The sequence below is a fragment of the Actinoplanes sp. NPDC051851 genome (genome assembly GCF_040681165.1).
Taxonomy (GTDB): domain Bacteria; phylum Actinomycetota; class Actinomycetes; order Mycobacteriales; family Micromonosporaceae; genus Actinoplanes.
This window is the reverse complement of sequence record NZ_JBFAYF010000023.1, coordinates 69,057-125,376: the sequence shown is the minus strand read 5'-3', so window position 1 is coordinate 125,376 and position 56,320 is coordinate 69,057. Positions and strand designations below refer to the sequence as shown.

General features: G+C 71.6%; 55 protein-coding genes (1 of these 55 running past the window's edge). 14 read left to right on the top strand and 41 right to left on the bottom strand.

Going from position 1 to position 56,320, the window contains the following annotated elements; translation table 11 throughout:
• The 5 genes in view from AB0M08_RS22660 to dxs are tightly spaced (at most 50 nt apart) and all read right to left on the bottom strand, a layout consistent with a single transcriptional unit that may run on beyond the window.
• Positions 1-483, bottom strand: the 5' portion of a protein-coding gene (locus tag AB0M08_RS22660) for a response regulator transcription factor (RefSeq protein ID WP_364496450.1). The gene continues 192 nt to the left of window position 1, outside the view; the window shows 483 of its 675 coding nt (coding positions 1-483); the start codon lies at positions 481-483; its stop codon lies beyond the left edge, outside the window.
• Positions 484-533: 50 nt separating this feature from the next.
• A complete protein-coding gene (locus AB0M08_RS22655; RefSeq protein WP_364496447.1) occupies positions 534-1,832 on the bottom strand; it encodes a PQQ-binding-like beta-propeller repeat protein in 1,299 nt (432 codons plus the stop codon).
• Positions 1,833-1,854: 22 nt separating this feature from the next.
• Positions 1,855-3,213: a PQQ-binding-like beta-propeller repeat protein gene (locus tag AB0M08_RS22650; protein WP_364496445.1), complete on the bottom strand. Its 1,359-nt coding sequence runs from the start codon at positions 3,211-3,213 to the stop codon at positions 1,855-1,857.
• 12 nt (positions 3,214-3,225) lie between these two features.
• Entirely contained in the window at positions 3,226-4,500 is a 1,275-nt protein-coding gene (locus AB0M08_RS22645) for a PQQ-binding-like beta-propeller repeat protein (RefSeq protein ID WP_364496442.1), read from the bottom strand.
• A gap of 37 nt (positions 4,501-4,537) precedes the next feature.
• Entirely contained in the window at positions 4,538-6,454 is a 1,917-nt protein-coding gene (gene dxs, locus AB0M08_RS22640; protein ID WP_364496439.1) for a 1-deoxy-D-xylulose-5-phosphate synthase, read from the bottom strand.
• Between the two features lie 235 nt (positions 6,455-6,689).
• Between dxs and AB0M08_RS22635 the strand changes: the two genes are divergently transcribed.
• On the top strand, positions 6,690-7,553 hold the full coding sequence (locus AB0M08_RS22635) for a bifunctional 5,10-methylenetetrahydrofolate dehydrogenase/5,10-methenyltetrahydrofolate cyclohydrolase (RefSeq protein ID WP_364496437.1): 864 nt from the start codon (positions 6,690-6,692) through the stop codon (positions 7,551-7,553).
• Positions 7,554-7,881: 328 nt separating this feature from the next.
• Here the strand turns inward: AB0M08_RS22635 and AB0M08_RS22630 are convergent, their stop codons facing one another.
• Together AB0M08_RS22630 and AB0M08_RS22625 are read right to left on the bottom strand one after the other, a co-directional pair.
• On the bottom strand, positions 7,882-9,219 hold the full coding sequence (locus AB0M08_RS22630; protein WP_364496435.1) for a TRAM domain-containing protein: 1,338 nt from the start codon (positions 9,217-9,219) through the stop codon (positions 7,882-7,884).
• A gap of 65 nt (positions 9,220-9,284) precedes the next feature.
• Complete coding sequence (locus AB0M08_RS22625) at positions 9,285-11,366, bottom strand: APC family permease (RefSeq protein WP_364496432.1); 2,082 nt, start codon at positions 11,364-11,366, stop codon at positions 9,285-9,287.
• 114 nt (positions 11,367-11,480) lie between these two features.
• Here AB0M08_RS22625 and AB0M08_RS22620 point away from each other — a divergent pair, with 114 nt between their 5' ends.
• Together AB0M08_RS22620 and AB0M08_RS22615 are read left to right on the top strand one after the other, a co-directional pair.
• Positions 11,481-12,146 carry a TrkA family potassium uptake protein gene (locus AB0M08_RS22620; protein ID WP_364496430.1) on the top strand — a complete coding sequence of 222 codons (666 nt, stop codon included), beginning with the start codon at positions 11,481-11,483 and terminating at the stop codon, positions 12,144-12,146.
• Positions 12,143-12,823: a TrkA family potassium uptake protein gene (locus AB0M08_RS22615; protein WP_364496488.1), complete on the top strand. Its 681-nt coding sequence runs from the start codon at positions 12,143-12,145 to the stop codon at positions 12,821-12,823. Before AB0M08_RS22620 ends, AB0M08_RS22615 begins: the two co-directional genes overlap by 4 nt.
• On the opposite strand, the gene AB0M08_RS22610 is transcribed toward AB0M08_RS22615, so the two are convergent.
• From AB0M08_RS22610 to dut, 4 genes are read right to left on the bottom strand one after another with little or no spacing between them, the layout of a single operon-like run.
• The gene (locus AB0M08_RS22610) at positions 12,820-13,611 is read right to left on the bottom strand and encodes a DUF3159 domain-containing protein (protein ID WP_364496427.1); all 792 of its coding nucleotides are present in this window, start codon (positions 13,609-13,611) and stop codon (positions 12,820-12,822) included. The two genes, AB0M08_RS22615 and AB0M08_RS22610, sit on opposite strands and share 4 nt — an antisense overlap.
• Positions 13,608-13,985, bottom strand: coding sequence for an OB-fold nucleic acid binding domain-containing protein (locus tag AB0M08_RS22605; protein ID WP_364496425.1), 378 nt, complete (start codon positions 13,983-13,985; stop codon positions 13,608-13,610). Before AB0M08_RS22605 ends, AB0M08_RS22610 begins: the two co-directional genes overlap by 4 nt.
• Positions 13,986-14,044: 59 nt before the next feature.
• Positions 14,045-14,695, bottom strand: a complete 651-nt coding sequence (locus AB0M08_RS22600; RefSeq protein ID WP_364496422.1) for a DUF3710 domain-containing protein — start codon at positions 14,693-14,695, stop codon at positions 14,045-14,047.
• A 42-nt stretch (positions 14,696-14,737) separates the two neighbouring features.
• A complete protein-coding gene (gene dut / locus AB0M08_RS22595; RefSeq protein WP_364496419.1) occupies positions 14,738-15,190 on the bottom strand; it encodes a dUTP diphosphatase in 453 nt (150 codons plus the stop codon).
• A 95-nt stretch (positions 15,191-15,285) separates the two neighbouring features.
• Here dut and AB0M08_RS22590 point away from each other — a divergent pair, with 95 nt between their 5' ends.
• Positions 15,286-15,783, top strand: coding sequence for a DUF3093 domain-containing protein (locus AB0M08_RS22590; protein ID WP_364496416.1), 498 nt, complete (start codon positions 15,286-15,288; stop codon positions 15,781-15,783).
• Here AB0M08_RS22590 and AB0M08_RS22585 read toward each other — a convergent pair.
• Positions 15,749-16,564: a hypothetical protein gene (locus AB0M08_RS22585; RefSeq protein WP_364496413.1), complete on the bottom strand. Its 816-nt coding sequence runs from the start codon at positions 16,562-16,564 to the stop codon at positions 15,749-15,751. The genes AB0M08_RS22590 and AB0M08_RS22585 overlap by 35 nt on opposite strands.
• A gap of 111 nt (positions 16,565-16,675) precedes the next feature.
• A complete protein-coding gene (locus AB0M08_RS22580; protein ID WP_364496411.1) occupies positions 16,676-16,972 on the bottom strand; it encodes a DUF4193 domain-containing protein in 297 nt (98 codons plus the stop codon).
• Positions 16,973-17,316: 344 nt separating this feature from the next.
• On the opposite strand from AB0M08_RS22580, the gene AB0M08_RS22575 reads away from it, so the two are divergent.
• Positions 17,317-17,868, top strand: a complete 552-nt coding sequence (locus AB0M08_RS22575) for a LytR C-terminal domain-containing protein (RefSeq protein ID WP_364496409.1) — start codon at positions 17,317-17,319, stop codon at positions 17,866-17,868.
• 70 nt (positions 17,869-17,938) lie between these two features.
• Here AB0M08_RS22575 and AB0M08_RS22570 read toward each other — a convergent pair whose 3' ends face one another.
• Positions 17,939-18,754: an inositol monophosphatase family protein gene (locus AB0M08_RS22570; protein WP_364496485.1), complete on the bottom strand. Its 816-nt coding sequence runs from the start codon at positions 18,752-18,754 to the stop codon at positions 17,939-17,941.
• A 261-nt stretch (positions 18,755-19,015) separates the two neighbouring features.
• Between AB0M08_RS22570 and AB0M08_RS22565 the strand changes: the two genes are divergently transcribed.
• Positions 19,016-20,569 (top strand): RNA polymerase sigma factor, encoded by a 1,554-nt coding sequence (locus tag AB0M08_RS22565; protein ID WP_364496406.1) that lies wholly within the window; start codon positions 19,016-19,018, stop codon positions 20,567-20,569.
• A 246-nt stretch (positions 20,570-20,815) separates the two neighbouring features.
• Positions 20,816-21,061, top strand: a complete 246-nt coding sequence (locus tag AB0M08_RS22560) for a hypothetical protein (RefSeq protein ID WP_364496403.1) — start codon at positions 20,816-20,818, stop codon at positions 21,059-21,061.
• A gap of 109 nt (positions 21,062-21,170) precedes the next feature.
• On the opposite strand, the gene AB0M08_RS22555 is transcribed toward AB0M08_RS22560, so the two are convergent.
• The 3 genes from AB0M08_RS22555 to AB0M08_RS22545 all read right to left on the bottom strand — a co-directional run bounded on the left by AB0M08_RS22555 (position 21,171) and on the right by AB0M08_RS22545 (position 23,834).
• Complete coding sequence (locus AB0M08_RS22555) at positions 21,171-22,904, bottom strand: DEAD/DEAH box helicase (RefSeq protein WP_364496400.1); 1,734 nt, start codon at positions 22,902-22,904, stop codon at positions 21,171-21,173.
• 82 nt (positions 22,905-22,986) lie between these two features.
• Positions 22,987-23,601, bottom strand: a complete 615-nt coding sequence (locus AB0M08_RS22550) for a trimeric intracellular cation channel family protein (protein WP_364496398.1) — start codon at positions 23,599-23,601, stop codon at positions 22,987-22,989.
• Between the two features lie 8 nt (positions 23,602-23,609).
• Entirely contained in the window at positions 23,610-23,834 is a 225-nt protein-coding gene (locus tag AB0M08_RS22545; protein WP_364496482.1) for a DUF3039 domain-containing protein, read from the bottom strand.
• Positions 23,835-24,040: 206 nt separating this feature from the next.
• Here AB0M08_RS22545 and AB0M08_RS22540 point away from each other — a divergent pair, with 206 nt between their 5' ends.
• Together AB0M08_RS22540 and AB0M08_RS22535 are read left to right on the top strand one after the other, a co-directional pair.
• The gene (locus AB0M08_RS22540) at positions 24,041-24,991 is read left to right on the top strand and encodes a pseudouridine-5'-phosphate glycosidase (RefSeq protein WP_364496396.1); all 951 of its coding nucleotides are present in this window, start codon (positions 24,041-24,043) and stop codon (positions 24,989-24,991) included.
• Between the two features lie 5 nt (positions 24,992-24,996).
• The gene (locus tag AB0M08_RS22535) at positions 24,997-25,887 is read left to right on the top strand and encodes a PfkB family carbohydrate kinase (protein ID WP_364496394.1); all 891 of its coding nucleotides are present in this window, start codon (positions 24,997-24,999) and stop codon (positions 25,885-25,887) included.
• A 52-nt stretch (positions 25,888-25,939) separates the two neighbouring features.
• Here AB0M08_RS22535 and AB0M08_RS22530 read toward each other — a convergent pair whose 3' ends face one another.
• The 14 genes from AB0M08_RS22530 to AB0M08_RS22465 all read right to left on the bottom strand — a co-directional run bounded on the left by AB0M08_RS22530 (position 25,940) and on the right by AB0M08_RS22465 (position 38,661).
• Positions 25,940-26,368 carry a DUF3099 domain-containing protein gene (locus AB0M08_RS22530; RefSeq protein WP_364496391.1) on the bottom strand — a complete coding sequence of 143 codons (429 nt, stop codon included), beginning with the start codon at positions 26,366-26,368 and terminating at the stop codon, positions 25,940-25,942.
• 86 nt (positions 26,369-26,454) lie between these two features.
• Positions 26,455-27,030 carry an HhH-GPD-type base excision DNA repair protein gene (locus tag AB0M08_RS22525; RefSeq protein WP_364496388.1) on the bottom strand — a complete coding sequence of 192 codons (576 nt, stop codon included), beginning with the start codon at positions 27,028-27,030 and terminating at the stop codon, positions 26,455-26,457.
• A 230-nt stretch (positions 27,031-27,260) separates the two neighbouring features.
• Positions 27,261-27,755 carry a GAF domain-containing protein gene (locus tag AB0M08_RS22520; protein WP_364496385.1) on the bottom strand — a complete coding sequence of 165 codons (495 nt, stop codon included), beginning with the start codon at positions 27,753-27,755 and terminating at the stop codon, positions 27,261-27,263.
• On the bottom strand, positions 27,752-28,024 hold the full coding sequence (locus AB0M08_RS22515) for a hypothetical protein (RefSeq protein ID WP_364496383.1): 273 nt from the start codon (positions 28,022-28,024) through the stop codon (positions 27,752-27,754). Before AB0M08_RS22515 ends, AB0M08_RS22520 begins: the two co-directional genes overlap by 4 nt.
• Positions 28,025-28,067: 43 nt before the next feature.
• A complete protein-coding gene (locus AB0M08_RS22510) occupies positions 28,068-29,114 on the bottom strand; it encodes a methyl-accepting chemotaxis protein (RefSeq protein ID WP_364496380.1) in 1,047 nt (348 codons plus the stop codon).
• Between the two features lie 27 nt (positions 29,115-29,141).
• On the bottom strand, positions 29,142-29,513 hold the full coding sequence (locus tag AB0M08_RS22505) for a response regulator (RefSeq protein WP_364496378.1): 372 nt from the start codon (positions 29,511-29,513) through the stop codon (positions 29,142-29,144).
• Positions 29,510-29,785, bottom strand: coding sequence for a hypothetical protein (locus tag AB0M08_RS22500; protein WP_364496376.1), 276 nt, complete (start codon positions 29,783-29,785; stop codon positions 29,510-29,512). Before AB0M08_RS22500 ends, AB0M08_RS22505 begins: the two co-directional genes overlap by 4 nt.
• Complete coding sequence (locus tag AB0M08_RS22495) at positions 29,766-32,135, bottom strand: chemotaxis protein CheA (RefSeq protein WP_364496374.1); 2,370 nt, start codon at positions 32,133-32,135, stop codon at positions 29,766-29,768. Before AB0M08_RS22495 ends, AB0M08_RS22500 begins: the two co-directional genes overlap by 20 nt.
• Positions 32,132-32,542 (bottom strand): response regulator, encoded by a 411-nt coding sequence (locus AB0M08_RS22490; protein ID WP_364496372.1) that lies wholly within the window; start codon positions 32,540-32,542, stop codon positions 32,132-32,134. The genes AB0M08_RS22495 and AB0M08_RS22490 overlap by 4 nt, the downstream gene beginning before the upstream one ends.
• Positions 32,542-33,414, bottom strand: coding sequence for a protein-glutamate O-methyltransferase CheR (locus AB0M08_RS22485; protein WP_364496369.1), 873 nt, complete (start codon positions 33,412-33,414; stop codon positions 32,542-32,544). The genes AB0M08_RS22490 and AB0M08_RS22485 overlap by 1 nt, the downstream gene beginning before the upstream one ends.
• Positions 33,411-34,037, bottom strand: a complete 627-nt coding sequence (locus AB0M08_RS22480; RefSeq protein ID WP_364496366.1) for a HEAT repeat domain-containing protein — start codon at positions 34,035-34,037, stop codon at positions 33,411-33,413. The genes AB0M08_RS22485 and AB0M08_RS22480 overlap by 4 nt, the downstream gene beginning before the upstream one ends.
• A gap of 20 nt (positions 34,038-34,057) precedes the next feature.
• Entirely contained in the window at positions 34,058-35,122 is a 1,065-nt protein-coding gene (gene cheB, locus AB0M08_RS22475; RefSeq protein WP_364496364.1) for a chemotaxis-specific protein-glutamate methyltransferase CheB, read from the bottom strand.
• A 15-nt stretch (positions 35,123-35,137) separates the two neighbouring features.
• Positions 35,138-36,700 carry a chemotaxis protein CheW gene (locus tag AB0M08_RS22470; protein WP_364496361.1) on the bottom strand — a complete coding sequence of 521 codons (1,563 nt, stop codon included), beginning with the start codon at positions 36,698-36,700 and terminating at the stop codon, positions 35,138-35,140.
• 20 nt (positions 36,701-36,720) lie between these two features.
• Complete coding sequence (locus AB0M08_RS22465; protein WP_364496358.1) at positions 36,721-38,661, bottom strand: methyl-accepting chemotaxis protein; 1,941 nt, start codon at positions 38,659-38,661, stop codon at positions 36,721-36,723.
• Between the two features lie 196 nt (positions 38,662-38,857).
• On the opposite strand from AB0M08_RS22465, the gene dtd reads away from it, so the two are divergent.
• Positions 38,858-39,280 carry a D-aminoacyl-tRNA deacylase gene (gene dtd, locus AB0M08_RS22460; protein WP_364496355.1) on the top strand — a complete coding sequence of 141 codons (423 nt, stop codon included), beginning with the start codon at positions 38,858-38,860 and terminating at the stop codon, positions 39,278-39,280.
• Here the strand turns inward: dtd and AB0M08_RS22455 are convergent.
• Positions 39,277-40,065 carry a sporulation protein gene (locus tag AB0M08_RS22455; RefSeq protein ID WP_364496353.1) on the bottom strand — a complete coding sequence of 263 codons (789 nt, stop codon included), beginning with the start codon at positions 40,063-40,065 and terminating at the stop codon, positions 39,277-39,279. The genes dtd and AB0M08_RS22455 overlap by 4 nt on opposite strands.
• Before the next feature lie 217 nt (positions 40,066-40,282).
• On the opposite strand from AB0M08_RS22455, the gene sigB reads away from it, so the two are divergent.
• Positions 40,283-41,236, top strand: a complete 954-nt coding sequence (sigB, locus tag AB0M08_RS22450) for an RNA polymerase sigma factor SigB (RefSeq protein WP_364496480.1) — start codon at positions 40,283-40,285, stop codon at positions 41,234-41,236.
• 13 nt (positions 41,237-41,249) lie between these two features.
• Here the strand turns inward: sigB and AB0M08_RS22445 are convergent, their stop codons facing one another.
• Both AB0M08_RS22445 and AB0M08_RS22440 read right to left on the bottom strand, forming a co-directional pair.
• Positions 41,250-43,799, bottom strand: coding sequence for a GNAT family N-acetyltransferase (locus tag AB0M08_RS22445; protein ID WP_364496351.1), 2,550 nt, complete (start codon positions 43,797-43,799; stop codon positions 41,250-41,252).
• A 12-nt stretch (positions 43,800-43,811) separates the two neighbouring features.
• Positions 43,812-44,993 (bottom strand): acetoin utilization protein AcuC, encoded by a 1,182-nt coding sequence (locus AB0M08_RS22440; protein WP_364496348.1) that lies wholly within the window; start codon positions 44,991-44,993, stop codon positions 43,812-43,814.
• 239 nt (positions 44,994-45,232) lie between these two features.
• On the opposite strand from AB0M08_RS22440, the gene AB0M08_RS22435 reads away from it, so the two are divergent.
• Positions 45,233-45,925 (top strand): metal-dependent transcriptional regulator, encoded by a 693-nt coding sequence (locus AB0M08_RS22435; RefSeq protein ID WP_364496346.1) that lies wholly within the window; start codon positions 45,233-45,235, stop codon positions 45,923-45,925.
• 57 nt (positions 45,926-45,982) lie between these two features.
• Here AB0M08_RS22435 and AB0M08_RS22430 read toward each other — a convergent pair whose 3' ends face one another.
• The gene (locus AB0M08_RS22430) at positions 45,983-46,543 is read right to left on the bottom strand and encodes a hypothetical protein (RefSeq protein ID WP_364496343.1); all 561 of its coding nucleotides are present in this window, start codon (positions 46,541-46,543) and stop codon (positions 45,983-45,985) included.
• 128 nt (positions 46,544-46,671) lie between these two features.
• Between AB0M08_RS22430 and AB0M08_RS22425 the strand changes: the two genes are divergently transcribed.
• A complete protein-coding gene (locus tag AB0M08_RS22425) occupies positions 46,672-46,953 on the top strand; it encodes a hypothetical protein (RefSeq protein ID WP_364496340.1) in 282 nt (93 codons plus the stop codon).
• A gap of 97 nt (positions 46,954-47,050) precedes the next feature.
• Here AB0M08_RS22425 and AB0M08_RS22420 read toward each other — a convergent pair whose 3' ends face one another.
• The 6 genes from AB0M08_RS22420 to nrdR form a co-directional block, all read right to left on the bottom strand.
• Entirely contained in the window at positions 47,051-47,563 is a 513-nt protein-coding gene (locus AB0M08_RS22420) for a hypothetical protein (RefSeq protein WP_364496337.1), read from the bottom strand.
• Positions 47,564-47,647: 84 nt separating this feature from the next.
• Complete coding sequence (locus AB0M08_RS22415) at positions 47,648-48,553, bottom strand: alpha/beta hydrolase (RefSeq protein ID WP_364496334.1); 906 nt, start codon at positions 48,551-48,553, stop codon at positions 47,648-47,650.
• A 245-nt stretch (positions 48,554-48,798) separates the two neighbouring features.
• Positions 48,799-49,635 carry a glycoside hydrolase family 16 protein gene (locus AB0M08_RS22410; RefSeq protein ID WP_364496332.1) on the bottom strand — a complete coding sequence of 279 codons (837 nt, stop codon included), beginning with the start codon at positions 49,633-49,635 and terminating at the stop codon, positions 48,799-48,801.
• A 235-nt stretch (positions 49,636-49,870) separates the two neighbouring features.
• On the bottom strand, positions 49,871-50,551 hold the full coding sequence (locus AB0M08_RS22405; RefSeq protein WP_364496329.1) for an SGNH/GDSL hydrolase family protein: 681 nt from the start codon (positions 50,549-50,551) through the stop codon (positions 49,871-49,873).
• Between the two features lie 606 nt (positions 50,552-51,157).
• Positions 51,158-54,064: a vitamin B12-dependent ribonucleotide reductase gene (locus AB0M08_RS22400; protein WP_364496326.1), complete on the bottom strand. Its 2,907-nt coding sequence runs from the start codon at positions 54,062-54,064 to the stop codon at positions 51,158-51,160.
• A gap of 49 nt (positions 54,065-54,113) precedes the next feature.
• Positions 54,114-54,632 (bottom strand): transcriptional regulator NrdR, encoded by a 519-nt coding sequence (nrdR, locus tag AB0M08_RS22395; protein WP_364496323.1) that lies wholly within the window; start codon positions 54,630-54,632, stop codon positions 54,114-54,116.
• A 743-nt stretch (positions 54,633-55,375) separates the two neighbouring features.
• On the opposite strand from nrdR, the gene lexA reads away from it, so the two are divergent.
• On the top strand, positions 55,376-56,167 hold the full coding sequence (gene lexA / locus AB0M08_RS22390) for a transcriptional repressor LexA (protein ID WP_364496320.1): 792 nt from the start codon (positions 55,376-55,378) through the stop codon (positions 56,165-56,167).
• The last annotated feature ends 153 nt before the right edge of the window (positions 56,168-56,320 follow it).

Below are 56,320 nucleotides of genomic sequence, written 5' to 3'. Positions count from 1 at the left end.
CAGCACCTCCAGCACGCCGAACTCCTTGTTGGTGAGGTCCAGCGTGACCCCGGCCCGGGTCACCACCCGGCGGGCGGGGTCGAGCACCAGGTCGCCGACGGTGAGCACCGGGGGCGCCGCCGGGGTGGCCCGCCGGCCGAGCGCCTGCACCCGGGCCACCAGCTCCTCGAACGCGAACGGCTTGGCCAGGTAGTCGTCGGCGCCGAGCTGCAGGCCCTCGACCCGGTCGGCGACCGTACTGCTCGCGGTCAGCATCAGCACCCGGGTCAGGGCACCGGACTCGACCAGCGCCGCGCAGATCTCGTCGCCGTGCATGCCGGGCAGGTCGCGGTCCAGCACGACGACGTCGTACCTGGTCACGTACGCCATCTCGTGGCCCTGCAGCCCGTCGTAGGCGACGTCGACCGCCATGCCCTGCCGCCGCAGACCGCGCGCGATCGCGTCGGCCATCGTCCGCTCGTCCTCCACCACCAGCACACGCACCGCGATCCTCCATGGCCTCCGCCGGGGTGGGAACCCCGTCGAGGTGAAGGCTACCGAAGAGGCCAAACCCCCACGCTCGCGTCGATCCGGCGGCAGACCAGGGCCGTCTCGGTGAACCGGCAGTCGCCGGCCAGGTGCTCGCCGGAGAAGAGCACCGCCACCCGGAACGTCACCGGGTCGACCACCCCGAACCAGTACCGGTCCGCGCCGAGTTGCACGTGCTGCACGTAGAACGGGCCGCTGGCCGTACCCGGCACCGGCGACCACCCGTCGAGCTCGGCGAGCCGCCGGCCGGTCACCGGGTCCGATTTCAGGAGCCGCGGGCGGGTGCCGTCGGCGGTGGCGGTGCTGATCACCGCGCCGTCCCGGTACGCGGCGAAGCCGTCGAACGGCGCCGACCAGGTCTCCGCCCCGGTCTCCGGATCGAGCCCGGCGACCCGGTTCGTCTCGGTGTAGACGCAGAGCAGGCCGTCGCATTCGGCCGGCGCGAAGTAGCCGCTCATCCCGCGCGCCACGTGCGAGACCGGGGTCAGCTCGTCGCCCTGGAAGGTGTAGGTGCCACCCTCCTCGCCGGTGACCAGCACCCGGTCCCCGACCGGCCAGAGGGCGGCCTCCCCGGGCGCGATCCCGGGGACCGGCACCTGGGCGACGACCCGGCCGTTGCGCACGTCGTAGGCGGAGAGACGCCCGGTACGCAGCACATAGAGCCGTCGAGGCTCGCGGACGGCGCCGTCCGTCACCGCCTGCTCGCCCGAGGCGAGGCGTACGGACCAGCGGGACGTCCCGGTCTCCAGGTCCACCACGTGCCAGTACGAGACGGCGTACTCGTCATCGCTGCGGGGCACGCCGTCCGTGGTGATCACGGCGACGCCGGCGGTCTCCGAGACCCCGACCGTGATGCCGGCCCGCCGCCAGAGCGTCTCGCCGGTCGACGGGCGCACCGCGATGACGGTGACGACGTTGTCGGCCTCGTTGCGGGCGGAGATCAGCAGGAGATCCGGTCCGGCGGGCTGGATCGAGAAGATCACCCCCGGCACCGCGATCGTGCTCGCGGAGACCGGGCGCGCGCCGGGCAGCGCGTACGCGTGCAGGGGGTGGGACCGCACGGCCTCGCCGGACTCCGAGGCCGCGCCCACCACGAAGACCGTCTCGTCCGTGACGATCAACTGGTCGCCGAGCGCGCCCGGCAGGATCGCCGGGGCCGGCGGGTGGACCGGCGCGGCCGCACCGCCGAGCAGGACCAGCAGCAGGGCACCGGCGGCAGCGAGGACCGGCCGCCAGGAACGCGGGGGCGGCGGCTCGACGGGCGCGTCCTCGACGCGGCCCAGATCGATCAGCGCCTCTGCCACATCGCCATTCTGCCCGCCCGGATCAAATCCGGTAGGCCCAGACCCGCAGACCGGTCGCGCTCCGGCAGAGCACGAAGTTGCCGTCCGAGTCGCAGTCGTCCAGCCCCTTGGCGGCCGTGCCGAGACGCTGGATCTCCGGGTGGCCCGGCGTGACCACGGCGAAGATCCGGGTGCCCGCCTTGCCGGCACGCCAGAGCAGCAGCGGCTGGTCGGCCGTGCCCGGTACGTCGCCGGTCCACCCGGTCAGGTCGGCCCGGACCACACCGGTCCGGACGTCGGCGAGGCGCACCGGCTCCCCGCTCGCCGCGTCGGTCTCCAGCACGTATCCGGCGCGGGCGGTCAGGTCGACGTCCTCCTGCACCCGCCACCGCGTCCGCCCGGTCCGCGGGTCGAGCACCCGCACGTCGCCGTGCGCGCCGTCGCAGAGCAGGTTCTCGCAGTCCACCGGGTCGGCCGGGACGGCGTCGGCGGAGCCGCCCCGCCAGAGCCGGGTCAGGGTACGGGCGTCGTACGCGATCTGGCCGGCCGCGTCCTCGTACCGGACCAGCGCGACGTCGCCGAGCAGGGTGCCGCTGGACGGGCCCTTCCCGTCCAGCTTCGGCAGGCCGGCCGCGCGGAGCTCCGCGCCGGTACGCAGGTCGCGCAGGGTGAGCCGGGAGGAGGCGGTGATCAGCACCGCGGCCGGCTCACCGGCGACCATGTCCACGTTCACCGACCCGCCCGGCGTCGCCGTCCAGAGCGTCCCGCCGCTGGCCAGGTCGATGCCCCGCACCTCGGTACGGATCGGCGCCTCGGTGTGCGGCTCACCGGTCGCCGTGAAGTAGAGCGGTCCCGGGTCGCCGGAGTCCTGGTCGTACTCGGTGCCGGGGCGGAACACCCGCTCGACGGTGACGCCCGTGGTGTTCCCGGCCAGCACGGTCACCGAGATCGGCGAGGTCCAGCGGGTCCGCCCGGTCGCCGCGTCCACCGCCGTGGTGGTGAAGCCCGCGGTGAGCAGCACCACCTCGCCGGACTGCCGGACCGAGACCGAGTTGACCGGCGCGATGTTGTCGTCCCCGGCCATCGCCACCGGCACCCGGTCGCTCCAGAGGCGGGTCAGTCCGTCGCCGGGCGCCCAGGCGGTGACGACCGGCTCGTCGTCGGTGGTGTCCACCGTGTAGATCTGCCCGCCGGTCATCTGGACCTGGCCGTCGGGGAACTCCTCGGTGGTGATCACGCCGAGGAGACGCCAGCACATGCCGGTGGCGGGCACCCCGCCGCCGAGGACGGCGAGCAGCGCCACGGCCAGCAGGAGCCCGGTGCGCCGGTGGTGCGCGAGCGGGGGACGGCGGCCGAGCTCGACCTCGAGCGGGGTCTCCCGGTCCAGCTCGATCAGGGTCACTCCGCTCCCTCCTCAGCCCTCGGTGTACCCCCAGACGATCAGCTCGCCGGTGGTGGACCGGCAGACCAGCCGGCCCGGGGCGGCCTGACAGTCACCGGTGCCGGCCGGCAGCACCGCGATCGGGCGGGGCCGGGAGACGGCCGGGTCGGCGACGGCGACCATGGTACGCGCGCCCCCGTCGATCGCCCGGGTGACCAGGGACCGGCCCGATCCGTCGGTCCCGCCGATCAGGTGCCACCCGGTCAGGTCCACCAGGACCCGGCCGCTCGCGGGGTCGACCGTCGCCACCGGGGCGTCGGCCACCGAGACGACCAGCGACATGCCGTGCTGCTCGGCCGAGCGCCAGCCGTCGTGGCGCCACCGCTCGTCGCCGGTCGCCGGGTCCACCGCCACGATCCCGTCCCGCTCGACGAGGCAGGCGAGCAGGCCGCAGGTGTGCACCTCGACGGTGTCGCCGGCCGGTTCGGTCCAGAGCGGGCGGAGTGTGGCGGCGTCGTACGCGGAGACCTCGGTGCCGGACGGCCCGGGGTGCCGGAGCAGGACCACTCCCCCGGCCACCACCGGGTTGGCCGGGCCGTACCCGGCGGCGGGCAGCGCCCGGGTGGCGAGCAGGTCGCCGGTCCCGGTGTCGTAGAGCGAGGCGGTCCGGTCGTCGCGGACCAGCATCATCCGCGGGCCCAGGTCGGCCGGGCCGGGCACGGTGAGGAGCACGCCGGTGGACGGGACCCGGACCTGCCAGCGGGTCAGCCCGGTGACCGGGTCGAGCGCGTCGACCTCGCCCTCCACCCGGGTCCGGGAGCTGCTGCGCACCCCGCTCACCGCGATCATCAGGTCGCCGCCGGTCGCGGTGATCACGTTGCGCCGGTGGTGCCACTCGGCGGTGCCGGTGGCGATCGAGACCGCGGTGGTGCCCGGCTCGGCCCGGCCGGTGGCCCAGGGCCGGAGCAGGACCAGCCCGTCGGCGGAGCGCAGCTGGTAGACCGGGACCGGCTGCGCGGTCCGCCAGCGGAGTCCGCCGGCGGCCAGGTCGTACGCGGTGAGCACGCCGCGCGACTGGACCAGCACCCGCCCCTCGGTGATCAGGTACGGGTCGGCCGGCCCGATCGGCGTCCGTAGCACCTCGTCGAGCGGCGACCGGGCCGGTCCCGCCGACGCGGCGGCGGCGAGGAGCACCAGCACGGCGACCAGGAACGGCGGAAGCCAGGGCGACGTGGTCCGCCGCCCCGGCTTCGCGTAGCTCTCCGGGGTACCCCGATCGAGACCGAGGTCGATGACGACGTCACCCATCCGCCAAAGATAACGACTGGGTAACGAAACTGCACCTCTAGACCGAGGTGGCCTCCACCGACTCGTCCAGACCGGACATCACCCCGGTCACATCCCGGGCGATGTCCTGCGCGGTCAGGCCGAGCGAGGTGAGCAGCTGCGCCCGGGTGCCGTGCGGGTGGAAGCCGGCCGGCACGCCGAAGTCGCGGAGCGGGACCCGCACGTTCGCGTCCCGCAGCGCGGCCGCGACCGCGTCACCGACGCCACCGGCGCGGATGCCGTCCTCCACGGTGACCACCAGGCGGTGCTGGGCGGCCAGGCCGGTCAGCTCGATCGGCACCGGGCGGACCCAGCGCGGGTCCACCACGGTCACGCCGTAGCCCTGCTCGGCGAGACGCTCGGCGGCCTCCAGGCCCAGACCGGCGAAGGAACCGACCGCGACCAGCAGGATGTCCTTCCGCTCGCCCTCGCGCAGCACGTCGATCTGGCCCACCCGGCGGATCGCCGGGGTGTCCGGGGCGACCGCGCCGGTCGGGAAGCGCACGATGGTCGGGCCGTCGTCGACCGCGACCGCCTCGCGCAGCTCCTCGCGCAGCGTGACGGCGTCCCGCGGGGCGGCGATCCGCAGGCCGGGCACCACGCCGAAGACGCTCATGTCCCAGATGCCGTAGTGGCTCGGGCCGTCCGGCCCGGTGATGCCCGCCCGGTCCAGCACGAAGGTGACCGGCAGGCCGTGCATCGCGATGTCGAGCAGGACCTGGTCGAAGGCCCGGTTCAGGAAGGTCGCGTAGACCGCCACCACCGGGTGCAGGCCGCCCATCGCCAGACCGGCCGCGCTGGTCGCCGCGTGCTGCTCGGCGATGCCCACGTCGTAGGCCCGCTCGGGGTACTTCTTCTGCAGCGCGGCGATGCCGGTCGGCTCGGCCATCGCGGCGGTGATGCCGACCACGTCCGGCCGCTCGTCGGCGACCTTCACCAGCTCCTCGGCGAAGACCTTGGTCCACTTCAGCGCGGTCGAGGGCAGCATCTGCCCGGTGTGCACGTCGAACGCGCTGGGGCTGTGCCAGCAGTCCGCCTCGTCCTCCTCGGCGGGGCGGTAGCCGTAGCCCTTCTTGGTGACCGCGTGCACGATGACCGGGGCGTTGAAGCCCTTGGCCCGGCGCAGCGCGGACTCCATCGCCTGCTGGTCGTGGCCGTCGACCGGGCCGATGTACTTCAGGCCGAGGTCTTCGAACATCGGCTGCGGGCTGACCGCGTCCTTGATGCCCTTCTTGACCGCGTGCAGCACCTCGAAGACCGGCTTGCCGACCACCGGGGTCTGACCGAGCGCGTCCTTGACCAGGTCGAGCACCTTCTCGTAGCCGGGGTTGAGGCGCAGCGTGGAGAGGTGGTCGGCGAGGCCGCCGATGGTCGGCGCGTACGACCGGCCGTTGTCGTTCACCACGATGACCAGGCGGTTCTTCGTGGCCGCGATGTTGTTGAGCGCCTCCCAGCACATGCCGCCGGTCAGCGCGCCGTCGCCGACCACCGCCACCACGTGCCGGTCCTCGCCGCGCAGCGCGAACGCCTTGGCCAGGCCGTCGGCGTAGGAGAGCGCGGTGGAGGCGTGCGAGTTCTCGATCAGGTCGTGCTCGCTCTCGGCCTGGCTCGGGTAGCCGGTCAGGCCACCCCGCTGGCGCAGGAGGTCGAAGCCGTCCTGCCGGCCGGTCACGATCTTGTGCACGTACGACTGGTGACCGGTGTCGAAGAGGATCTTGTCACGTGGGGAATCGAAGACCCGGTGCATCGCCAGGGTCAGCTCGACCACGCCGAGGTTCGGACCGAGGTGACCGCCGGTGCGCGAGACCTTGGCCACGAGGAAGTCTCGAATCTCGGCCGCGAGCAGGGACGACTGCTCCGGGGTCAGTCGCTTGAGCACACCGGGATCGGTGACGCTCGCCAGCAGGCCGGCCGGGGTCGAGGGGGAGTCGCTCATGAGGCTGGAGTCTATCCGTGACGCGCCGCTCCGCGACCCGGAGAGAACGGACAGAGACCATTCCTCCACCACTCGTACACATATCCGGTGACGGATCCCACCCCGCCGAGCGGGGCAGGTCACACATCGGGCATCCTGGAGGCGAACAGCGACTGGCGGCACGGGGATGGTCACAACCATCGGGGAGCTCGTCACGGGACGTCGACCGCCTGGGCTCCCGGGTATGGAGACGATCATGTCGAACACCGCTCGCCTGCTGCCCGGTGCCCCGGTCGCCGAGGCCGTCCTGGCCGACGTCCGGGACCGCGTCGCCCGCCTCAAGGAGCGCGGCGTCCAGCCCAGCCTCGCCACCATCCTGGTCGGCGACGACGACGCCAGCGCCGGGTACATCCGGATCAAGCAGAAGCAGGCCGCCGAGCTCGGCTTCGAGTCCCCGCACGAGCACCTGAGCGGCTCGGCGACGCAGGCCGACCTGCTGAAGGTGATCGAGGCCTACAACGACGACGAGAACGTGCACGGCGTCCTGATCCAGTACCCGATCCCGGCGCACCTCGACTACGACGCGGCCCTGCAGACCCTCGACCCGGACAAGGACGTCGACGGCATGCACCCGCTCAACATGGGCCGCCTCGCCGTCGGCCTGCCCGGTCCGCTCCCCTGCACCCCGGCCGGCATCGAGGCGCTGCTCGCCCACCACGGCGTCGAGGTGTCCGGCCGCGAGGTGGTCATTCTCGGTCGTGGCGCCACGCTCGGCCGCCCGCTCGCGATGCTGCTGGCACAGAAGCGCCCGACCGCCAACGCCGCCGTCACGGTGGTGCACACCGGGGTGAAGGACTGGCCGCGGTACACCCAGCGCGCCGAGATCCTGATCGCCGCCGTCGGCGTTCCGCACATCATCCAGCCCGAACACGTCAAGCCGGGCGCCACCGTGATCGGCGCGGGCGTCCGCTACGAGGGCCGCCGCCTGCTCCCCGACGTCGACGAGTCCTGCGCCTCGGTCGCCGGCGCCATCACCCCCCGCGTCGGCGGCGTCGGCCCCACCACGGTCGCCATGCTCTTCCGCAACGCCGTCTCCGCCGCCGAGCGCGCCAACCCCTGAAACCCCTCCTCCGGTACGCCGTCGCCTCCCCCACCACGCTCAAAAGGCGACCCCCGCCGGCCCTCGCGACGTCCCTGCCCACTCCGGGCCGTCACGCGCTCACGGTCTCGGCTGGTCCTCAGGGGTGTGTCGGGCCCGTCCACACACCCCTGAGCGCCAGCCAACACGGCGACGCGCGCTGCGGACGGGACGCACCGCCAAGATCGCGGCTCGCGGTTCTGGCTGGTCTTCAGGGGTGCCTCACGCGAAGCGAGGCACCCCTGAAGACCAGCCAGAACCGGCGGACGCGCTATGGCCCGGGCTCACCGCCGGGGTCGCGGGGGACGGGTCAGTGTGGGAGGAGCAGGGCCACGCACTCGACGTGCTGGGTCATCGGGAAGCAGTCGAAGGCGCGGAGCTCGGCCACCCGCCAGCCGGCCTTGCGGAAGGTGGCCAGGTCACGGGCGAGGGCCGCCGGGTCGCAGGCGACATAGGCGACCGCGCGTGGTGCGGCGGCGATCACGTCGCGGACCACCCGGGGACCGGCTCCCGCCCGCGGCGGGTCCAGGACCACCAGGTCGACCGGGGCGGTGATCCGGCGGCGGGTCAGGGCCGTCTCGACCTTCGCCTCGACCACCTCGACGGTCGGGAGGTCGGCGAGGCCGGTACGGGCCGCGGCGACCCCGGGCGGCGAGGACTCGACGATCGTGGTGCGGGCGCCGGTCCGGGTGGCCAGGGCGGCGGCGAACAGGCCGGCGCCGCCGTACAGGTCCCAGCTGATCTCGCCCGGCCGTGGGTCCAGCATGGTGAGGACCGCGTCGGTCAGGGTGGCGGCCGCGGCGGGGTGCACCTGCCAGAAGCTCTCCGGCCGGAGTGACCAGGAACGGTCACCGACGGTCTCGGTGACCGTTGTCGGGCCGGCCAGGTGGACCAGGCCGGAGGCGGGCGCCTCGGCGAGATCGTCGTCACCGGAAGCACCGAAGACACCAGAGACATCGGAGACCCCGGAGCCGGAGACCGAGCCGGAGCCGGAGACCGCGCCGGGACCGTCACTCGGGACGGCCGGGCGCTCGAGGACCACGACGTCGCCGGCCCCCGAGGCGGTGACCTGGAGGGATGACGACGCCGGCCAGGTGCGGGCGAGCAGGTCCAGCTCCTGGATCGCCGGGTGGGCGATCAGGCACCGGTCCACGTCGACCACCTGGTGCGAGCGGTGCTGCAGGAGACCGGCCCGGTCGGCGGCGTCCACCGCGTAGCGGATCCGGGTACGCCAGCCCAGTAGCCCGCCGGGCAGCGGCTCCACCCGTACGAAAAACTGCTCTTGATCTTCATCGGGGATGTGCGCCAGCCGGCTGAGCTGCTCCCGGACCACGGCGGTCTTCCAGTCGAGCTGCGCCTCGGCGGAGACATGCTGGAGATCACAACCGCCACAGCCGCCCGGGTGGGCGAAGGCGCACGGAGCCGCGACCCGGTCCGGGGACGGCTCGTGGATCTCGACGGCGTCGGCGCGCAGATAGCTGCGATGGATCTCGGTGATCTCCGCGGTGACCCGCTCGCCGGGCAGCGCGTGCCGGACGAAGACCACCCGGCCGTGCGGGCCGTCCAGCCGGGCCACGCAGTGACCGCCGTGCGCCGGAGCGCCGACGGTGATCTCTATTCGGTCCCCTTCGTACACGTCATCAGCCACCTCCTCCGCTGACGGACGGGACGACGGGCGGGACGACGGGCGGGAGAGCGAGGATGGGCCGGAGGTCATGGGCGATCGCCGCCGTCGGTCTCGGTGACGACCGCCGCGGGCGGGGCCGGCTCCGGCTGCGACTCGGCGGTGGGCTGCGGCTCCGTGTGCCGGAAGCGCGGTCCCCGGGCCGGCGCGTTGTTCAGGCCCCGGTCCAGGCGGGCGAGGTCACGGTCCTGGCTGGACTGCAGCTGCCAGGGCACGCTGACCACCATCACGCCGGGCTCGAAGAGCAGGCGGGCCTTGATCCGCAGCGCGCTCTGGTTGTGCAGCAGGTTCTCCCACCAGCGGCCGACCACGTACTCCGGCACGAAGACGGTCACCACGTCCCGCGGCGAGGTGCGGCGCACGCTCGTCACGAAGTCGATGATCGGCTTGGTGATCTCCCGGTACGGCGAGTCGACCACGGTCAGCGGTGCCGCCAGCTCGCGCCGCTCCCACTCCTGCTGGATGTTGCGGGTGTCCTTGTCGTCCACGTTGACGGTGACCGCGGTGAGCGTGTCCGGCCGGGTCGCCTGCGCGTACGCCAGAGCACGCAGGGTCGGCATGTGCACCTTGCTGACCAGCACGATCGCGTGGTTGCGGGAGGGCAGGACCGGCCGTTCCTCGGTGGGCTTGAGCTCCTCGGCGACCCGCGTGTAGTGGCGGTGGATGGCGAGCATCAGCACGTAGAGCACGATCATCGCGGCGATCGCGATCCACGCGCCGAGCAGGAACTTGGTGATCAGCACCACGATCAGCACGGCGCCGGTGAGGCCCATGCCGAACGCGTTGATCGCCCGGGACCGGATCATCCGGCGCCGGCGCTCCGGATCCCGCTGCAGTCTCAGCAGGCGGTTCCAGTGCCGGATCATGCCGCCCTGGGAGAGCGTGAACGAGACGAACACGCCCACGATGTAGAGCTGGATCAGCCGGGTGGTCTCCGCCTGGAACGCCACGATCAGCACCATCGCGGCACCGGCCAGGAAGACGATGCCGTTGCTGAAGGCGAGCCGGTCGCCCCGGGTGTGGAACTGGCGGGGCAGGTAGCGGTCCTGGGCCAGGATCGAGCCGAGCACCGGGAAGCCGTTGAACGCGGTGTTCGCGGCCAGGAAGAGGATCAGCGCGGTCACGCCGGTGGTGAGGTAGAGCAGCGCCGAACCCTGACCGAAGACCGTCTCGGCGAGCTGGGCGGTGACCGTCTTCTGCTCGTAGTTGACCGGCCCGGAGATGATCTGGGTGGCCGGGTCCTCGACGTACTGCAGGTGGGTCACCCGGGCCAGCAGGATGATCCCGAAGAGCATGATGATCGCGATGCCGCCCAGCAGCATCAGCGTGGTCGCCGCGTTCTTGCTCTTCGGCGGCTTGAAGGCGGGTACGCCGTTGGAGATCGCCTCGACGCCGGTCAGCGCCGCGCAGCCCGAGGAGAACGTCCGCAACAGCAGGAAGACGAAGGCGAAGCTGGTGAGGTGGCCCTCCTCGGCGGAGATCGTCAGTCCCGCGCTGGGCGCCTGGAGGTCCTGTCCGAGGACGAAGACCCGGAACAGGCCGGTCAGGATCATCCCGACGATCACGATGATGAAGAGGTACGTCGGCACCGCGAACGCGGAACCGGCCTCGCGCAGCCCGCGCAGGTTGAGCGCGGTCAGGATGAGGATCGCGGCGATCGCGATGCCCACCTTGTTCTCCGCCACCCAGGGGACGACCGAGCCGAGGTTGTTCACCCCGGACGAGATCGACACCGCCACGGTGAGGATGTAGTCGACGAGCAGGGCACTGGCCACGCTGAGCCCGGCGGGCGGGCCCAGGTTGACCGTGGCCACCTCGTAGTCGCCGCCGCCCGAGGGGTAGGCGTGCACGTTCTGCCGGTAGCTGGCCACGACGGTCACCATGACGACGGCGACCGCGAGGGTCACCCATGGCGAGATGGAGAAGGCGGCCGCACCGGCGATCGAGAGGGTCAGCAGGATCTCGTCGGGTGCGTACGCCACGCTGGAGAGTGCGTCGCTGGCGAACACCGGCAGGGCGATCCGCTTGGGCAGCAGCGTGTGCTGCAGCTTGTCCGAGCGGAACGGCCGGCCGAGAAGCAGCCGCTTGGCTAGAGAGGTGGTACTTGCCACGAGTGCCAAGAGTACGGGCGCCCGTCACCGGGCGTATCCCGCCCCGGACGCGGTGCCTCAGACAGGCGTGGGAGGCTCATCAGCGATCGCAGGACATTCAGGAGGGCACGTACCGTGCACGTGGTGATCATGGGGTGTGGCCGGCTCGGCTCCACGCTGGCACAGAAGCTCGACGCGCAGGGACAACAGGTCGCCGTGATCGACCAGAACGCCGACGCGTTCCGGCGCCTGGGGTCGGATTTCGGCGGGATCACCGTCAACGGGATCGGCTTCGACCGGGACGTGCTGCGCGCCGCCGGCATCGAACGGGCCGACGCGTTCGCCGCCGTCTCGAGCGGTGACAATTCCAACATCATCTCGGCACGGCTTGCGCGCGAGACCTTCGGTGTGACGCGGGTGGTCGCCCGGATCTACGACGCCAAGCGGGCGCAGGTCTACGAGCGGCTCGGCATCCCGACCGTGGCGACCATCCGCTGGGCCGCCGACCGGATGTTCCGCTTCCTGATGCCCGAGGACCACAACGAGGTCTTCCGCGACCCGACCAGCGTGGTCAGCATCGTCGAGGCGCCGCTGCACCGTGACTGGGTGGGCCAGACGGTCAAGAGCCTGGAGGACGAGACCGGGGCCCGGGTGGCGTACCTGACCCGCTTCGGGGTGGGGGTGCTCGCCCAGCCCTCCACCCTGCTCCAGGACGGTGACCAGGTCTTCGTGCTGGTCACCGACGAGACCGTGGGCCGGGTCCTGGACCGCGCCCTGCACGCCGGGAAAGAAGGACACTGACCATGCGCATCGCCATCGCGGGTGCCGGCAACGTGGGCCGGTCCATCGCTCAGGAGCTGATCGGCAACGGGCACGAGGTGATGCTGATCGAACGGCAGCCGCGTCAGCTCTGCCCGGAGCGGGTGCCGGAGGCCCAGTGGGTACTCGCCGACGCCTGCGAGCTGAGCAGCCTGGAGGAGGCCGACGTCGCGTCCTGCGACGTGGTGGTCGCCGCCACCGGTGACGACAAGGCCAACCTGGTCGTCTCGCTGCTGGCCAAGACCGAGTTCGCGGTCGGCCGGGTGGTGGCCCGGGTGAACCGGGCCGAGAACGAGTGGCTCTTCACCGAGCAGTGGGGCGTCGACGTCTCGGTGAGCAAGCCGCGCCTGATGGCCGCACTGGTCGAGGAGGCGGTGACGGTCGGCGACCTGGTCCGGCTGATGACCTTCCGGCAGGGCGAGGCGAACCTGGTCGAGATCACCCTGCCCAAGAACGCGCCGTACGAGGGGAAGCCGCTGCGCGCCGTGCCGATGCCGCGGGACGCGGCGCTGGTCGCGATCCTGCGCGGCAAGCGGGTCCTGGTGCCGACACCGGACGACCCGCTGGAGGCCGGCGACGAGCTGATCTTCGTCTGCACCAGTGAGGTGGAGGAGCAGATCCGCGCCGTGGTGCTGGGGCCGTCGGCGGCGGAGGCCTAGGCCTCTTTCAGCTCGGTCTGCTGGGCCGTCTCGGTCTGCTGGGCCGAGGTGATCCGGTGGATCGCCCACGCGGTGTAGGCGAACGTCGCGGCGTAGATCGGCCAGCTCACCAGGATCCGGACGATGCCGAGGGCGTTCGCCTCGCCGAGCGCCCAGAGGTAGTACTGGATACCGGCCCGCAGGCAGAGCGAGGCGACCCAGAGCAGGGTGAGCCACTGGAACGCCCGGAACAGCCGGGCGTTGCCGAACCAGTTCTGCTGGCCCTTGTTCGCCATGATGCCCCACGCGTACCCGATCAGCGGCTTGCGGAACACCACCGAGAGCAGCAGGACGCCGGCCTGGCCGAAGGTGAGCAGGATGCCGGGGAGGTAGAAGTTCTTCGCGTCCCCGGTACGCCACGCGAGGTAGGCGCCGACCGCGATGCCGAAGAGCCCGTTCACCGCGTGCCGGACCGGCTGCTTGCGGGACAGCCGGACACCGCCGATGGCGAGCGCCGAGACGACCGAGCCGATGATCGCCCAGAGCAGCGCGGTGCGCTTCTCCAGGCCCAGGACCGCCTCGCCGAAGAGCACGTTGAGCACCACGAACGCGAGCACCGGAACGCTCGACTCGATCAGCCCGCGCACACCGCCGAGCTGCTCGGCGATCTGCTCGCTCATCGACGGGAGCGGCTCCTCGTCCGTCTCCCGGTCCGGGACCGGGTGCAGGTCGAGCTCCTCGACGATGTCCTCGGCGACCCGCTCCTCGACCGATTCGTGCGCGGCGTGGCGCGGCTCGCTGTGACTCACCGGGGCGCCTCCAGCTCGTAGTACGGGTTGTAGATGACCTTGCGGTCGTCCCGGATCGCGATCCGGCCGCGAGCGGTGAGCTGGCGCCCCGGTTCGATGCCGGCGATCGACCGGCGGCCCAGGAAGACCAGCGTGACCACGTCGCTGCCGTCCCAGAGGTCGGCCTCCAGGGTCGGCAGGTTGGTGCGAGGAGTGTACGCCACGGTGCGCAGCCGCCCGGACACCGAGACGATCTGCCCCCGGCTGCACTGACCGGCCGGCACCGCCCCGCACTTGGCGCTGTCCCGCTGAAGCTCCTGAGCGTCGAGCTCCGAGTCCGTGGCGGTCAGCCTGTCCAGGAATCTGCGCAGGCCCGTACGCTCGTCGGTAGTCATGACCCCGTGTCGCCTCTCTGCCACACCGCGGAACCTGACTCCCACGGTACGCCGACGACCTAGGCCTCCTGCTGTGCGGGCCCCTGCTCCGCCATCTCCTTGGGCAGGCGCATCGGCAGCGGCTCGCGGACCGGGCGGGGCTCGTCGTCGCGGACCACGACCAGGCCGGTGAGCACGTCGCCGAGCACGCCCTCGCGGGACGGGTCGGCGGCGGCCGCGCCCTGGAAGAGCGCCCGGACCATCCAGCGCGGGCCGTCCACGCCGAGGAAGCGGACGTCGGCCGGTCCGTCCGGGGTGTTCACCCGGGCGGTCAGCTCGACGCCGTACCGTCCGGTGGTCTCCCGCGGCGCGACGCCGTCGGAGGCCATCGCGGTGGCGATCTCCTCGCGCACCTCGTCCCAGATGCCCTCGGTCCGCGGCGCCGCGAAGACGCCCAGTTGCAGCGCGCTCTCGCCGTCCACCAGGACGACCTGCTCGACGCCGCCCTCGGGGTTGGCCTGCACCCGCACCTCGACGCCCTCGATCGCGGGGATCCGCAGGGAACCCAGGTCCAGGCGCTGGACGTCGGCCGGTGCGTGCTTCACGTCGTACGGCCCGAACTCCGGCGCGGGCGGCTCGCCGTCGGAGGCCAGGCTCTGGGCGAGCGCCTCGGAGGGCGGCGCGTCGGCCGCGCGTACGTGCTTGGCGCCACCGCGCTTACGGGAGAACATCTGCCTGCCAGCCTTTCCGGTGTTTCCGTGGTGAGAGCTCTGTCAGAGTGCCTGGTGCCCGCCGGTGGAGCCGTGCCCGCCGGTGCCCCGCGCGGTGTCGTCGAGGGTGTCCACCGGGTGGAACACCGCCCGCTCCACCCGCTGGATCACGAGCTGGGCGATCCGGTCCCCACGCGAGATCTTGGCGGTCTGCTCCCGGTCATGGTTGATCAGGTTGACCAGGATCTCGCCGCGGTAACCGGCGTCGACCGTACCGGGCGCGTTGAGCAGCGTCACCCCCAGCCGAGCGGCCAGTCCGGAGCGGGGGTGCACCAGGCCGACGTACCCGTCCGGCAGGGCGATCGCCACACCGGTCCGCACCAGGGCACGGGCACCCGGCTCGATCTCCACCTCGTCCCGCGCGACCAGGTCCGCGCCCGCGTCGCCGGGGTGCGCGTACGCGGGCAGGGGCAGATCCGGGTCGAGCCGGCGGACCTGGATGACGACGTCGGTCACGCGGGTGATCCTCACACTTCGTACGGCTGTCGGGGCGGCACCTACCCTGCCATCCTGCCGTGCCCGGCAACGGAGGCGCGCCGTACCCTTCGAGGGTGACAGCAGAGTCCCCGGACCGCACCTCCACGACCCATCAGGAGCGCCTCACCCTCCCCTGGTGGGGCTGGCTCGTCGCTCTGGTGACCGCGGCCGTCCTCGCCCTCGAGGCGGTGTTCGGCCTGGCCCTGCGCCCGGTCTGGCTGCCGTTCGCGGTGCTGCTCCCGCTCGCGGTCCTGCTGATGATCCCGCTCAACCGGCTGCGCGTCGCGGTGACCGGCGACGAACTGCTGGTGGACGACGCCCGGCTGCCGGTCGCGGTGATCGCGGACGTGGTCGCCCTCGACGCCGAGGGCAAGCGGGAGGCGCTGGGCGTCGGCTCGCATCCGCTGGCCTTCGTCGTCCAGCGCCCCTGGATCGGTACGGCCGTGCAGGTCCTGCTCGACGACCCGGCGGACCCGACCCCGTTCTGGATCGTCGGCACCCGGCACCCGGTCGAGCTGGCCACCACGCTGCGCCGGGTCAGCCGGGAAGCGCGCGCCGCCCACTCTTCTTGAGGTCGGCACACACCTTCTCGCCCACGCCGCGGGTCGCCCGGCGGTTCAGGTAACTCGCGACCGCGGCCCCGGTCAGCATCGGGCCCATCGTGGTGAGGTTGCGCCCGAACCGGCGCAGCAGCGATTTCTGCAGCTCCTTGCGGGCCGCCGTGCCGAGCACGCTGGCCACGCCGACGCCGGGCACCAGCGGGTTCACCCCGCGCTGACCGGCCCAGGACTGGACCAGGGCGAGGGCGCGCTCGGTGCCGCTGCCGGAGACCGGCTGCCCGTACACCTCGTGCAACTCGCCGATGAGCTTCATCTCGATCGTCACCACGGCGATCGTCTCGGCCGAGAGCAGCACCGGAGCGGAGAGCAGCGTCGGCGCCGCGGCCCACTCCACGGCCGCGATCCCGCCACCCGCCGCGCCCACCCCGGCGGTCGCCCGGGCGGCGTTGCGGATCAGCCGCTCCGCCAGCGCCTCGCCGTCCAGCCCCGGGAAGTGCCGTCGCAGCGTCTCGATATCCCGGACCGGGACGTGGGGAGCCACGTCGGCGACCACGTCGGCCATCCAGCGCAGCGCCGACCGAGGCTTGAACACCTGGCCGATGCCGCGGCGGCGGACGTCGCCCACGAGCCGGCCCAGCAGCCGGCGCCGCCCGGCGGGCTCCAGGTCGTCGGCGGTGAGGGCCGCGACGGTGCGGCCCAGCTCCTCGTCGGCCTGAGCCTGGGCAGGCGTCTCTGACGGGTCGGCGCCGATAGCGTCGACGCCGGTGTCGGGTACGTGGTCCGGTTGACTCATCGTCGTCCTCCCCGTCGTCGTCACCGGTAATGGTGCCCGGTTGCGCCTAAGGGTCAAACCCCGTGTCAATGTCCCCGTGTGGTGTGTCGTGTCCCGCGGACGAGCCCGCCGTCAGGCGCACTCTCGGCAGATCAGATCCCCGTTGCGCTCCGCCGCCAGCTGGCTGCGGTGATGCACGAGGAAGCAGCGGGAGCAGCGGAACTCGTCGGTCTGCATCGGCAGCACCTTGACGGTGAGCTCCTCGTCGGCGAGGTCGGCGCCGGGCAGCTCGAAGCTCTCCGCCACCTCGACCTCGTCGACGTCCACTGCGCCCGACTGCGAGTCGGCGCGACGGGCCTTGAGCTCCTCGAGGCTGTCCTCGCCGAGGTCGACCTCATCGCGACGCGGGGCGTCGTAGTCGGTGGCCATCGGTCTTCACTCTCCTGTATCGATGTGTCACTTGGCGTTAGTAACGCCGGTGACAAGGTTTCGGTTCCCGGTTCCGCCAGACGATTTCTGACACTCGTCCGACACCGGGAACGGGCCTGGCGAGCGCGGAACCTTACCGCTGTCGCGGCAGGCTTGTACGCCTCCTGGCGGCACATTGTTCCCGATGTGACTGAGGCGACATCAAAGTAGGGGCACCAGCCTCTGGATCATCGTCGGCACGCCGGAAGCATTCCCTGTTTCCGCGCCCTTGGCGGACAGACGCTAACCTCTCGACAGGTCCGGTGACCTTACCGAACCGATCGTCCGATCCTGGAGCCAACCCCATGAGCTTTGCGCGCGTCCGAGCGCTGGTCGTCGTCGGCGTGCTCGCCGTCGCCGCGGTGGTCTTCGTCATCGTGGCGCTGGTCCGCGACACGCAGGGCGGCAGCACCAGCGGCAGCGACTGCCCGGCCGGCTCCGCGATGGCCGACATGACGCTCCCGGACGACCCCGCCGAGGTGACCGTCAAGGTGCTGAACGGCACCAACACCGCGGGACTGGCCGACTCGGTGAGCACCGAGTTCAAGAATCGCCGGTTCAACACCCAGACCCCGGGTAAGAGCAAGACCAAGTACAAGGGCGTCGCCGAGATCCGGTACGGCCCGGACGCCGTCGGCAAGGCCCAGTTGCTGCGAGCGTACTTCCTGGCCCAGTCGGAGATGGAGTACAACGCGAAGCGCAAGGGCGCCACGATCGAGATCGTGATCGGCAGCCGCTTCCAGCAGCTCGCCACCACGACCGAGGTCAACCAGTCGCTCGTCGAGGTCGGCGAGCCGACCCTGCCGCCCGGCGCCTGCGTCAAGCCGGTGACCGAGAAGACCGAGGAAGAGAGCTAGTCGCGAGATCCGGCCGGCACACGGGGTCCCGGCCGGATCCGCTTCGCAAATCGGCTATCCGCCGGCCGATTCAGGCGCCCCCGGAGGCGTCCAGCTCCACCAGCAGGTCGTGCAGCGGCCCGTGCAGGGCCGGCGGCGCGACGAGCACCATGTCGACCCCCGGCTCCCGTCCCGCGAGCCCGGTGACGAGCAGGCCCGCCTCCGCGGCGATCAGACCGCCGGCCGCGTGATCCCAGTGGTTGAGACCCTTCTCGAAGAAGGCGTCCAGGATCCCCTCCGCGGTGAAGCAGAGGTCCAGCGAGGCCGAGCCGAGGCGCCGGATGTCACGGATCCGGGTGATCATCCGATGGAGTACCGCCGTCTGGTGGTCCCGGCGGCGAGAGTCGTACCCGAAGCCGGTGCCGACCAGGGTCTGTCCCAGCTCGGTCTCGGACGAACCGGTCAGCCGCCGCCCGTCGCGCCAGGCGCCGCCGCCCCGCGTCGCGGTCCACTCGTCGCCGGTGACGATGTTCCGCACCACCCCGGCCACCACCACGCCGTCCACCTCGGCGGCGAGCGAGACGGCGTAGTGCGGGACACCGTAGAGGTAGTTGACCGTCCCGTCGATCGGGTCGAGGATCCACCGGACCGCGCCCGGCTCGACCGGTGCGGCGCCGCCGCCGTACTCCTCGCCCAGCACGGTGTCGCCCGGCCGGCCTGCCTGGAGCGCCTCGATCACCTGCCGCTCCACCGCCTTGTCGGCCGCGGTCACCACGTCGGTGTCGGTACTCTTGGTCTGCACGTCGCCGATCGCCTCGCTCCGCATCCGGTGCGCGGTGGCCGCGGCCTCCCGGGCCACCCGGATCGCGATCGACAGCAGCTCGTCCGGCGCCGGCGCGCCCGAAATCTCGCTCACGTTTGGGTCCTTTCCGCCGATACCATTCTCGCGCTCAGCGCTTCCGGCGAGGTCGTCGGGCCCTGGCGGCGTGCTGCGGGGGGAGGATCTCGTTCGACGGCGCTACAATTCACCCCTGCCCACGCTTCACGGACACCCACCACGGACCGCTCCGCGACCCGGGGGCTCCCACACCGACTCCAGCAAGACCCGCCCCCGCGCGCCGTGCTGGGTCCTGGCCGTGCCCAACTCATCGCCTCCGGAAGGTCATTCGTGACAGAAGCCCACCAGAACGGTGCCGACGTTCGCTCTCTCACCGAGGCCCTGATCACCCACGCTCAGGGTGCGGGCGGGCAGCTCACATCGGCCCAGGTCGCGCACACGCTCGAGTCCGCCGCGGTGAACCCCGCACAGGCCAAGAAGATCCTGCGTGGGCTGGTGGATGCCGGCATCACGGTGGTCGTGGACGGCTCCCAGAGCACCCGGCGCAAGGTCGCCGCGGCCCGGTCCGCCACGCCCGCGTCGAAGGCCACCACCGCCAAGACGGCACCGGCCAAGAAGGCCGCGCCCGCCCCGAAGCAGGCCGCTCCGGGCGACCCCAGCAAGCCGCCGGTCCGCAAGGCCACCGCCGCGGCGAAGGCCGCACCGGCCCGCAAGGCCACCACCGCCGTCGCCGGCAAGGCCGGTCCGGCGAAGGCCGCGAAGCCCGGCGAGGGCCCCGAGGGCGAGGAGATCGATCCCGAGGAGCTCGCCGCCGGCATCGAGGACGTGGTGGTCGACGAGCCGCCCGCCATGGTCGCGGCCGCCGCCACCGACGCCGCCAGCTCGGCGACGGACGGCGACTTCGAGTGGGACGACGAGGAGTCCGAGGCCCTCAAGCAGGCCCGCCGTGACGCCGAGCTGACCGCCTCGGCCGACTCGGTCCGGGCGTACCTCAAGCAGATCGGCAAGGTTCCGCTGCTCAACGCAGAGCAGGAGGTCGAGCTCGCCAAGCGGATCGAGGCCGGCCTCTACGCCGCCGAGCGGCTGCGCGCCGCCGACGAGGGTGAGGAGTCGCTCGAGCGCAACTTCGAGCGCGACCTCAAGTGGATCAACCGGGACGGCGAGCGGGCCAAGAACCACCTGCTCGAGGCGAACCTCCGCCTCGTGGTCTCGCTGGCCAAGCGGTACACGGGTCGCGGCATGGCGTTCCTGGACCTGATCCAGGAGGGCAACCTCGGCCTCATCCGCGCCGTCGAGAAGTTCGACTACACCAAGGGCTACAAGTTCTCCACGTACGCCACCTGGTGGATCCGCCAGGCCATCACCCGCGCCATGGCCGACCAGGCCCGCACCATCCGCATCCCGGTGCACATGGTCGAAGTGATCAACAAGCTCGGCCGGATCCAGCGTGAGCTGCTCCAGGACCTGGGCCGCGAGCCCACCCCGGAGGAGCTCGCCAAGGAAATGGACATCACGCCGGAGAAGGTGCTGGAGATCCAGCAGTACGCGCGTGAGCCCATCTCCCTCGACCAGACCATCGGCGACGAGGGAGACAGCCAGCTCGGTGACTTCATCGAGGACTCCGAGGCGGTCGTCGCGGTCGACGCGGTCTCCTTCTCGCTGCTGCAGGACCAGCTCCAGCAGGTGCTGCAGACGCTCTCCGAGCGCGAGGCGGGTGTGGTCCGGCTGCGTTTCGGCCTGACCGACGGTCAGCCTCGCACCCTGGACGAAATCGGTCAGGTTTACGGCGTCACCCGCGAGCGGATCCGCCAGATCGAGTCCAAGACGATGTCCAAGTTGCGTCACCCGTCGCGGTCTCAGGTCCTCCGCGACTACCTCGACTAGGACGTTCAGTCAACATTGCGTGTCCAAATGGTCACCACCCGTACATCAACGGGTGGTGATCAGACTGTTGTGCAGAAGTGATCGTTGACGTGGCACCCTGGGATCACGGCACACTAGCTGCAAGCCACGTGTGATCCCGGTCCCCCCGGGGCACTGTGGGAAGGCTGCAACGGTGCAGGGTGTTGCACGATGTGTGAGCAGTAGCCGAGGAACATGTTCATCGGTGACGAACAGAGGAGGAAGGCGATGACCCCGACCCTCACGCCGCCGGCGGGAAGCCTGGCCGGCCTAGCAGCCGATGAACGGTGCGACCGCTGCAATGCAGCTGGGAAGCTCCGTTTGACCCTGGCAGGCGGTGGCGAGCTCGTGTTCTGCGGGCACCACGCCAACCGGTACGCCGAGGACCTGGTGAAGATCGCCGTGCAGTATGCGGCGGATCCCGACTTCACCTGGCGTGGCGCGGACATGATGTCCAACCCGTCGAGTAACTAGCTAGCAGCGGCCCCCAACTGAAGACAGAAAAAGGCGCCCCGGTCGACCGGGGCGCCTTTGCCGTGCCCGTCTTCTTTTCCGAAGGGCCCGTTTGAGGCCCCTCAGAGCGTCACAGCGTCTGGACCGTCGCGATCCGCTCCTCCAACTGCTCGATGGTGGCCTGGGCGCTCGGAGGGCCGCCACAGAGCCGCCGGAGCTCGGCGTGGATCTTGCCGTGCGGCAGGTTGGTCCGGTGGTGGTGCGCGGCCACCAGGGTGTTGAGCTGACGGCGCAGGGTGGCCCGCCGCTCCCCCGCGCTCATCGGCACGACCGGCTCGGGCCGCGGCTCCGGCACCGCGTTCTTCGCCTGCTCCGCCTCCAGCCGCTTCTGGTTGGCCAGCTGCTCGGACTGCCGCTTGGTGAGCAGCGCGGTCACCTGATCGGGGGTGAGCAGCCCGGGGAGACCGAGGTAGTCCGCCTCCTCCGCGGTGCCGGTCCGGGCCGGCACGCCGAACGCGGTGCCGTCGTAGATGACCTGGTCCAGCTCGGCGGTGGCGGAGAGGGACTCGAACTTCTTGTCCAGGTCGCCGAGCGCGTCCTCGGCCTTCTGCGCGCGCTCCAGCAGCTCGTCGTCGAGGCCGTCCTTCTCCTTCGGCGCGCCGAGGACGTGGTTGCGCTGCGCCTCCATCTCACTGGCCAGCCCGAGCAGGTGCGGGACGCTGGGCAGGAAGACGGTGGCGGTCTCGCCCTCCCGGCGGGCCCGGACGAACCGGCCGATCGCCTGGGCGAAGTAGAGCGGGGTGGAGGCGCTGGTGGCGTAGACGCCGACCGCCAGCCGCGGGATGTCGACCCCCTCGGAGACCATCCGGACCGCGACCATCCAGCGGTCCTCGGAGTCGGCGAAGGTGGCGATCCGGCCGGAGGCGCCCTCGTCGTCGGAGAGGACCACGGTCGCCGACTCGCCGGTCAGATCGTGGATCATCTTCGCGTACGCCCGGGCGGCCTGCTGGTCGCTCGCGATGACCAGCCCGGCCGCGTCCGGCATCCCGTGCTCGCGGATCTTGTTGAGCCGGGCGTCGGCGGCGCGCAGCACCTGCGGCATCCAGTCGCCCCGGTGGTCCAGGGCGGTCCGCCAGGCCTGCGCGACCAGGTCCTTGGTCATCGGCTCGCCCAGCCGCGCGGCCAGCTCGTCACCGGCGTTGGTCCGCCACCGGGTCTCCCCGGAGTACGCCATGAAGAGCACCGGGCGGACGACCCGGTCCTTGAGCGCGTCGGCGTACCCGTAGACCGAGTCCGCCTTCGACCGCTGCAGACCGTCCTGGCCGCGCTCGTACGAGACGAACGGGATCGGATTGTCGTCGGAGCGGAACGGGGTACCGGTGAGCATCAGGCGGCGCTCGGCCGGCTCGAAGGCGTCCTTGACCCCGTCACCCCAGGTCCGCGAGTCGCCGGCGTGGTGGATCTCGTCCAGGATCACGAAGGTGCGCCGGGTCAGGGTGCGCCGCTTGTGCACCGCGGGGGCCATGCCGACCTGGGCGTACGTCAGCACCGCACCGTGGAAGTCCCGGGACGAGTGCACGTCCGCGTTGCGGAACTTCGGGTCGAGCTGGATGCCGACCCGGGCCGCGGCCTGCGCCCACTGGGTCTTCAGGTGCTCGGTCGGGCAGACCACGGTGACCGCGTCGCAGGTGCCGTCGACGAGCATCTCCGCGGCGATCCGCAGCGCGAAGGTGGTCTTGCCGGCGCCGGGCGTGGCGACCGCCATGAAATCCCCGGAGCGACGACGGAGGTACTCCACCATCGCCTTGCGCTGCCAGGCCCGCAGGGGCGGGAAGATCTCCAGGTTCGGCAGGGTCGGGCTCAAGCTCCGGCGGTCCCTTCATCCATGGAAAAACCCCCGCGGTGTGGGTCGCGGAGGCGAGACTCCAGCATAGCCGTGACGGGGCTTACGGCATGGCCACCGGAGCCGACCAACGACGGCGGAGAGCCAGCAGCCGGACCCCGGTCATCAGGGCTGCGGCGCAGATCACGGGGGCGAGACCGGCGAATCCGAGCCGGTGCAGAATCGTGACCAGAACCGCCCCGCCGAGCGCGATGATCGCGTACACCTCGCGCTGCAGCACCACCGGGATCTCCCCGGTCAGCAGGTCGCGGACGAGCCCGCCGCCGATCGCGGTGAGCATCCCCACAAGGCAGGCGCCGACTGCCGGCACGCCGGCGTCGAGCGCCTTGAGCGTGCCGGTCGCGGTGAAGAGCCCGAGGCCGCAGGCGTCGAGGAGCAGCACGGTCCGCCGCACCCGGTTGAGCCTCGGGTGCAGCCAGAAGACCGCGATCGATGCGGCCACCGCGGTGATCGCGTACCGCCAGTCGGCGAAGGCCAGTGGCGGGACCGCGCCGATCACCAGGTCGCGCAGGATGCCGCCACCCAGGGCGGCCGCGAAGCCGACGAACGCCACCCCGAACAGGTCCAGGCGTTTCGCGACGGCGGCCGAGCCTCCGGAGGCGGCGAACACCGCGACACCGATCAGATCGGCGACGAGCAGGCCGTACTCACTCGTCACCGGGCCGGTCAGGCCTTCATGGTCTCGTAGATCTCCTTGCACTGCGGGCAGACCGGCGAGCCCGGCTTGGGCGATTTCGTCACCGGGAAGGTCTCACCGCAGAGCGCGATCACGAAGTTGCCCATGACGGCACTCTCCGCGATCTTCTCCTTGCGCACGTAGTGGAACATCTCAGGACCGGTGTCGGCGTCCTTGGTCTCCGGACGCTCCAGGATCTGGGTGCTCACGGGTATCTGCCCTTCAGGAGTTCGCTTGGGTGGTGGAGTGAGGCTCCAGCCGACAAGTCTGACACCTCACGCCTGAGCGGTCCAACGACAACGGGGCTGGCCAGCACCGTACGGTAGGGGCGGTCGTGTGCGACTGCACCGAGCGGCACGGCGCCGCACCGGCCCCACGGCCTCGCAGGCGAGGGCCAGAAGGGCACGACGATGGAGGCACTGTGACTGACTTCGCTATTCACTACGGCGACCACGTGATCCGTGCTCGCCGGGACGGCCGGCCGGTGGTGGCTCTGGAGAGCACGATCATCTCGCACGGGCTGCCGCACCCCGACAACCTCCGGGTGGCCCGGGAGATCGAACAGACGGTCCGGGACAACGGCGCGGTCCCGGCCACCATCGGCATGATCGGCGGGCAGCTGATCGCCGGGCTCGACGACGCCCAGATCGAGCACCTCGCGCTCGCCGGCGACGTGGCCAAGCTCTCGGTGCGCGACCTGGCCATCGCCGCGGCGCGGAAGGCCGACGGCGCCACCACGGTCGCCGCCACCAGCGCGGTCGCCGCGGCCGCGGGCATCGGCGTCTTCGCCACCGGCGGCCTCGGCGGCGTGCACCGGGAGGCCAGCGTCACCTTCGACGAGTCGGCCGACCTGACCGCGCTGGCCGGCACGCCGATCGTGGTGGTCTGCGCCGGGGTCAAGTCGATCCTCGACGTGGGCGCCACCCTGGAGCGCCTGGAGACCCTCGGCGTCTCGGTCGCCGGGTACGGCACCAAGCGCTTCCCGGGCTTCTTCATCACCGACGGCGGCTTCGACGTCGACTGGGAGCTGGGCACGCCGGACGAGGTCGCCGACTTCATCCGGGCCCGCCGCGACCAGGGCGTCACCGAGGGCGCGCTGGTGCTGGCCAACCCGCTGCCGGCCGACGAGCAGCTCGACCCGGAGCTGCACGACCGCACGCTGGCCAGCGGTCTCGCCGCGCTGGCCGAGCAGAACGTGACCGGCAAGGCGGTGACCCCGTTCCTGCTGGCGCACTTCCATTCCAGCACCGACGGGCAGAGCCTGGCCACCAACGTACGGATCATCCTGCGCAACGCCGCCCTGGCCGCCAGGATCGCGGTCGCCGAGAGCTCCGGCACCACCGCGCCGCTGGGCTTCGCCGCCCCCGCGTAACGCCGATGAGTGCCGTGATCGTCGTCGGTGACCTGGTCACCGACGTCCTCGTCGAACACGAGGGGCCGATCCAGGCCGGTTCGGACACCGCCGCCGCCATCCGGGTGGGTGGCGGCGGTCAGGCGGCCAACACGGCCGCCTGGCTGGCCCACGCCGGCCGGGAGGTGATCCTGGTCGCGGCGGTCGGCGACGATCCGGCCGGCCGGGACCGGGTGGCGGAGCTGGAGACCGCCGGGGTGCGCTGCGCCGTCCAGGTGGTGCCCGGCGTCGCCACCGGCAGCGTGGTCGTGCTGACCGGCGCCGACGAGCGCACCATGATCACCGATCGGGGCGCCTCGCTGCGGCTCACCCCGGAGCACGTCACCGCGGTGGTCGAGGGCGCGCCGTCCGGTACCCACCTGCATCTCTCCGGCTATCCGCTGCTGCACGAGGGTTCCCGTGCGGCGGGCCTCGCGGCCCTGGCCGCCGCCGCCCGGCGGGGGATCACGGTGAGCGTCGACGCGGCGTCGGCGGCCCCGTTGCGGGACGTGGGCGGTTCCGTCTTCCTGGCCTGGGTACGGGAGGCCGACCTGCTCCTGGCCAACGCCGACGAGTCCGAGGTGCTCGCCGCCGCGCCGGCCTCGCCCGACGGCCGGGCCCGGGAACTGCTCGCCCACGTGCGGAACGCGGTCGTGAAGCGGGGCTCCCGCGGCGCGGTCTGGGCCGGACGGGACGGCTCGCTGGTGACCGGAGGGGCGGAGAGCGTACCCGTGAAGGATCCGACCGGCGCGGGTGACGCCTTCGCCGCCGGCCTGCTCATCGCCTGGCTCGCGGGTTCCGGCCCGGCGGCCGCGCTCGCGGCCGGAGCCGCACTGGGCGCCGCCGCCGTACAACGGATCGGCGCCCGCCCGGCCTAGCCCGGCCTGCCCGCCCGGCGACCGGCCTGCGGGTTCGTGCGGGACCCTCGCGTCAGTGGGGGTGGCGCCGCTGCTCGGCGATCCGCGCGCTCTCCTGCGGCGCGGCGGGCGGCGGCTCCACCACCTCGGAGTCGACCACGGTGAAGTGCTGCTCCGCGTCGGCCCGGCCCCGCTCCAGCGCGGCCTGCCGGCGCTCCTCGCGGGCCGCGGCGTCGGCGGCCCGCTCGGCCTTGCTCTTGGGCGCCCGGTCGTTGGCGATCAGCACCGCGGCCCAGGGCAGGAAGACCATCCCGGCCACGCAGAACACCAGCCAGACCGGGAGCAGCGGCACCCGCGCGCTGATCAGAACGCCACCCAGGATCAGGCATCCGGCCCGCACGCTCATCATCGTCACGTAGCGGATCTGCCGGCTGCGTAGCTGGTCACCCTGGCTGCGAGCCGCGTCGGTGATCAACACCGGCCGTTCCGGCTGTTTCTTCACGACAGGGTTCTCCGTTCGACCTCGTCATCCTCGCACCGGCCGGAGATCAACGGCCACCCGACCTGGCCCGTGTTTCGGAACCCGGGCTAACCCTTGGCGGCCTTGGCCTCCGCCTTCGCCGCCTTCTTGTACTCCCGGACCCGCGCCAGCGATTCGTCGTCGACGATGTCCGCGACCGATCGGTAGGCGCCCTCGCCGCCGTAGCCGTCCGCCGCCTCCCGCCAGCCGTCCGGCCGTACGCCACACTGCTTGCCGAGCAGCGCCACGAAGATCTGCGCCTTCTGCTTCCCGAACCCGGGCAGCGCGAAGATCCGCCGGTACAGCTCGGCCCCGGTCGCGGCGTCCCGCCAGAGCGCCTCGACGTCCCCGTCATACCGATCCACGATCACCCGGCACACCTCCTGCACCCGGGCGGCCATCGCCTTCGGAAACCGGTGCAGCGCCGGCGGCGTCGCGAAGATCTCCAGCAGCGCTTCCGGATCGAACTCGGCCAGCTCGACCGCCGTCGGCTCGTGCCCGAGCCGCTGAGCCAGCACGAGCGGCGAGGTGAACGCCTTCTCCATGGTGATCTGCTGATCCAGCACGAGCCCCAGGAGCACCGCCAGCGGACTCCGATCAAGAAGGGCGTTGGCTTCGGCGTCAATAGGCAGTGAGAACGTCACCACACCATTCTGCGACCCCACCGGTCTGTACCGGCCGGTGGGCTGGGTTCATCCCCGCGAATCACTAGAGAAAATGCGTAAAACGCTCATGTAGCCATTATGGTGGATTACCCGACCTTATGGCACAGATGATGACGAAGTAACCTACAGCCACCTTCTCCCTGAGATCGTCACGGCCACCGATGGCCGGATCCTGAAGCGACCGGCTCGCTGGCGATGACCACGAACCGTCAGGGTGGTGGGGTGGCGTGGAGCTCGATGCGGCGGACGGCCTCGTCGGCCATCTCGGCGAGGAAGACCAGGTCGTCGTCGGGGAAAGCGCGTGGGCGCGTGTCCAGGGCGCAGAGACCGCCCAGCACGTGGCCGGTCGAGGAGAACAGCGGGGCGCCGACGTAGGAGCGGAAGCCCTCGACCGTGACCAGCGGGTTGTCCCGGAAGCGGGGGTCGGCGGCGAGATCGGGGACGGCCCGGGCCTGGCTGCCGAAAAGGAGCATGCCGCAGAAGGCCCACTCGATCGGGGTGCCGCCCGCCTCGGCGACCCACTCCGGGACCGGGCCGTGTCCGGCGAGGATGACCTGGGCGTCGTCGAGCAGGATGTCGACCAGGGCGAACGGGGTGTCCATCGCCGCGGCGACGGTGTCCACCACGTCGCCGAGGTAGTCGCGGTGGAGCTCGCGGTCCAGGCCGAGCCGGGCGACGTCGCGGAGCCTGGCCGTGGACCTCACGACTGCACCGTCCTCGCCAGGGCCTCGTACGTGATGATCCGGACCTTCAGGGAACGGCCCGCGACCCGGCTCAGCTCGCCGATCTCCATCACGTGCTCGGCCACCCGGCGCAGGTCGGCCGGGCTCTGCACCGGGCGCTGCAGCCCGAGCGACTGGACGGCCAGACCCCACAGTCCCTCGGCCACCTTGGGCCCGACCAGGTCCGCGAAGGCCTTCACGGCGTCCTTCTCGGTCGGCAGATCGTGGCCGTACTCTTCGATGCGAGCCATCGCGGTCGCCCTTCCCTGCGGTCGATGTGGCGGTCGATGAAGCTCAGAACAGTTCGATCAGCGGTTCCGTGTCGGCTCCGCCGCCCGCGCCGGTCTGCTCGGCATGGGTGGCCCGCTGCCGGGACATCACGTGCTTGGCCCGGAGGTCCTCCACGTTGATCGACGCCTCGCGCAACTCCTCCTCGGTGAGCCGGCCCCGGGCGTACGCGCCGACCCGCTCGGACTGCCGGCACACGTCCGCGACGGCGTCGGCCACGTGCTCCAGCATCTGCCGGCTGATGTCCTGGAACTGGACGTGACCCACCGCGCCGGTGCTCTCCGCGGTGAGGGCGGCGGTGCTGCGCTGGACCTGTTCGGCGGCCTGGATGGTGTCCCGCAGGATCCCGCTGACCATCTGTGACATCTCCCGCTGCGCGTTCGCGATCCCGCCGAGCCGGCGGGTCATCGCGGTGTCCTCGTTCGTCTGCGGGAACTCCTGCCCCCGGTCGAACGCGGTGTCGTCGGAGAGCACCGAGTCCAGCTTCGCAGTCAGGTCGTGGATGTTGCTGCCGATTCCGTGTGCCGCCTCGGCGGACCGGTGGGCCAGTTTGCGCACCTCGTCGGCGACGACCGAGAAGCCCTCGCCCGCGTCGCCGGCCCGGACCGCCTCGATCATCGCGTTCAGCGCGAGGATGTTGGTGGCCCGGCTGACCTCCTCGATCTGCTTGACGTGCTGGTCGAGCTCGCGCATCCGGTCGACCAGGGCGCGGATCTGGCTGTCCCGGTACAGGAAGTACGCGATCAGGCGCCCGACCAGCTGGTCGTTCGACTCGCCGACCTGGCCGAGCTCACTCTCGGTACGGGTGAGGGTGCCGGCGAGCTGGGACACGTCGCCGGCCATCACCTCCGCGAGCGAGTCGACCGCAACGAGCTGCTGGATGATCGCATGCGCGGCGTCCCCGGTCTGCTCGATGACGTCGCGCACGTGACCGTCGATCACATCGCAGTACGCCGGGATCGGGTCCAGCGCCTCGGCCACGACGTCCCCGCGCACGCCCTGCTCGGCCGGCTCGTCCGGGGAGAGCGAGAGCTTACGGAGAAGACTGGGCATGCGATACCTCTCATCGACGAGGGGCGCTCAGGCCCCGGGCAGCACCTGCTTGATCACACCGAGCAGCTGGTCCGGTCCGACCGGCTTGACCAGCCAGCCAGTGGCGCCGGCGCTCTTGGCCTCGGCGCGCTTGCTCTGCTCCGACTCGGTGGTCAGCATCAGGATCGGGGTGAACCGCATGCCCGGGGCCTTGCGGGCCTCGCGGGCGAAGGTGATCCCGTCCATCTGCGGCATGTTGACGTCGCTGATGATCAGGTTCGGCTTGACCCCCTTGCCGAGCTTCTCCAGGGCCTCCTTGCCGTGGCCGGCGGTCTCCACGGTGTATCCGGCCTTGGTGAGGATCGACTTCAGGCTCATCAGCATGGTGGCGGAGTCGTCGACGAGCATCACGGTGGTCATGGCGGTTCGGTCCCCTGTCGGCTGGCTGGGCCGCTGCTCCCGGTGAGCAGCGGGAGCACCTGGGCCGCCAGGAAGGCGTCCTTCGGTGCCGCTGATACCTTCGGCCGGAACAACAACAACGCCTGGAGCGCGCCGGTATGCAGATGGTTGCATCGGCGCAGGCTGACCCGGGGCCGCTGGGAGCCCCGGAGCCAGGCGGTGAGCTGCTCCACCTCGTCGACGGTCACCACGCCGATCAGCGTGGCGCTGTCGTCATGCAGTTCGAGCGGCAAGCCCCAGCACCTCCTTCACGTTGAGCACCAGCAGCACCAGGCCGTCGCCGAGCAGTGCGGTGCCGGAGAACTCGTCGGCGTAGGCGAGCAGTCCGTCCATCGGTTTGAGGATCACGTCGACCTCGCGGTGGAACTGCGAGACGAGCAGCCCGATCCGCTGACCGTTGACCGCGACCACCAGGATCGCCCGGTCGGCGGCGGGATCCGGGGTCCAGGGCATCTCCAGGGCCCGGGCCAGGTCGACGACCGGGACCACCTCGCCGCGCATCACCACCACGTCCTGGTGCAGCACCCGGCCCATCTCGGCGGCCGGCATCCGGACCGTCTCGACGACCAGGTCGACCGGGACGCCGAAGCGCTGTCCGGCCACGCTCACCACCATCACCTGGGTGACCGCCATGGAGAGCGGCAGCCGCAGCCGGGTCACGGTGCCCGCGCCGAGGGTGGAGCGCATCGTCACGGTGCCGCCGAGCTTCTCCACGCTGGCCCGCACCGCGTCCATCCCGACACCGCGCCCGGACAGGTCCGAGACCTGGTCGGCGGTCGAGAAGCCCGGGCGGAACACCAGGTCCACCGCTTCACTATCGCTCAGCGACTCCAGCTCTTCCTCCGAGATCAGGCCTTTCTCGTACGCCTTCCGTTTGACCCGCACGGGATCCACGCCGCGGCCGTCGTCGGACACCTCGACGATCACCGCGTCCCCGTCGGCGACCGCGGCCAGAGTGAGCCGGGCGGTCTGCGGCTTGCCCGCCGCGATCCGCTCCGCGGGCGGTTCGATGCCGTGGTCCAGGCTGTTGCGCACCAGGTGCACCAGCGGATCGCCGAGCGCCTCGATCACGTCCTTGTCGGCCATGGTGTCCTCGCCCTCGGTCACCAGCTCGATGGTCTTGCCGAGGCGTCGGCTCAGGTCGCGGACCAGGCGCGGGAACCGGCCGAACGCCACCGAGAGCGGCAGCATCCGGACGTCCATCACCGCGGCCTGCAACTCCTCGGCGATCCGGTGCATGCCCGCGTACTGGTCCTTGATCCGCCGGCTGAGCACCCGGCTGCCGAACTCCTCCTCGGCCGCGTCGGCCAGGAAGGTCAGCCCGTTCTTCGCCACGTTCAGCTCGCCGACCAGCTCCATCAGCCGGTCCACCTTCTCCTGGTCGACCTTGAGCACCCGGGTGCCGACCTGGCCGCCCGGGTCGTCGGCCCGGCCCGCCGCCTCGGCCGGTACCGCCGCCGGGGGCGCCGCGAGCGCCTCGATGACCGGCGGCGCCACCGCGGGCGGCTCGGCGACCGGCTCGTCGGGCGCCTCGCCGAGCAGGCCCTCGACCGCGGCGTTGACCGTCTCCCGGTCCGCGCCGGCCAGGTCCAGCGGTACGCCGAGCACGTGGGCGGCGGCGGTCACCGCGTGGATCAGGGCGAGCAGCTGGGTGCCGGCCGGCTCGCCGATCGCCAGCGTCCGATGGGCCGCGGCGAGCACCGCCCGGGCGTCGGCGGCGAGCGCCGGGTCGACGGCCAGCGCATGGGCGGCGTGCGGGTGGACGGCGACCGGCTCGGGCTCACCGGAGAGGTGCCGGTTGATCGCGGCGGCGTCCAGCTCGGCGATCTGGACCTGGTCGGGGACGTAGCGGAACAGGTATTCCAGTTCACCGGCAGAGGCCCGGGTGGCGAGCACGAAGGAGAGCAGGCAGACGTACTCGTCGTACTCCTCGGTGGCCGGCCACCGCTCCGGCGGGACCACGATCAGGCGGTCCATGCCGGGCACCTGGCGGACCAGGTGCACCGGGTCCTCGGCACGGAAGAAGCAGTCCTGGTCCGGCAGGTACCGGACGAACCGCAGCGTCGCGGTGGTGGTGTCGAGCCAGGTCGCGACCTCGGTCAGCCACTCGGTGCCGAACGTCGCCAGCCAGTCCGGGGGTGGGTCGATCGCGCGTACCGGAAGACTCTCGGAACCGGCGGCGGAGGCCGCCGCAGCATCGCCACCGAGAGGCGCACGCAGCTTGGCGATCAGACCGGAGGCGTCGCCGCCGGCCGTCGCGGGCAGGCGCTCGTGCTGGGTGACGTGCGCGAGCCAGCCGCGGATCAGGTCGAAGGAGGCGAGCAGGTCGTCGGTCATCCCGGAGTCGAGGGCCAGCCGGCCGCCGCGGACCGCGTCCAGCAGGTCCTCGGCGGCGTGGGTGAGCCGGGTCAGCTCCGGGAAGTCGAAGAGCCCCGACGAACCCTTGAACGTGTGCGCGGCCCGGAACACCTCGTTGACCAGGTCCGGATCGCCGGGGTCACGCTCCAGCTGGAGCAGGCCCTCGTCGACCGAGGCGAGCAGGTCGTTCGCCTCGGCGAGGAACTGGGCGAGCAGCGGGTTCATGCGACCGGGCCCTTCCCCCAGGTGAGCATCCGGGCCACCCGGACCAGCCGCTCCGCCGCGACCGGTTTGACCAGGTAGAGGTTTGCCCCGGCCTGGTACGCCCGGTCCGCGTCGCCGGACCGGTCCTCGGTGCTGATCATCAGCACCGGCGCCGCGCTGCCCACCGTCTCCGAACGGAGCGTCTCGACGCAGGCGTAGCCGTTCATCTTCGGCATGTTCACGTCCACCACGAAGAGGTCGTACGCGGTGCCCATCGCGGCCTCCACCGCCTCCAGCCCGTTCGCGGCCTCGGCCACCTCGAACCCGGCCTCGCCGAGCAGGCTGGTGTGGTAAAGCCGCACCGTGGCGGCGTCGTCGACGACGAGCACCCGGGCCCGCGCCGGTGTTTCCGCAGTATCCAGGCTCATCACGTGGCTCCGGTCGGTCGCTGGTAGACGATGCCCTCCGGCAGGCGGGTCGGTGTGAAGATCGGCGAGATCCGGCTCATCGACTCGGAGTGGCCGAGGAAGAGGTAGCCGCCCGGGCGCAGCGCGCCGAACAGGTTCTCGGCGGCCCGCCGGCTGGAGAGCTCGTCGAAGTAGATCAGCACGTTGCGGCAGAAGATCACGTCGTAGTCGCGGTACGACCGCATCGCCGCGGTGTCGCAGACGTTCACCCGGTGCAGGGTGACCGCGCCGCGGATGCCCTCGTCGACCTGGTAGCGGCCGGCGCCGACCGGGACGAAGTACTTGGCCAGCCAGGGCTTCGGCACCCGCTGCAGGGATCGCTCGCCGTAACTGGCGTGCGCCGCCTTGGCCAGCACCTCGCTGTCGATGTCGGCACCGTGGATCTCGACGTCCACGTGGTCGATCTGGTCCCACTCCTCCAGCAGGCGGAGCGCGATCGAGTACGGCTCCTCCCCGGTCGAGCAGGGCAGCGAGAGGATCTTCACCGGCCCGGCCATCCGGTGCACCCCACCCCGCGCGGCCAGCACCGCCGGGAGCACCGTGCTGAGCATCGCGTCGAACTGGTAGTCCTCGCGCAGGAAGTACGTCTCGTTGACGGTCAGCTCGTTGATGACCTGCTGCAGCATCTCCGGCTTCTCGTTCATCCGCAGCGCGGCGAACCAGCTGGTGAACGTGCCGTACCGGGACTCCCGGATGCAGGCCTCGATCCGCTTGTCCACGAAGTACCGCTTCGACGGGGCGAAGTGGATCCCGGTCCGCTTGTAGAAGTACTCGGTGAAGCGCTCGAAGTCGGCGTCGGCGAGCCCGGCACCGGTCGCGGCGGTGCTCGTCATAGTGCCGGTCCGGTGAGCCGGGGCAGGGCCGCCCGTACCGTGAAGCTCAGGAACGGATCGTCCGGGAAGCGGGCCGCGGCGGCCTCCAGCACCGGGGCGTGCTCCGGGCCGGCCGCCGGGAGCAGCGCGTCGATCGCGGCGGTCACCACGTTCGGGTGCGGATCCTCGGCGATCATCCGGACCAGCCAGGTCTTCGCCTCCGGGTGGGCCAGATCGGCCAGCACCATCGCGGTCATCACCCGGACGTCGTGGTCCGGGGCGGCCATCAGGCTGGGGACCAGGTCGGGCACCGAGAGCGGCATGGTGGCCAGCGCCTCGGCGACCGCGGTCCGCAGCCCGGCCTCGTCGCTGGCCAGGTGGATCGCGAGACCGCCGGCCACCACGTCGGTGTCGTGTGCGGCCAGCGTGGTCAGGATCGCGTCCCGGACCCGGGGCACCGGTTCGGCGCCGACCCGGGCGAGCAGTTCGGGGATCGCCTCCGGCGCGCCGACCAGGTCCAGCGCGGCCTCCCGGCGCTGGTCCGGATCCGCGTCGCCGAGCCGGGCGATCAGCGCCGCCACCGGCTCCTGCTCCGGCGGCGCCGTCACCGGCTCCTGGGGGGCCTGCTTGCGGACGAGTCCCACCGTGATCTCCTTCTCCGCGCTCAGCGAACCCAGTCGGCCAGTCGCCCGGCGATCTCGTACGCGGGCAGCACCTCGGTGGCGCCGCCGCGCCGGGACAGCTCGCCCGGCATGCCCCAGACCACGGCCGTCTCCTCGGACTCCGCGATGGTCCGGCCGCCGCCCGCCTTGACCTCGGACATCTCGGCGGCGCCGTCGTCGCCCATCCCGGTGAGCAGCACGCAGACCAGCCGCTCCGGGTCGACGTACCGGCGGGCCGAGGCGACCATCCGGTCCACGCTCGGATGCCAGCGGTACTCGGCCGCGGCCGGCACGCTCTTGACGATCAGGCCGTCGCTGCGGCGGGCCACCACCACGTCGGCCCCGCCCCGGCCGATGTAGACGCCGCCACGCTGGACCGGCATGATCCGGTCCACCTCGTGCACCCGCAGCGCGCACTCCTCGTCCAGCCGCCGGGCCAGCGGGGCGGTGAACGAGGCCGGGATGTGCTGGGCCAGCACCACCGGTGCCCCGAGTGTCCCGGGCAGCTGCGGCAGCAGGTCGGAGAGGAGGGCCGGGCCCCCGGTCGACGAGCCGATCAGCACCATGTCCACCGATCCGGCCGCGGAGAGCTGCCGGCGCGGCGGGGCGGCCGCCGTCTTCTCGCGCTGGGCCCGCATCCGGTCGCGCAGTCCGCCGGCCCGCTTCAGCCGGACCGAGGCGGCGCCGCGCACCTTGCGGATCAGGTCGGCGGAGACCTCGTCGATGTTGAGCGAGACCGTGCCACCCGGTTTCGGCACGTAGTCCACCGCGCCCAGTTCCAGCGCCTCCAGGGTGACCAGCGCGTTGTGCTCGGTCAGCGAGGAGACCATCACCACCGGTGTCGGCTGCTCCTCCATGATCCGGGCCAGGCAGGTGAGGCCGTCCATCTCCGGCATGTTGACGTCCAGGGTCACCACGTCGGGGTGGACGCGTTCCAGCTGTTCCAGGGCGTCCACCCCGTTGCGTGCGGTGTGCACGTCGAACTCGCCGGCATCGGTGAGGATGCCCTTGAGCGCGCGGCGCATCAGGGCCGAGTCGTCGACCACCAGGACTGACGTGGCTACCACTGCGAGAGACTCCGATCAGAGGGCGACGAGCGCCTCGTCGGCGACCGACTCGCAGATCTCCGCGGCCTCTGCCGCCTGGTCCGCGGCGAGCAGCTGGTCGACCTGGACGAGCAGGAGCATCCGCTGCTGGTCCGGCAGGTTCGCCACCCGGGACACCACCCGGGCCTGCTCGGCGGAGAGTTCCGGGGCCGGTTCCAGCACGTTGCGGCCGACCCGGGCCACCTCGGCCACCGAGTCGACGATGAAACCGGTCCGCACCCCGCCGATGATCAGCACGACGATCCGCTGCCGCTCGTCCCGCTCGCCCCGGCCCAGACCGAGCCGGGTCCGCAGGTCGACCACCGGCAGCACGGTGCCGCGCAGGTTGACCAGCCCCTCCACGAACGGGAGCGACTTGGGCACCCGGATCAGCGCCTCGGGCACCCGGATGATCTCCTGCACCGCGTCGACGTCGACCGCGTACTCCTCCTCGTCGAGACGGAACACGACGAACAGTTCCTCGTCGCCCCGGCCGTCGTCGGCCACCGCCGTACGGTCCTCCGCCATCTCCCCCTCGTCCTCCGCGTAGTCGGCGATCTCGTCGCGTACCTCGGGCGAGTCGAACATCCGGTTGACGCTCAGCACCGAGACCAGCCGCTTGCCGTCCTCCAGCCGGACCACCGACTCCACCTCGGTCTTGCGGCCCTCCCCGGCCACCACGGCGGGCAGCGGGGCGACGAGCTGGTGCGGCACCCGCAGCACCTCGCGGACGGTGTCCATCACGACACCGACCACGCCCTCCTCCAGCGACACCACGACGATCCGGTTCTGTGGTTCGAGCGGCGTCACCGGCAGCCCGAAGACCCGGCGCATGCTCACCACCGGCAGCAGCCGCCCGCGCAGGTCGATCACGCCGAGCACCCGGCTGCCCGCGTTGGGCACGTGGCTCACCGCCTCGGGCGCCTGGACGATCTCCTGCACCTGGTCGATCGGGAGGGCGTACTCCTGGCCCTCGACCGCGAAGCTGACCAGCTCCAGGGTGTCGTCGAGCTCGCCGTCCCCGTCGTTCTCCCCGGGCATCCGGGGCGACGCGTCGCGCTGCGCGGTGCGCTGGGTCTCGGCGAGGCGGGCGAACTGGCTCCCGATCAGGCGGTCCACGTCGAGCACGGTGGTCATCCCGCCGCCGTCCGACTTGATCACGCCGACCAGCACGTCGGACTGGACCGTCGACTGCACCGCGTCGGCCGGCTCGACCGCCGACGGGTCGATGCTGATCACGCTGGAGACCCGGTCCACCACGAAGCCGAGCGGCACCCCGCCGTCCACCACGATCACCCGGGTGGTCTCGTCGTGCGGGGTCTGTTCCATCGCGCAGCAGAGCCGCAGGCTGACCACCGGGAGCACCCGGCCGCGCAGGTTGGCCAGGCCCTCCATCGACGGCGGGCCGAGCGGCACCTTCACCACCGTGGGCATCCGGATGATCTCCTGGACCCGGCGCATCGGGAACGCGTACCGCTCCCCGGCCATGTCGAAGGTGACGTAGTCGGCGCTGTCCTCGTCGAGGTCCGCCTCGACGGCCTCGTCCATGTCGACACTCATCGTGTCCTCTCCGGTCCGGCTCAGGCCGCGTTCTGCAGCTCGTCGGCGAGCGCGGCGATCTCCTCGACCGCGGCGGCCAGTTCCTCGGCGCCCTGTGCCTGCTCGCGCGCGGCCGTGGAGGCCTGCCCGGCCAGGGTCTGCGCCTGACTGGCGGCGGACGAGATCTGCTCCAGGCCCTTCTTCACCTCGCCCAGCGTCTTCGCGATCGTCTCCGCGGACTCGCGGACCTCCTCGTTGCCGGTGCGCACCTGCTGCATGTCCCGCTCGATCTCGGCCAGCCGGGAGGTGGTGGCCTTGGCCGCCTCCACCTCGGCGAGCGACATGCGGCTGGTCTCCTCCAGGTCGCCACGCACCTCGACGATCCGGTCCTGCACCGCCTTGACCAGGTCCTTGATCCGGTCGGCGTTGTCCGCCGAGTCACGGGCCAGGTTGCGGATGTCGGTGGAGACCACGGCGAAACCCTTGCCGAACTCGCCGGCCCGGGCCGACTCGACCGAGCCGTTCACCGCGAGCATGTTGGTCTGGATCGAGACGTTCGCGATCGCGTCGACGATCTTGTCGATCCGCCGGGAGATCTGCTCCAGCTCGGTGACCTTGCGGACGTTCTCGATGCCGTCGCGGGCGGCGGTGCCGATCGCGTCGATCATCGAGTCGACCGCCTCCCGGTTGGTGCCGAGCAACTCCAGGATCGCGTCGGCGCGCTCCACCGCGGCGGTGCCGCGGGTCGCCGAGAGCTGGGCGCCCTCCTCGATCTGGCTGACCGCCTCGGCGGTCTGCGCGCCCTTCTCCGCGGCGGTACGCGCCCCCGAGCTGATCTCCTTGATCGCCACGTCGATCTGCCCGGCGGCCCGGTTGATCTCCTCCACCGCCGCGGAGAGCTGCTCGGCCGTGGAGGCCACGTCCTCCGCGCTCTTGGCGATGTCGGTGCTGCTGCGCAGCGTCTCGGCGACCTCGGCCAGGTTCTCCGCGGCCTGGTCGCTCTGGCGCAGCGCCTGGGTCTGCTGGCCGACCGTCTGCAGCGACTCCTCGCACGCCGCGGACTGCTCCTCGGCCGCCGCGGCGATCTCCTCGGAGCGCTGCTTGGCCGCGCCGGCCGCCTTCTTGGCCCGGTCCGCCGCGGTCGCCATCTCGGTGGCCCCGGTCATGATCGTCCCCATGTCGGCGCGGATCGTCTCCAGCTGCGAGGTGATCGTGTTGCCCTTCTCCACCTCGGTGCGCGCCGTCTCGGCCGACTTCTGCACCGCCCCGGCGATCTCGGTGACGCTGTTGCGCACCTCGTCGATCAGGTCGCGGATCTGCCGCGCGCTGCGCTCGCTGGTCTCGGCGAGGGTGCGTACCTCGTCGGCGACCACCGCGAAGCCCTTGCCGTGCTGCCGGGCCCGGGCCGCCTCGATCGCGGCGTTCAGGGCCAGCAGGTTGGTCTGGTCGGCGATGTGCGCCACGGTCTTGACGATCTCGCCGATCTCGTCGGCCTGCTTCTCCAGCTCGGTGATGGTGACCACCGAGGCGGTCTGCCGGGCCGAGGCGCTGTCGACGTTGGCGAGCAGCCCGCTGATCCCGTTCCGTGTCTCGTTGAGCAGGCTCTGCAGCGCCTGGCTCAGCTCGGCCACCTGCCGGGTGGTCTGCTCCTGGCCACCGACCCGCTCCTCGACCTGGTTCATCGCGGCCAGGCTCTGCTGGGTGGCGCCGGAGGACTGCTCGGCGCCCGCCGCGATCTGCTGCATGGTCTCGGAGAGCTGCCGGGACGCCTCGGCGGCCTGGGCGTTCTGCGCGGAGATCTCCGCGGTCGCCGTCGCGATCCGCTCGGCCGCCTGCTGCTGCTTGGCGACCGACCGCGCCTGGCGCCGGGTGGCGTCGTTGTCCGGTGGCCGGCCCGCCCTGGTCGTCGCGGGGGCGGCCGCCGGCCGGGACGTACGAGCGGTCTCGGTCGTCCGCCCGGAGGCGGTACTGGTGAGGGGCATGGGTGTGTCTCCCATCTGAATCCGGTCGGGCGCGTCGCCCTCGGTGGGGCCCGGACACCGCCCGGCCCGATCCGCCGACGGCCCCTCCGCCCCTGACGAATCCTGGCACCGGCCCCTTCGCGATGAGGACGTATTCATCCAAACCAATCCTTTGCGGCTGCTACCGTGAGGCGGCCCGCGAAAGGACGGATTTTTGATGCGCGCACTGGTACAGACCGTCAGCCGGGCGAGCGTGACCGTCGGGGACGAGATCGTCGGCGAGATCAAGGACGGACTGCTGGTCCTGGTCGGCGTCACCCACGACGACACCCCGGCGACGGCCGCCGATCTCGCCCGCAAGACCTGGGAGCTGCGGATCCTGGACGGCGACCGGTCCGCGGCGGACGAGAACGCGCCGCTGCTGGTGGTCAGCCAGTTCACGCTCTACGGCGACGCGCGCAAGGGCCGCCGCCCGACCTGGAACGCGGCGGCGCCGGCCGAGGCCGCCGAGCCGCTGGTCGAGGCGTACGTCGAGGCGCTCCGCACCCGGGGCGCGACGGTGGAGACCGGCCGTTTCCGCACCCACATGCTGGTGGAGAGCGTGAACGTGGGCCCGCGCACGCTCCTGCTGGAGATCTAGAAGAGGAGCCCCCGGCGCTGGGCGGCCTGGCGCAGCCACCCGTCCAGCTTCGCCACCCAGTCGACCTGGTCCACAGTGGCGTAGTCCACGTCGAAGCTGCCGAACGCGTCGTGGCCCTCGGTGAAGAGGCCGCCGCGCTTGTCCAGCTCCAGCACCACCTGCAGCCGCCGGGGCGTGGGCAGGAAGGTCAGCTCCAGCTGGTTGATGCCGCGGGCGAACGGCGGAGGCGGATAGAACTCGATCTCCTGGTAGAACGGGAGCTCCTGCTCGACACCGTAGACCCGGCCACGCTCCACGTCGGCCCGGCCGAACCGGAATCCGAGCCGCAGCAGGGCGTCGAGGATCCGCTCCTGGGCGGGCAGCGGGTGCACCGCGACCGGGTCCAGGTCGGACTTGTCGACCGCGCGGGCCACCTCGAGCTCGGTGCTCAGGCCCATCGTCATGCCGTGCAGGTGCTGGCCGTACACCTCGGTGATCGGGGTCTGCCAGGGCACCGGGAAGGTGAACGGGACGTCGTGGCGGGCACCCGGCTCCAGGCGGAACGAGCCGGTCAGCCGCTGCCGGTGGAACTCCTGGTCGGTGTGGTACTCGCTGTCGCCGCTCTCCACCTCGACCCGGGTGAGCAGGCCGATCGCCAGGTACTCCACGTCGACCGGGTGGTCGCCGCCGAGGATCTGGACGGCGCCCTCCAGGGTGCCGCCGGGACGGCAGTCCGGGCTCGTCAGCACGGCGTCGACCGAGGGACCGCCCACCCCGAGCGCCTGGAGCATTCGCTTGAAGACCACGACTGAACAGTAACCCGCTGTGACAACCCGAAAACGTTTGTCGGTAAGGCGACGTCAGGGTTCTCCCTGATTCATGCCACCTGGACGCTGGCCTCACCTCCGCTTAACGCGCCTGCGACAAGACTTCTCGGCACCGGCACGGATGCGGCTGGTACGCACGAGACGGGGGAGGGGACTTCAGATGGTCCTGCAGACGAAGGCGACGGTTGAGGACATCATGACGGACGACGTCGAGCCGCTGGCCGACCTCGACGCCACGGACGAGCGCGGCGTCTCCGCCGACCTGGTCCGCGCGTACCTCAACGGTATCGGCCGGACACGCCTGCTCACCGCCGTCGAGGAGGTGACGCTCTCCAAGCGTATCGAGGCAGGCCTCTACGCCGAGGAGTTGCTCCCCGGCGCCGCCGACGACCTGGCCCCGCTGCTCGAGATCATCGCGGCCGAGGGCCGGGCCGCCAAGAACCACCTTCTCGAGGCGAACCTCCGCCTCGTGGTCAGCATCGCGAAGCGCTACACGGGTCGCGGCATGGCGTTCCTGGACCTGATCCAGGAGGGCAACCTCGGCCTCATCCGCGCCGTCGAGAAGTTCGACTACACCAAGGGCTACAAGTTCTCCACGTACGCCACCTGGTGGATCCGCCAGGCCATCACCCGCGCCATGGCCGACCAGGCCCGCACCATCCGCATCCCGGTGCACATGGTCGAGCAGGTCAACCGGATGGTCCGGGCCCGCCGCGACCTGGCCGCCCAGCTCGGCCGGGAGGCCACGGTCGGCGAGATCGCCCAGGCGATGGGCGTGCCGGAGTTCCAGGTCATCGAGCTGATCTCGTACGACCGGGAGCCGGTCAGCCTGGACCAGGCGGTCGGCGAGGACGGCGAGAGCGCGCTCGGCGACTTCGTCGCGGCGGCCGGCTCGGCCCAGCCCGGCGAGAGCCTCGGCCAGGGCGAGCTGCGCGGCCAGGTGGAGATCGTGCTCGCCACGCTCTCCGAGCGGGAGTCCGCGGTGATCCGGCTGCGCTTCGGCCTGGACGACGGCCGCCAGCGCACCCTCGACGAGGTGGGCCGCGAGTTCGGCCTGAGCCGCGAGCGGATCCGCCAGATCGAGAAGGTCACCATGCTGAAGCTGCGCGACCCGGAGCGGGCCTCCCGCCTCGAGGCCTACGCCAGCTGATCCACTCGATCCGTCACACCGGCTCCAGCCGACGGGGGCCGGTGTCGGGGCGGACGCCCGGGTCGCCGAACTCGATCGCGGCGTGCAGCACCGAGAAGCCGTCCGGGCGGACCAGCACCGGGTTCAGCAGCAGCGAGCGGACCCGGCCCTGCTCGTCGGCGAGCCGGCCCACCCGCAGCAGCAGGTCGATCAGCGCGTCCCGGTCCACCGGGGTCGAGCCGCGGTACCCGTGCAGCAGCGGTGCCGCGCGCGGCTCGTCGACCAGTGCCTCGGCCGCCCGGTCGGTCAGCGGGGCGGCCCGCCACGCCAGGTCGCCGAGGAGCTCGCTGGCCACGCCGCCGAGACCGAAACCGACCACCGGGCCGAACGCCGGGTCCTCCACCACCTCGATCACGCAGGCCACCCCGGGCGCGACCATCGTCTGCACCAGCACCTCGGCGCCGAAGGTGCCCGCGAGCTCGGTGTACGCCGCGCGTACCGCGACCGGGTCAGCGAGGGCGAGGCGGACGGCGCCGAGGTCGATCCGGTGGCGCAACCCGCCACCCGCCGCCTTGAGCGCCACCGGGAAGCCCAGCCCCTGCGCCGCCCGGGCCGCCGCGTCCGCCGAGTGGACCAGGGTCGACGGCACCACCGGGATGCCGTACGCGGAGAGCATGTCGCCCGTGGTCTCCGCCGCCCCGGCGGCCGCCGGGTCCACCGCCGGCAGGACCGGCATCACACCCGGCGGGCGGCGCAGCCAGTCCGCGTAGTTGACCACCCGGGCCAGCGCCCGGACCGCCTCCTCGACCGAGGGGTAGACCGGCACCCGCGGCGGCACCCGGCCGAAGACCAGCGTCGCCACCGTCGGCTTCTCCCCGGCCAGCGCCACGCTCGCCAGCGCCGCGGTGAAGTCCGCGTCATCCTCGGTGAGCTGGCCCGGCACCGGCGGCGCGATCACCGCGACCAGCGCGTCCACCCGCTCGTCGACCGCGGCGTCGGCGAGCGCGTCGGCCAGGTCGTGCGCGGTCGCCAGCGGGCTGATGTCCAGCGGGTAGCCCTCCGCCACCACCAGGCCGGCCGCCCGGCAGGCCACCACCGCGAGCGCGCCGAGCGCGGACGAGTTGCCGACCACGGCCACCCGGCGCCCGCCCGGCAGCGGCTGGTGCGCCAGGAGCATGCCGACGTCGAAGAGCTCCTGCACGGTGTCCACCCGGATCACCCCGGAGCGGGCGAAGAGCGCGGTCACCGCGTGGGCGTCCGGGCCGGGCAGGTCACCGGCGAGCCCGGGCGGCCGGGTGGCCGAGGCGACCGCGACCACCGGCTTCACCCGGCTCATCCGCCGGGCCAGCCGGGCGAACTTCCGCGGGTTGCCGAAGGTCTCCAGGTAGAGCAGGACCACGTCGGTCCCCGGGTCGTCCTGCCAGTACTGCAGCAGGTCGTTGCCGGAGACGTCCGCCCGGTTGCCCGCCGAGACGAAGCTGGAGAGCCCGAGGCCCCGCCGGTCCGCCTCGGCCAGCAGCGCCACGCCGAGCGCGCCGCTCTGGCTGAAGAAGCCCACCCGCCCGGCGGCCGGCAGGCGCGGCGCCATGGTCGCGTTGAGCCGGACGTCCGGATCGGTGTTGGCGATCCCGAAACTGCTCGGGCCGATCACCCGCAGGCCGGCGCCGTGCGCGGTCTCGATCAGGTGACGCTGCCGGGCCGCGCCCGCGGCGCCCGCCTCCGCGAAGCCGGCCGAGCCGATCACCACGCCGCCGGCGCCGGCGTGCGCCGCGTCGGCCAGGGCCTCCGCCACCCGCTCCGCCGGCACCGCGATCAGGGCCAGGTCGATCGGCGCGGCGGCGTCCGAGGCCTTCCGGTACGCCGGCAGCCCCGCCACCCGCTCGGCCGTGGGATGCACCGGCACCAGCGCACCGGTGTACCCGCCGTCCCGCAGGTTGCCGAGCATGGCCGCCCCGATGCCCTGCCCGCTGGCGCTCGCGCCGTAGATCGCCACCCCGCGCGGCGCCACCAGCCGGGCGATCGACCGGGCCTCGGTCAGGTGCTCGCGGGACTCCTGCACCTCGCGGGACCTCTCGGTCGGCCGGATCGGGAAGCTGAGGTGGACCACGCCGTCGGCGTACCGGCGCTGGACCTGGTAGCCGGTGTCGCCGAAGACCCGGAGCATCCCGTTGTTCTCCGGCAGCACCTCGGCGACGAAGCGGGTGATGCCGTGCACCCGGGCCGCGTCGGCCAGGTGCTCCAGCAGCACCGAGCCGATCCCCCGGCCCTGGTGCGCGTCCTCGACCACGAAGGCGACCTCGGCGTCCGGCGAGTCCGGGCCGAGCCGTTCATACCGGCCGACCGAGGTGATCCGGCCGTCCGGGTCGACCGTCACGAAGGCCTCGCGGTCCCGGTGGTCCACGTTCACGAAGCGGTGCAGGTCCCGTTCCGGGATCCGCGGGTACGGCGAGAAGTAGCGCAGATACCGGGTCCGGTCGCTCATCCGGGAGTGGAAGTCGACGATGGCATCGGCGTCCTCCGGCCGGATCCGCCGCAGGTGCACGGCGCTGCCGTCGGCGAGCAGGACGTCCGCGCTTCGCTTCACCGTCTTGCCCTTCTAGTCGCGGGGGTCGTACGGGTCCAGGCCGTGCAGCGGGAAGACCGCGTTCCGGGCCGCCAGGACCGCCTTGTCGACGGGGCCGGTGGCATCCGGCGACCAGGGTTCGAAGACGGGCTCCGTACCGTCGGTCATCGCCTCCGGAATCGTAGTGCCCGGACGGCGGGCGGCCGCGAGCTTGCGCCAGGCGGCCGGCGTCGGCGTGCCGGGGGCGAGCGGCTCCCCGGTGGCCACCGCGAGCAGGTGCGACCAGGCCCGGGGGACCACCTCGACGAGGGCGTACCCGCCGCCGCCCATGGAGACCCAGCGCCCGTCGCAGACCTCGTCGGCGAGCCCGCGCAGCGCGATGTACGCCGCCCGCTGGCCGTCGACCGAGAGCCGCAGGTCGGCCAGCGGGTCGAGGCGGTGCGCGTCGGCGCCGCACTGGCTGACGATGATCTCCGGCGCGAACGCCCGGACCACCGAGGGCACCACCGCGTGGAACGCCCGCAGCCAGCCCTCGTCCCCGGTGCCGGGCGGCAGCGGCACGTTGACCGCGCTCCCCTCGGCGCCCGGCCCGCCGGTCTCGTCGCAGAACCCGGTGCCCGGGAAGAGCGTCAGCGGCGTCTCGTGCAGGCTGACGGTGAGCACCCTGGGGTCGTTCCAGAACGCGGTCTGCACGCCGTCGCCGTGGTGCACGTCCACGTCGACGTAGGCCACCCGCTGCGCGCCGTGGTCGAGCAGCCAGGCGATCGCCACCGCCGGGTCGTTGTAGACGCAGAAGCCGGCCGCCCGGGCGGGCATCGCGTGGTGCAGACCGCCGGCCACGTTCACGGCGCGCCGGGCGGCACCGGACCAGACCGCCTCGGCCGCCGCGATGCTGGCGCCGCAGATCCAGGCGGACGCGTCGTGCATCCCGTCGAAGACCGGATTGTCGGGCGTGTTCAGCCCCCAACCGGTGAAGAACGGGTCGATCGGGGCGTGGCGCACCGCGTCCAGGTAGTCCTCCCGGTGCACCCGGGTCAGCGCCGCGTCGTCCGCCGGGCTCGGGGTGATCAATCGCACTCCGGGCCGGTCCAGCACGCCCAGTCCCCGCGCGAGCGCCATGGTCAGCTCGACGCGTACCGGGTTGAGCGGGTGGTCACCCATGTCGTAGCCGAGCAGTGCGTCGTCCCACACCACCGCCGTCGTCTCGTCCGCCATGCGCCACATGCTGCCACTACCCGCCGGTGAGGTCCCATCCTCCGGGCGTGGCCGATGTGTCTCCAGCGCCGCACGGCGCGCTCCGGTACTGTCACGGCGCGCTCATCCGGCGTCGGGGGGTGCCCTCACGCGCGAGGACCGGCCCTTACAGCGCGGTATTATCGCTGCTGGGAGGACCCCATCGTGAACGATCTCGTCGATACCACCTCGCGTGGTCTCACCTGCGGACGGTGGTAATCATGAATGACCTTGTCGACACCACCGAGATGTATCTCCGTACCATTCTCGAACTCGAGGAAGAGGGCGTGCCCCCGCTGCGGGCACGGATCGCGGAACGCCTGCACCAGAGCGGTCCGACGGTCAGCCAGACGGTCGCCCGGATGGAACGGGACGGTCTGCTCACCGTGGAGGGCGACCGGCACCTCGTGCTGACCGACGCGGGCCGCAGCACCGCGGTCTCCGTGATGCGTAAGCACCGCCTGGCCGAGCTGCTGCTCGTCAACGTCATCGGCATGCCGTGGGAGGAAGCCCACGAGGAGGCCTGCCGGTGGGAGCACGTGATGAGCGACTCGGTCGAGCGCCGGGTCTACGAGCTGCTCAACAAGCCGACCCGCTCGCCGTACGGGAATCCGATCCCGGGCCTGGAACAGCTCGGCCTCCCGGACGACGAGTCCGGCGCCGCCGCGGTCTTCGGGCACGGCGAGCGCAACCTGGCCTTCCCCGGGCTGACCGGCAACGTGGTGGTCCGGCGGATCTGCGAGAGCGTCCAGACCAACGCGGACGTCCTGTCGCAGCTGCACGCCGCCGGGATCGACCCGGGCTCGACCGTGACGGTGGCCCAGGAGCGGGACGGCGTCACCATCGACAAGTCGGGCAACAAGATCCGGCTGCCGCGTGAGGTGGCGTCCCGGGTCTTCGTCGCCGCTCGCTGACGCGTCGTCGGCGAGGGCCGGTCCGGAGCTCCGGGCCGGCCCTTGCCGTACGCGTGCTCAGCCGGTGGTGTCCATCGCCTTCGCGAGCTCCAGCAGACCGGTGTTCATGCTGCTGACCTCGGTCTTGTCGCCCGCGCCCTTGGCGAAGGTGAACTTCAGCGTCTGCAGCTGCTCGGCCTCGCTCAGCCAGCCGATCTCCACGACCGGGCCGTGTGTGCCGGCGGCGGCCGAATTCAGCCGGTAGGCGGCCTTGCCGAGCCCTTTGAGCTTGGTCGCCTTCTTCGGGACCCGGTCGTCGTTGAAGACGTCCGCGTCCGCCTTGGTCGACTCGACCACGGAGAGCGTCAGGTCGGGCCAGGAGCCGTTCTCGGTCTGCACCACGCAGGTGGAGGTCTCGTCGACCTGATCCGAGGCGGCCACCGAGAACCGGACGCCGATGTTCTCCTCGATGAAGCCCCAGTCCCAGAGGATGCAGGCACCACCGGCGGAGGCGGCGGGCGCGGTCGCCACGGTCACCGGCGGGAGCGTGGTCGCGGTCTCCTCGGCGCCCTGATCGCACCCGGACACGGAGACGGCGAGCACCACGACGGCGCCGATGGCGGCGATTCGTGTACGCACTGATGATCCTCCCGCGGTCCGCCGGAAACCGTACAAGCCCCGCGCGCCGAACGGAAGGGCCACCTCCGCACTCCATCGATATACGTGCAGTGACGATCGTTCTTGCACAGCTGGTCTACGCTCCGGCGATGCGCGACGGAGGACGTTTCATCATCGGGTTCGGGCAGGCGTTCGCGGTCTGGGCGGTGGCTCTCGCCGTCGTCTTTCTCTTCCGGTACGTCGCTCTCGGCTGGAGTTGCCTCGCCGCCGCCGTGGTGGGAGTGATCCTGATCGGCCAGTGGCACCAGCGACACGCCCGGCGGGACAGTGCCGTGGGCGCGTTCAGCGGTGCCCTGCTCTGGCCGGTCCTGATCGGCGTGGGCATCCTCGCGATCGACTTCGTGTCGCTGCTGACGTCCGATTTCGAATAGAGGCCGGCGGCTCCGCTTTCGTATGGTGCCGGCGACTCCTCGCCACACCCCTCAGCGGCTCCGCGCCACACCACTCAGCGGCTCCGCGCCATACCCCTCAGCGGCTCCGGAGCCACGCCCCGAAGTCCACCGCCGTCCGCACACCGTGGTCCAGTACCGCCGTGTAGACGTCGTAGCCGCCCGGGTACTCCGGCCGCTCGTGCCACAGCTTCTTGATCGCCAGGATCGCCTCGCGCTCCTCGCCGGTCAGCCGCTCGGCCAGCGCCTCGTGCCACTCGACGGCGCCGGTGTGGTCGTCGTTCAGCCAGATCGACAGGTCGACCCGCCACTCCCCGACGGTCAGCCGGAGGTGGTAACGCTGCTCCGCCTCCTTCTCGTCGCGTTCATCGGCGTACGAGAAAGCGGTCATGCCCTTGATCTTGATAGCCGTGCCGAGCAGCACGACGACGTCATCAGGGCTGAACGCGGGACCGCCGAGCAGCATCACGTCGAGGTCGCGCGAGACCATCAGCCCGGAGACGAACGCCCCGGTGGGTGTGAGCTGTCCCAGCGGCTCCAGCAGCGCCAGCACGGCCTGTGCCTCCGCCCGCAGGTCCTCGGGCCCGCTCATGTCGCTCCCCTTCCACGTGTCCGATGTGGGTCACCGATGCCCATTGTGGGACGTGGTGACCCCCGGACTCACACGTGGGGGTGGCTACCGCTCACCGGTCAGGAAACCGGTGATCACCGATGCCAGCGCCGCGGGCTGCTCGATCACCATCGCCGAGGAGGCGTCCGCGAGCGAGAGGTACCGCAGCCGCCCGGCGGTCCGGACCTGCTCGACCAGGTGGTCCCGGTAGGCGGTGTACAGCTCGCCGAAGGACTCCTGCTCCGGCGCGTTCCGGGTGGGGAGCACGACCAGCTCGGGGCAGGTGGTGGCCGCATAGACCGGGCCGAGGTCGAGCCCGCCGATCAGCTCCCGCAGCTGGGAGGTGGTCCACGCGCTGGGCCGGACCGACGTCCGCCCCTCCCGGGTGTGCACCAGATTGCGCCGGAAACCCTCGATCCAGACCTTCTCGTTGGCGCCCATGTCCCGGGCCGCCATCCGCTGCCGCTCCACCAGATCGGCGAGCTCGTCCGCCGGGATGTCCGCACCCGCCGACGCCTCGATCACGTCGAACGCCGACTCCAGCCGGGCCAGCTCCGCCGCCGCCTTCTCCGGATCCATCCCCGGCAGCTGCTCCACCCGGCTCGGCGGCGGGTTCCCGTCCAGGCTCACCACGCCCGGCGACTCCGGGTGCCGCTGCCCCCAGAGCGCCGCCACCATGCCGCCCAGCCCGTCCCCCACGATCGCCGGCCGGTCCAGCGCCAGCTCCACGCAGACCGCCGCGAGATCGCCGAGCGCCGCGTCCCAGCTCCAGTCCCCGTCCGCCGACCGCCCGTGCCCGCGCAGGTCCATGGTGACCACCCGGAAGCCCTCCCGCAGCGCCCGGGCCAGCGTGGTCATCTGCGCGAGATTCCCGCCGGCCCCGTGCAGCAGCACCAGCGGCGCCCGCTCCCCACCGAAGTCCCGCACCGCGAGCTGCACACTGCCCGCCTCCACCAGCCGGTCATGGATCACAGCGCTTCTCTCCCGCTTCCTCTTCCGGTACGTCCACCCCCATGCTGCTCCCCCGTTCCCGCCGCCCGCCGACTACCCCTCCCTCCCCCACCCCCACCCCATCGCACGCAACGACTCACGCGACGACAGCCCCCGAAACAGACGGCCCAGCGACACAGCACCACACCGCACCCACGCAGTCGTCGACAAGACTGGACATAACGCCCGCAAGCCCGCAGCGGACGGCGGACAGCAGGCGGCGGGCGTCAGAGCGTGTTGACGTACGACTTCCCGGCCTTCCGATACGCGGCGACCCGGGCGGTCGCCTGTTTGGCGGTCAGCACCCGGTTCTTCGCGTAGTACACGTAGTCCACCGACTGCCGCCAGACGCTGACCCCGGACCCGGTGTGCCCGCCGAGATCGAGCAGCCACAGGTTGAACGCGATCGTCATGTCGTGCCGGGGGTAGTACTTCCCGGTGTGATCGGCGACCTGCTTACCGTCGAGGTAGTACCGCACGTGCCCGCCGCTCACGGTCGTCATCACCGTGTGCCACCCGGCGAAGCTGCGGTACTCGTCGGTCTCCTTCGAGTCCCCGCACTCCTCCCCCGCCCGCGCCCACGAGGTCTGCGTGTTGAGGGTCCGCGTCTCGTCGTATCCCCCGTTGGGCAGGTACTCCGAGAAGTCCGTCTCGCTGTACGCCGGATCGCACCCGTCCACCGAGGAGATCGCGAAGAACGTCTCCACCAGATGATCCCCGTCGACGCCGCTCTCCGGCCGGTCGGCGAACTTGATCCGCGCCAGGTAGGTGCCGGCCCGGCTCTTCTCCGCGGCCCGCCCCACCTCCGCCTGTGAGGTCCCGGCGGCCGTCCCGTCCGTCCGCATGGTCAGCCGCAGCCCCCGGCTCCCGTCGACCGTCGCGAACCCCACGTTCGCCGCGCTCCAGGTCGCCTCCCCGGCCACCCCCGGCGCACCCGTCCCGGTCCGCACCACCCACCCGTGCTTCCGGAGCGCACTCACCGACCCCCAGCTGAAGTCGTCGAAGAGCCCCACCGGCGCCGCCGCACTCGCGGGCACTCCACCGCCCATCAGCAGAACCGGCATCACACCGAAAATCAAAGTCTTCCTCACGTACGTCGACCGTACGGGAACCCGCCACGACGAGACCCCCAAAGGCCCCGGCCGACCTCGCGGAGGGACGGCCGCACCTCGCCCGGATCGTCGCGCAGCGGCGCAGCGGCACCGGCGGCACCGGCGGTGCGGCGCGCAGCGGCACCGCCGGTGCGGCCGCGACGACGAGGCCCGCCGTCGCAGGAACCCGTGTCGAGCGGCGGCCGGGTCAGGCCACCAGGCGCAGCCAGGCGTCCGCAAGGGCGGCATGGCCCGCCGGTGTCGGGTGCACGCCGTCCTCGGACCAGTGTTCCGGGCCGGTTCTCGCCGCCAGGCCGGCGAACATCTCGTCCGCGGGGAGCAGGTGCGCGCCGTACTCGACGGCGAGTCGCCGGACGGCCGCGATCTTCGGGTTCAGGCCGGTACGCCAGGCACGCCGGACGCCGTCGTCGATGATCACCGCGCCGGATCCGCCGTCGCGATGGATCCCGGCCTCGACGACGCGGTGGACCGGCAGGAGGAAGGGCTCGATGAGGATGATCTCGGTGCCCGTCGCGGCCAGTGGGTCGAGCAGGCGGCGATAGCCCGCCGCGAACTCGTCCGCCGAGATCTCGTGGCCGTCCGGGTCCAGGGTGTGCCAGCCGTTGTCGTTGACCCCGACGAGGATCGACACCAGGTCGGGCCGCACCTCGAGCACGTCGGCCTGCCAGCGCGCCTCCAGATCGCCGACCCGGTCACCGGCGTGTCCGGTGTTGAGCCAGGTGATGGGCCGGCCGGGGTGCCGGAAGCACCATTCGCCGGCGATCCGGAGCGGGTACCCGGCCCGGTCCTCACCGTCGGGCCGCCACAGGTCGGTGATCGAGTCGCCGGTGAACATCACGGTGGCGCCCGGCCGCAGGGTGATCGTCATACCGTCGAGCCTGCCGGGCCCTGCTGACAGGAACCGCACACCGTCCTGACACCCGCCTGGCAGCCCCGTTCCGCCTCTTGGCTGGTCGTGAGGGGTGTCTCGGCGGGCTTGAGTGACCCCTGGGCGCCAGCTTTCCCGGCGTGGCTGGCGTTCACGGGTCTCTCGGAGCGCCCGAGACACCCCGAAGCGCCAGCCCACCGGCCTGAGACACCCCGGATCGCCAGCCGGACCGGCCGCGGCGCCCTGGACCGCCGGCTCACCGTCCGCGGGGTGCCACCCGTGTCATACCCCTGTGCGACTCTCCCCGGTATGCCCGGAGCCCGCTCACGCATCCGTTCCGACGCCACCCTGCGCCTGTTGCTCGAGAAGATCGTCGAGTACGGCCTCTCCGAGCATGTCCGCAATCTCGTCCAGGACGCGCAGCGGCACATGGGACAGCGCAGTCCTTATCGCGGCGGCAGGACGCTCACCGAAACAGGTGGTGGACCGGGCCGACCGGGTTCTGCGGCTGGGAGAATGAGCGACCGGATCGCGCGGGCGGTACCCGTACCGGAAAAGAAGCGGGCCATGCGCAGACAGCGCATGGCCCGCAGGTGGTGCGGAAGGTCAGCTGCAGCCGGAGGTGGAGCCGCAGCCCTCGCAGACGTAGCAGCTGCCCGCGCGGCGCATCTTGGTGCCGCAGGTGAAGCAGAGCGGGGCGTCCGCCGCGTGGCCCGTGACGATCTCCAGGAGCTCGGTGGAGGAGCCCGCGGTGATCGGTGCCGCGCCGCTGGTCGAGGCCTTCGCCTCGGCGACGGTGACCGTGGAGGTGCCCGCCGGGGTGGTGGTGACCGGTGCGGAGACCGCCATGTCGGCCAGGTCCGCGGCGGCGGCCTCGGCGGCCGCCTCGGCCTGCGCCTGGGCGGTGCGCTCCTTGGCGGTGAAGATGCCCAGCTCGGAGCGGGTCTCGTAGGGCAGGAAGTCCAGCGCCAGGCGACGGAAGATGTAGTCCATCACCGAGGACGCCATGCGCACGTCCGGGTCGTCGGTCATGCCGGCCGGCTCGAAGCGCATGTTGGTGAACTTGCTGACGAACGTCTCCAGCGGGACGCCGTACTGCAGCCCTATCGAGATCGCCACCGAGAAGGCGTCCATGACGCCGGCCAGGGTGGAGCCCTGCTTCGACATCTTCAGGAAGACCTCGCCGAGGCCGTTGTCCGGGTAGGACGACGCGGTGAGGTAGCCCTTGGCGCCGGCGACCGAGAAGGAGACCGTCTCGGAGGAGCGCTTCTTCGGCAGGCGCTTGCGGATCGGGCGGTACTCGATGACCTTCTCGACGATCTTCTCGACCGCCTTCTCGACGGCCTCGGCCTCGGCGACCGCGGGCGCGGCGGCCTTGGCGGACTTGCCGGCCGAGAGCGGCTGGCCGACCTTGCAGTTGTCGCGGTAGATCGCGAGCGCCTTCAGGCCGAGCTTCCAGCCCTGGTAGTGGATCTCCTCGATCTCCTCGATCGTCGCCGTCTCCGGCATGTTGACGGTCTTGGAGATGGCGCCGGAGATGAACGGCTGGACCGCGGCCATCATCCGGACGTGACCGATCGGGGCGATCGACCGCTCGCCCATCGCGCAGTCGAAGACCGGGTAGTGCTCGGTCTTGAGGCCGGGCGCGTCGACCACGTTGCCGTGCTCGGAGATGTGCTCGACGATCGCCTCGACCTGCTCCTCGGGGTACCCGAGGCTGCGCAGCGCGCGCGGCACCGTCTGGTTGACGATCTGCATGGAGCCGCCGCCGACCAGCTTCTTGAACTTGACCAGGGCCAGGTCGGGCTCGATGCCGGTGGTGTCGCAGTCCATCATCAGGCCGATGGTGCCGGTCGGGGCGAGCACCGACGCCTGGGCGTTGCGCCAGCCGTTCTTCTCACCGATCTTGTTGCCGTTCTTCCACTGCCTGGTGGCCTCACGGACGATCTCGGAGGCGACCTCACCGACGGGGCGGACCTCGTCGTTGGCGGCGGCGTGCTTGCGCATGACCCGCTGGTGCGCCTCGGCGTTGCGGGCGTAGCCGTCGTACGCGCCGACGATCCCGGCCAGCTCGGCCGAGCGGCGGTACGCGGTGCCGGTCATCAGCGAGGTGATCGCCGCGGCGACGTTGCGGCCGCCCTCGGAGTCGTACGGCAGGCCGGAGGCCATCAGCAGCGCGCCGATGTTCGCGTAACCGATGCCGAGCTGGCGGTACGCCCGGGTGGTGACCCCGATCTTCTCGGTCGGGAAGTCCGCGAAGCAGATCGAGATGTCCATCGCGGTGATGATGAACTCGACGCTCTTGACGAACTTCTCCACCTCGAAGCCGCCGTCGGCCTTGAGGAACTTCATCAGGTTCAGCGACGCCAGGTTGCAGGACGAGTCGTCCAGCGACATGTACTCCGAGCACGGGTTGGACGCGGTGATCCGGCCGGTCTCGGGGTTGGTGTGCCAGTCGTTGATCGTGTCGTCGTACTGCAGGCCCGGGTCGGCGCACTCCCAGGCGGCCTTCGCGATGCCGCGGAAGAGCTTCTTGGCGTCGATGGTCTCGATGACCTCGCCGTTGAGACGGCCACGGAGGCCGAACTCGGTGCCCTCCTCGTACGCCCGCATGAACTCGTCGCTGACCCGCACCGAGTTGTTGGCGTTCTGGTACTGCACCGAGACGATGTCGGAGCCGCCCAGGTCCATGTCGAAGCCGGCGTCCCGCAGCGCGCGGATCTTGTCCTCCTCGCGCGCCTTGGTCGAGACGAACTCCTCGATGTCCGGGTGGTCCACGTCGAGGATGACCATCTTGGCCGCGCGGCGGGTGGCACCGCCGGACTTGATGGTGCCCGCGCTGGCGTCGGCGCCGCGCATGAAGCTGACCGGGCCGCTCGCCGTGCCGCCGGAGGAGAGCAGTTCCTTGGAGGAGCGGATCCGGGACAGGTTCACACCCGAGCCGGAGCCGCCCTTGAAGATCAGGCCCTCCTCCTTGTACCAGTCGAGGATCGAGTCCATCGAGTCGTCGACCGAGAGGATGAAGCAGGCGCTGACCTGCTGCGGCGACTTGGTGCCGACGTTGAACCAGACCGGCGAGTTGAAGCTGAACACCTGGTGCAGCAGCATCCAGGTCAGCTCGTGGTCGAAGAGCTCGGCGTCCGCGTCGGTCGCGAAGTACCCGTACTCCTCGCCGGCCTTGCGGTAGGTCTGCACGACCCGGTCGATGATCTGCTTCAGCGACCACTCGCGCTCCGGGGTGCCGACCGCGCCGCGGAAGTACTTGGTGGTGACGATGTTCGCGGCGTTGACGCTCCAGTCCGTCGGGTACTCCACGCCACGCTGCTCGAAGTTGATCGAGCCGTCCCGCCAGTTCGTCATGACGACGTCGCGGCGTTCCCACTCGACCTCGTCGTACGGGTGGACGCCCTCGGTCGTCCAGACCCGCTCCACACGCAGCCCCCTGGTCGCCGCGGTGCCGTTGCTGCTCGCCCGGCTGCGCTGACGCCCTGCTGTGACGCCGTCTCCGGCCATAGAAATGAACTCCCCCTGATAAGTACCGGACAAGGTTCTTTGGGCTTCTTCAGCCGTTGAGCTTTGGCGCACGGGCGCCGGACCGCGGCGCGACAGCATGTCGCGTCCCGGCTTCCCGGACCGCCGGTGCCTCGCGCAGCGCCGCGATCTCCTTCTCGAATTCGTCGAGAGAGTCGAACGACTTGTAGACGCTGGCGAATCGCAGATAGGCCACCTGATCGAGCTCCCGCAACGGGGTGAGGATCGCCAGCCCCACCTCGTGACTCGGGATCTCGGCTGCGCCCTTGGCCCGGATGGTCTCCTCGACCCGCTGCGCGAGCAGCGCGATCGAGTCCTCGTCGACGGGCCGGCCCTGACAGGCCTTGCGGACGCCACCCATGATCTTCGTCCGGCTGAACGGCTCGGTGACGCCGCTGCGCTTGACCACCGCGAGGACCGCCTCCTCGACCGTGGTGAACCGCTTGCCGCACTCGGGGCACGAGCGACGGCGACGGATCAGCTGACCGTCGTCGGCCTCGCGCGAGTCCACCACGCGGGAGTCCGCGTGCCGGCAGTACGGGCAGCGCACCGCTCTACTCCTTCTCCGGAGCCTCTCCCGACGGAGTCCGGACATGCCGAAGCGCAGCGAAACGACGGTCGGAACCATCGGCGACGCTGTGGACGAGCATGTGGATAACCGGGGAGAGGAAACCCAACCTGTGGATGACAGACATCTTCGTGACCACTAGATGTTGGGGTAGACGCTAAAGCGCGGCGGACGCCGATGCAAGTTGGCGAGCATGCCGACGCGCCGTATTTTCCACCTCACCACCGGGGGTGAAGCGCCGGTCACGGGGCGCTCCGGAGAGCGTGCACCGAACCGGGCGGTGAACCGGACACGACCGGCGCGTGTCACCCAGAAGGGAACGCGACGACGACCCGGCTCAGGCCCCGGAGGCCGTCGTGAACAAGACGACACTCGCCAGGGTTGCCATCGCGAGGAAGAGACCGAGCAGCACCGCCCGGCCACGCCGCGTCAGCCTCAGCGGCGGATCCACGTGTCGCGCGCCACTGACCACCATCACCAGACCCCTTTCGGACACCCGTTCGATAGAACGCCCGTACGACGGTCTATCAGAACAGGTGTGCGGAAGTCGAGTACTTCCGGGCGACACGCCGGGAAAATCTCGTACAGATGTTTGAATATGACGGGGACGCCTATTACGGTTTCCCATCAAGAGGGGTCAGCCGGACATTCGCCATCCCCACGGCGTACGCCCGGCTCCGCGACGCATCACGTGCCGACTGGCACAGGCCGACAGGGAGGGCGACGTGTCGACCGACGACCGCAGCAGCCGACGAGAGCAACCGAGCAGGACACCGGAGCCCGGCACGCCGGCCGCGTCCCGCCGCCGCACGACGAGCCGGGGCCGCTCCGGGGACGCGCCGCAGCTGCGCTCGGTCACACCGGTCGGCACCGTGGCCGAGCCGGTCGCCGCCGACCTGACCACCCGGCAGCGGCGGATCCTCGACTTCATCCGCGGCTGGGTGGAGAAGTACGGCTACCCGCCCAGCGTCCGCGAGATCGGCGAGGCGGTCGGGCTGGTCTCCCCGTCCAGCGTGGCGTACCAGCTGAAGGCCCTGGAGACCAAGGGCTACCTGCGCCGCGACCCGAACAGGCCGCGCGCCGTGGACGTCCGCGCGCCGGGCGAGCTGGGCGACGACGACGCGCTGCGGGCGGCCCGGCCGCAACCGGCGTACGTCCCGCTGCTCGGCCGGATCGCCGCCGGCGGCCCGATCCTCGCCGAGCAGGCGGTGGAGGACTTCTTCCCGCTGCCGCGCGAGCTGGTCGGCGAGGGCGAGGTCTTCATGCTGGAGGTCAAGGGCGACTCGATGATCGACGCCGCGATCTGCAACGGCGACTGGGTGGTGGTCCGCCAGCAGCCGAACGCGGAGGCGGGCGACATCGTGGCCGCGATGATCGACGGCGAGGCGACCGTGAAGAGCTACCGGCAGCGAGACGGCCACGTCTGGCTGATGCCGGCCAACCCGGCCTTCGACCCGATCCCCGGCGACGACGCGACCATCATGGGCCGGGTGGTGGCGGTCCTGCGCCGGGTCTGATCACTTTCCGCCACGAAAAAGGCCGGTGCATCGCACCGGCCTTTTCTCATCTGCCCTGGTTGCCGTTACCGCCGTAGGTACCACCCGGGCGGGGCGGCTGCGGCCCCCGGGGAGGCTGACCCTGCGGGCCCCGCGGAGGCTGACCCTGGGGAC

What these genes read in the sequence shown, in the direction of transcription:
- AB0M08_RS22410 (WP_364496332.1), bottom strand. Translation starts at nt 49,635, where the DNA reads ATGCCGGTTCTGCTGATGGGCGGTGGAGTGCCCGCGAGTGCGGCGGCG.
- AB0M08_RS22575 (WP_364496409.1), top strand. Translation starts at nt 17,317, where the DNA reads ATGAGCTTTGCGCGCGTCCGAGCGCTGGTCGTCGTCGGCGTGCTCGCC.
- AB0M08_RS22435 (WP_364496346.1), top strand. Translation starts at nt 45,233, where the DNA reads ATGAATGACCTTGTCGACACCACCGAGATGTATCTCCGTACCATTCTC.
- AB0M08_RS22635 (WP_364496437.1), top strand. Translation starts at nt 6,690, where the DNA reads ATGTCGAACACCGCTCGCCTGCTGCCCGGTGCCCCGGTCGCCGAGGCC.
- AB0M08_RS22490 (WP_364496372.1), bottom strand. Translation starts at nt 32,542, where the DNA reads ATGAGCCTGGATACTGCGGAAACACCGGCGCGGGCCCGGGTGCTCGTC.
- AB0M08_RS22535 (WP_364496394.1), top strand. Translation starts at nt 24,997, where the DNA reads ATGAGTGCCGTGATCGTCGTCGGTGACCTGGTCACCGACGTCCTCGTC.
- AB0M08_RS22485 (WP_364496369.1), bottom strand. Translation starts at nt 33,414, where the DNA reads ATGACGAGCACCGCCGCGACCGGTGCCGGGCTCGCCGACGCCGACTTC.
- AB0M08_RS22400 (WP_364496326.1), bottom strand. Translation starts at nt 54,064, where the DNA reads ATGGCCGGAGACGGCGTCACAGCAGGGCGTCAGCGCAGCCGGGCGAGC.
- AB0M08_RS22440 (WP_364496348.1), bottom strand. Translation starts at nt 44,993, where the DNA reads ATGGCGGACGAGACGACGGCGGTGGTGTGGGACGACGCACTGCTCGGC.
- AB0M08_RS22420 (WP_364496337.1), bottom strand. Translation starts at nt 47,563, where the DNA reads ATGAGCGGGCCCGAGGACCTGCGGGCGGAGGCACAGGCCGTGCTGGCG.
- AB0M08_RS22505 (WP_364496378.1), bottom strand. Translation starts at nt 29,513, where the DNA reads ATGACCACCGTGATGCTCGTCGACGACTCCGCCACCATGCTGATGAGC.
- AB0M08_RS22600 (WP_364496422.1), bottom strand. Translation starts at nt 14,695, where the DNA reads ATGTTCTCCCGTAAGCGCGGTGGCGCCAAGCACGTACGCGCGGCCGAC.
- AB0M08_RS22645 (WP_364496442.1), bottom strand. Translation starts at nt 4,500, where the DNA reads ATGGGTGACGTCGTCATCGACCTCGGTCTCGATCGGGGTACCCCGGAG.
- sigB (WP_364496480.1), top strand. Translation starts at nt 40,283, where the DNA reads ATGACGGACGACGTCGAGCCGCTGGCCGACCTCGACGCCACGGACGAG.
- AB0M08_RS22580 (WP_364496411.1), bottom strand. Translation starts at nt 16,972, where the DNA reads ATGGCCACCGACTACGACGCCCCGCGTCGCGATGAGGTCGACCTCGGC.
- AB0M08_RS22405 (WP_364496329.1), bottom strand. Translation starts at nt 50,551, where the DNA reads ATGACGATCACCCTGCGGCCGGGCGCCACCGTGATGTTCACCGGCGAC.
- AB0M08_RS22425 (WP_364496340.1), top strand. Translation starts at nt 46,672, where the DNA reads ATGCGCGACGGAGGACGTTTCATCATCGGGTTCGGGCAGGCGTTCGCG.
- AB0M08_RS22495 (WP_364496374.1), bottom strand. Translation starts at nt 32,135, where the DNA reads ATGAACCCGCTGCTCGCCCAGTTCCTCGCCGAGGCGAACGACCTGCTC.
- AB0M08_RS22515 (WP_364496383.1), bottom strand. Translation starts at nt 28,024, where the DNA reads ATGGCTCGCATCGAAGAGTACGGCCACGATCTGCCGACCGAGAAGGAC.
- dxs (WP_364496439.1), bottom strand. Translation starts at nt 6,454, where the DNA reads ATGAGCGACTCCCCCTCGACCCCGGCCGGCCTGCTGGCGAGCGTCACC.
- AB0M08_RS22560 (WP_364496403.1), top strand. Translation starts at nt 20,816, where the DNA reads ATGACCCCGACCCTCACGCCGCCGGCGGGAAGCCTGGCCGGCCTAGCA.
- AB0M08_RS22465 (WP_364496358.1), bottom strand. Translation starts at nt 38,661, where the DNA reads ATGCCCCTCACCAGTACCGCCTCCGGGCGGACGACCGAGACCGCTCGT.
- AB0M08_RS22605 (WP_364496425.1), bottom strand. Translation starts at nt 13,985, where the DNA reads ATGACTACCGACGAGCGTACGGGCCTGCGCAGATTCCTGGACAGGCTG.
- AB0M08_RS22585 (WP_364496413.1), bottom strand. Translation starts at nt 16,564, where the DNA reads ATGAGTCAACCGGACCACGTACCCGACACCGGCGTCGACGCTATCGGC.
- dtd (WP_364496355.1), top strand. Translation starts at nt 38,858, where the DNA reads ATGCGCGCACTGGTACAGACCGTCAGCCGGGCGAGCGTGACCGTCGGG.
- AB0M08_RS22470 (WP_364496361.1), bottom strand. Translation starts at nt 36,700, where the DNA reads ATGAGTGTCGACATGGACGAGGCCGTCGAGGCGGACCTCGACGAGGAC.
- AB0M08_RS22510 (WP_364496380.1), bottom strand. Translation starts at nt 29,114, where the DNA reads ATGCCCAGTCTTCTCCGTAAGCTCTCGCTCTCCCCGGACGAGCCGGCC.